Here is a 49,634-nt window from a genome sequence, read left to right as displayed (position 1 = left end):
TCGTGGCCGACAGAGATGCCACCCGTGAGGGAACCATCGAGCTGACGGCTGGCCAGCTCTATGCCCCGATCGTGATGACCGGCAATGCACAGATGTTCACGGCTTACGACAACGCCAATGCCCGTGACTACCGCCATTTCAATCTGATCAGCAAGAGCAGCTTCGGCTTTGAGGATCAGATCGGCGGCGGGGATGACCACGATCGCAACGACGGCATCTTCACGGTCACGTCGATTGATCTTTGACCTAGGGCGTCGCTGTTTGGTGCAGGGTTTCGATCATCGCCTCCGGAAGAGGCTGGCTTTCTTCCGCTGGAATGCTCACCTCGAGATAAGCCGCACCGTCGTGAGCATTGATCGCCGCCAACGCCTGCTCCAGCTCCGCCACGGTTGAGGCCTGCCCGCACCACCATCCCTGGCAACCGAAGGCCTCGGGAAGCTGGGCATAACGCCAGGGAGGCAGATCGTTGTAGGCATGTCCGGTTTCGCTGAGCAGAGCCTCCACCCCATAGAGACCGTTGTTGAGCACGATCACCACCGGCTTCACCCCGGTGAAGCCCATCACCCCGATCTCCTGCACCGTGAGTTGGTGCGCCCCATCACCGGTGACCAGCACCACCCGACGCTCGGCATCGGCCAGGGCACACCCCAGGGCGGCAGGCGTTGCCCAGCCGATCGATCCCCAGAGAGTCTGCGTTTCGATGGCCACCCCATCCGGCAGACGCATGGCATTGAGCTTGAGCAGAGAGGTGCCGGTGTCTGACATCAACAGATCCGTGGGCCGCAGGAACCGCTGCAGGCGCGGATAAACATTGGCCGATGCCGTGGGTTGATCCCCCTCACCGGCGAGAGGCATCAGGGGCTCGGGCTGCACCGGCCGCTGCTCCCCCCACTGACTCGGTTTGGCATCCGAGGCCTTAAAGCGCTTGATCAGCCCAGCCAGCACTTCGCTGAGGCTCACGCTGGTGAACACCTGATCCCCGGCCTGCACCCAGTCGGCATGCAGAGAGATCACCCGGCGGCTGTCCAGATGCCCACTCCAGAGACCGGTGTTGAGGTCCTCCATCACCAGGCCGCCCACATCAAGAAGGACATCAGCCCCTTCCACCACACCCTGCAGAGCGGCAGGGGTGGAACGCGCACCGTTGTACATCCCCAGAAAAGCGGGATGCCCTTCACTGAGCAGGGCCTTGTCCATCGGCGTGGTGGCATAGGCCAAGCCCGAAACCTCGAGGAACGTTGCAAACGTCTCCACCAGTCCGAAACGCTTGAGGGTGACCGTGGGCATCACCAGCGGACGGGTGGCCTCAGCGAGACGCTCCATCACCAGATCGAGCACGGCGTCCAGCTCCACCGCCACGCTGGCGTGTTGATCGATGCTGCCGATGGGTGTGCCCTGAATCGGCGTACCGGTGATCGGCATCAGAGCCAGGTCCATGGGCACGGTGAGATAGGCCGGCCTGGAGTCCTCCAGGGCTTTGTCGATCACCCGCTCCAACTCCACCACCACGTTCTCCGGAGTTAGCCGCGCACTCACACAACCGGCTGCAGCCGAGATCGCCTCGAAGCGGTCGTAGCGCGTGTCACCAAGGGTGTGATGACAGATCAGTCCCTGACGCACGATGCGCACACTCGGGGTTCCCACCAGGTGAAACACGGGCAGTCGCTCAGCCATGGAGCCCATCACGCCATTGAGGGCACTGAGTTCACCCACGCCGTAGGTGGTGCAGACGATTGCGGCACCACGGCGACGGGCGTAACCATCGGCGGCGTAGGCCGCATTCAATTCATTGGCTGATGGCACCCACTGCAGCCGCGGATGCACTTCCACAGCGTCATTCAAAGGGAAGGAATAGTCCCCAGGCACACCGAACACATGACCAATGCCGAGATCCGCAAGCCGATCCAACACGTAAGTGACAACCGAAGGAGGCATCAGCGCAATGACATGTTTGCTTCAGTGTGGCGCCAACGCCGTGCGGATCAACGCCTCCGAGAGACGCCACAGCTCACCAGCCTTGGCCAGATCGGCTGCCGCAGCACTGGTCTGAACGGCAGAAAAACGATGCATGCCGGGGCGCACCAACCGGTTGCTCCAGTAGCTGAATCCAGGGGAAGCGTAGGCAGAGTCTGTGATCAGATCCGCCAGCAAACCGCCAGCCGTTGCAACCGATTCCGTCACCCGCAGCAGATCGCGCGCCACCAACGCGAACAACGCCATCCCCACAGGATTGCTCTGGCGGTTGTAGCGGAAGAAACCCTCACGGCTGCGCTGGATCACCAACCCCGGGCTCCAGGTGAGCACAGGCAGGGCGCCCGCGAGCTGGCGGTTGAGTTCAAGCCCCAGCAACACATTGCAGAGTTTGCTGTCTTTGTAAGCCTTGTCGCCATCAAAACGGGCGTTGCCATCCAGCATCACAAAACCGGCACCGGCCCGCAGTCCTGCCAAGTCACCCAGATCCGCCGGTTGTCCCACGCGCCCGCCGCCAGTGGCAGGGTTGTGCACATCAGAGGCGGTGATCACCACCCGCGGCTGCGATCCAGCCCGCAACAACGGCAGCAAGTCCGTGGCGATCAGCTGGTGGGCCAGCTGATTCACAGCAAAGGTGATTTCGATGCCCTGAGACGACCACACCGGCGCTGAGACCCCCGCCCGTTGCTGCCCGGCATTCAGCACCAGAGCGTCGAAGGCTTCACCCCGATCCAGCAGCTGATCGCAGGCACTCTGCACACTGCGCAGGTCGGCCAGATCGGCAACGAGGCAGGTCACCTGACCGGGCGTTGCACCGGCTGCGACCAATTGCGCGTGCGTCTGCTGGCCGCGCTCAGAGCTGCGGCAGAGGAGCGTGAGTTGATGACCACTGGAGACCAACCGGCGGGCGGCGTCCAAGCCAATGCCGGAACTAGCCCCGGTGATCAGGATCCGCTTCATGCCAACAGCAATTCATCAGCGCCTGGCAATGTGAAACGGAAGGATGCCAACGCATCATCAAAGTCGGTATCACCGCCAGCAAAGAAATCTTCAAAGCCGAGTGTATTGGGCGCGAGAACACGAAAATGGTTAAGCCCGTCTGCATTGGCCTCCGCGAAAGTGAACAATGTTTGATCGTTCACAACAGCAAAGGGGGCGAGTCGGCCTGTATCCGCAGTCAACCCAATCCCCGTGCTGCGCTCTGCACGCTCTTGACTGGCACTGAAACCAGTGAGCGGATCGAATCGATTGCCGTTACTGGTTGCCATGCGCGCATAGTCCGCGTGACCCGGTTGATAACGAACTCCATCAACCACGACCGTGCCAAGATCATCAACAACGCGATAAAAACCAAGCGTCGAGTCGAAATCAGCTTCACGCCCTGTCACCACATCCACCACTGCTTCACCATCCAAAGGCAACAATGTGAGATCAAGAATCACGGCATCCGACTCACGATCGCGGCGAAAATAGTTCCGAGAAGAACGCAAAGCCCCATCACCGAGTGAGCGCCCTTGCTTAAGGCCTTGATCGAGATAATCAGCAACGGCCACATAGGGAGAAGAACTCTCCAATTGCTCGATCAAATCGGGATTTTCCGCGAGATAAGCCATGCCAAGAGCGGCGGCGCGGAAATTAACTTCGGGAGCCACCACACCGCGAGGCTTGTCATTCGCGTTGTAATACCCTTCTGGATCTTCGGTTGCCTCACGGTTCAACAGCAACTCGGGGAACTGAGAGAAATAGGCTGCAGAATCAAAATCCGAATCCCGGGTTGAGGCTTTGTTGAGATTTTCCGTTAACCCCAACGACAAAGACTGCACAGAAGTGTCAGCAGAATCGGAAAGCATCAGCAGGACCATCTCATCACCAGGAGCAACGAGATCATCAGTGTCGATATTAGGATTACCAAAGAAAGAATAATCACTATATCCAAAATCCATCGTTGCAGTTTTAGCCATTGGCATCGACATGGAGCCCATCGGCATATCCTGAACGAACAGACCACGGTTTCGTCTAATGATATCGAAGAATGTAATCTCCTCGAACGACACATCCTCCACAATATCTTTAGTCGTCAACACAAATCTTGCAAAGGCTGGCGGAGAGGGCAACTTGAAATTGATATTGGCGACAAGATTAAAGGGTGCATCTTCCCCAGCGAAACCTCTATAGGCTTCGTAGGTCAGCTGGCGTCCGTCAATCGTCAGGGGAATAACCGACTGAAAATAACTCAGCTCACGACCGTCTTGAACAACAGCTGACCGCGCCTCGGCGTCGATACCCCAATCAATATCAGAGACGATCGGCCGGAACGCTGGAGACTGAAGGATGGACAGAACTTTGTTGGGACCCGCTTCATCAACAGGATTAGAAAGCGCTCCGAAATAGTCGTACGAATAATCGGGATTGTAGATTTTACTGATGACATTCGGCGAGTCATCACCCCAAGACGACACCACGTCCTTTTGAAGACTGCCATCTCGCGAAGGCGTCAGAAAAGCATAGTTCCAGGGTGTTTGGTCAAATTCATACTCAAATGCATAAAAAGCATTGTCTTTCTTATTATAGGCGCTCCAGATTTTGTCAATAAATGAATGATGGATCCAGAAAACAGGATCGAAAGCGGCTGACCCTGGGGGCAACATCAGACCATCTCCATCAGGGAAAAGGCCTCCATCCAACCCAGACAACCGATGAAATTGATTGTGTGGGGTATATTCAATCCGTGTTCCCATTGACAAGTAACCAGTTGCACCCAAACCCTTTAAAGCCGTGCTAGACCAGGATGCAGGTTGTATGTCTCCAACGCCAAGATCATTGATTGACGTCCCTGCATTGAAGCCGGGATTGCGGTATGGGGTATACAACGACGACTCTGGATCACGAAGAAGCTTGGGCATCACTGTCTGCTCTTCGTTTAAGTAAGCCCAGTAGGGAAGAGCCCATGTTTCCGCATCAGGATCACCGCTCAGCCGCAGATTTTCCCTGGCGATTTCCTCAAAATACTGAAGATACAAGCGATGCCAGGCCATGAAATTAGCAGGAGCTCCGTCACTGACTGTCGTTCTTTGCACAATCGAATTCCGAGAGCCATTCCAAAAACCAGCGAAGTGAGTGCAGTTATTAAGAACCGTATCTCCATTCAACATATTTTCGCGGGTATCAAATCCATTCTCTACAGCAAAATCGACAAATCTCTCGCTTTGTTGAACATTAAATGCCTCTGGTTGTTCAACATCCAGATTCCAGAGACCATGAATCCCAGCCTGGTAGGTCCACCCCAGTGGGTCACCTGGATTCAGAGCCGACTTCTCCTTCATCAACCCGACAGCTTTCTCAAACAGAGCAAGCGCCTTTGCTCCATCTGGCGTCTCAACATTGTGACGCACCCGTTCTGAATTCGAAGTTTCAAGACTGCGGCTTTCAGGCTCTGCAAACCTGGACAGAAGTTGCGCGAAATTCACAGCTCAACTGAAACTTTCTAAAAACTAGCCATCGCTTGTTGGCTCAGCCATGGCTTCAAGCCTCGTTATGCCAACCAGGGCCAACGCAAGCCCAAGGCGTCCGCCGTGTTCATCACCTGGGCATTGAGTGAGCGCCCCAGCAGCACCTGGGGTTCATCGGGCCGGATCGCAATCACCCGGTGCTGAGCCCTGCCGCCAGGATCGGCGCTTCGCACCACCCCCCGTCGCAGCAAGGAATTGGCAGCTTCCAGCCCACACACATAGGCCCGCTCCTGGCAAAGCCCTTTGGCACCAAATTCCCGCGCCCCCATTCGTACCCAGTCGCCGGCGCAGACCAGTGAAGGAATCGCCGTCTCCAACGGCGGCCGCTTCCGGAAGCTCCCTGGAGAGAACCAAGCCACCGACCCCGGGTAGCGGCGCACCTCAGCCTCCAGCACATTGGCGGTGTGAAAGGCGGGATTGGCCACCGGCAGGAGCTCACGCATCAACAACGCCACGATCGCTTCATCGCTCAGAGCCGCAATCGCTGTGGCGTTGTAGAAGTCACTGGCGATCACTGATCCCCGCGGTGGCTCTCCCCCCCACAGCGCAGCTTCCGTCTGCTGCTGCAGCTGATCGAGCATGAAGAAGGTGCCACCAGCCCCCTGCAAGGCCTCGAATCGGGAGAACACATTGGCGGGATCCGCAACCTCCACGTAGGCGTCCAGCCACAACCGCACCGACACCACGTCAATGGCCCCGAGACTGCCGGCATCCACCAGTTCAGGGGCTGCAGCGGCACAGGCTGGCGACTGTGCCATCAGTGCGCCCATCCCCTTGGCACCCACCGTGAGCACCACCGCATCCACTCCGTCGATCATGGCGTTTTCACCCGTCGCCACAGCACGGGTTTGCACCGACGCAACGGCCTTGGTATCTGGATGGAGGTTCAAACCTGTGGCCAGCGTGCCGCCGAGCACCTGCAGACCATGGCGATCGATCAGCTGCTGCGCCAAGGGGGCAATCAGCTGTTCGGCAATGGTGCTGGAGCGGATCCAGCGCACATCGAAGGAATCCTGATGGGCAAAGGAGTAGTAGTAAAGAAGCTCCATCGTCACCGCCGCCGACAAGTCCTCCGGCGGCTTGAACAAGCCCACCAGAAGCGTGGGACGGAGGAAATCGTTGATCATCCGCTCACTGATTCCGAGGCTTCGGAACAGCGTCAGCGCATCGAGGTTGTCGTAGCGCTCGAACACCGCGTCGCTGCGGTTGAGATCGAGCATCGCGTAGAGGAGCCCGGCAATGCTGAGGCGATCAGCCACGGGAAGGCGTTTGAAATTGGTCGTGGTGGCCAGCACCTGCCCGATGGGACTGGGCCAACGCAGCGCATCGCCGAACACCGGAGCTGTGGCCTCCAGTCCATCGGGTGACCAGAAGGCGCTGGTGGTGAACTCCGTGAACACATTGCTGAGCCCCAGCTCAGCGGTGAGGGCATTGATGTTGGGGTAGTCCTTCCAGAACCCGCGAGTGCCGGCTTCAAAAGGTTTGCCTCTGGTGGTGGTGAGGGGTGTGCTGCCCGTGGGATCCGCCATCCCATCCAGCAGCGTCACCCGCACCCCGGCTTCACAGAGAGCCTTGGTGGCACCCCAGCCGGCCCACCCCGCGCCGATCACCACCACATGCGACGGGTTGGGAGTCGATGGGCCTGCATCTGTCATGGTCCGCTCCTGCAGCCGATCCCAATCCCCAGGCTAGGCAGTGCAGGCGCCAGACTCCGCCAGAGCTTGTCCCGATCCCCGCCCCACCTTGATGATTGGCGCCCTGCTGCTGTTGCTCTCGCTCAGCCCCGTGAGCGCAGCTCCGGTGAGTCGCGATGATCCCGAGCAGGCGGACACACGCAAAAAAAGCATCTCCACGGCTGCCGGCTCGGCCGTGGTCGTCACCGCCAACCCCCTGGCCAGCAAAGCCGCTCTGGGCGTTCTTGCCAGCGGTGGCCATGCCGTGGATGCCCTGGTTGCAGCGCAGGCGGTGCTGGCCGTTGCAGAACCGCAGAGTTCCGGGCTCGGAGGTGGAGGTTTCCTGCTGCACTGGGATTCCCGTCGTCAGGCGCTGGAGGTGTTCGATGGCCGTGAAACCGCACCGGAACGCAGCCGCAGCGACGACCTGCTTCAGCCGTCAGGAGAACCGCTCTCCTATCGGGCAGCCACCCGCAATCCGGATGCGATCGGCGTGCCTGGCACCGTGGCCCTGCTCTGGGAAGCCCATCAACAGTTGGGGCAACGCCCCTGGTCCAGCACCCTTGAGCCCGCCATCCGTCTGGCCCGGGAAGGCTTCCTTCCCAGCCCGCGGCTGCGCCGCTCCGTAGCCCTGGCCCAGCGCCTCGGCGCAACCCACAACCCGGCCTTCCAACAGCTGTATCTGCCTGGCGGAACACCGTTGCCAGCCGGCCGTCTGTTCCGCAACCAGGCTCTGGCCCACACCCTGGAGACCCTGGCCCAGGAGGGGGGGCGCGCCTTTTACGAAGGCCCGCTGGCCCAACGGATTCAGCACGGGGTGAACGCCCTGAAGGTTCAGTCCCCCAACTTCAAAGGCTGGAGTGCCACGGATCTTGCCTCCTATGCCGTAGAGCGCCGAGCCCCCCTTTGCCGGATGCTGATGAAGCACCGCGTCTGCACGGTGCCCCCGCCGAGCAGCGGCGGGCTGGCGGTGCTGCAGACCCTGGCCCTGCTCGAGGCGACCGGCGGCTTCAACGATCCATCCCTCCCACAAAGCTGGCGCCATCTGGCCCTGGCGGAATCCTGGGCCGATGCCGATCGCCTCTATTGGGTGCACGATCCGATTGATGGAACCGTTCCCATCCAGGGACTGCTGGATCCGAGTTACGTCCAGGCCCGTACCCAGGCCATGCAGGCCTCACCCGAACGCTTGCCGCAGCCTGGTCTGCCCCCAGGGATGAAGCAGTTCCCCTTCGGTCGCTCCGGGCCCGGCACCGAACTGGGCACCTCCCAGGTCACGATCGTGGACGGTGAAGGCAACATCGCCAGCTACACCACAACAGTGGAAACCGTCTTCGGCAGCCGCAATCTGGTGGAGGGCATGGTGATGAACAACCAACTCACCGACTTCGACTGGCGACCCGTCGTCGGGGGCCTCCCCGTGGCCAACCGACGCCGGCCAGGGCGCAGGCCGGTGTCGTCGATGGCGCCAACGATCGTCTTCAACGACCACCAACCGGTCCTGGCCCTGGGCAGCCCGGGGGGAAAGCGGATCCCGCACACCATCAGCCGGGTGCTGCTGGCCGCACTGCAATGGGCGGAACCTCCAAAGCGATCGGTCGGCCTGCCTTTGCTATCTCCCCAGGGAGACAGTCTTGTGATCGAGAAGGAACCGCCGCTCCCCTGGCCCATCGATCCCAATCAACTTGATTTACCGGGCCGCAAGTTGCGCTCCCAGACCCTGGGCAGCGGCATTGGCCTGCTGCAACGCATTGGCGATCGCTGGCATGGAGCCGCCGACCCTCGGCGGGAAGGAACAGCCCTGGCCCTGCCCTGAGGCGCCGGGGGCTCACTCGATCAGGAATTCACTGCGCAGAGCCCTCGCATCCTGGATGCGCTGAGCAGCCGCCAACTGCCGCAACCGGGCCTGCTACCAGTCACGCAAGCGCGTTGATGCCACCGACTTGCTGAGCAGGCCATCGCTGGGTTCGGGCTCGCCAAACGGAATGGTCATCAGCCAGGTCAGCGACGCAGGGCCTTCATGCCATCCCGGACCCGAACATCGCGGAAATTAGGAACGGCTGCGCCGGTGGAGCGGGTGATCGCCAGAACCAAAGCGCCGATCAGGGCCAGGTTCATGAAGAAGCTGGCATCCACCGGAAAGGTGTGAAAAATCAGGGTGGTGGGGACGAGAAACACCAGCAGCAATGAGGCACCCAGACGGGTGTTCGTTCCGAACACCAGCAGCAACGAGCCAGCGATCAGGATCACGATCGCAGCCACCAGCAGCACTCCGGCCAGGGGTTCGGCAATCCCCTTCGAGGCGATCAAGGCAGCTGTGGCCGCAAAGCCACTGACCTTGCCCGGGAGGGCATTCACGAACACCGCTGCCAGACACAGCCGGCCCAAGAAGTCGAGCGCCTTGGAGGGAGCCAGGGAATTGAACATCTCGATCAGAGAAACGGACCAACCGGTTCTGTAGCGGATCGAACCCTAGAACCCGGCCCTGCCTCACTGCAGGCAGCAGCAGAAGCCGCTACAAAGGCTCAAATCCCTTGCACTGTCAATGCCATGGGGCGATCACCGTTCCTCCCCTTCCTGCTCGGGACCCTGCTGCTCGGTGCAGTCGTGCCTGAACAGGCTCTGGCGAACATCAAGCAGGAATACCAACGGGCCCACTCCTGCGACTACTTCCAGGCGCCCTTTGTGAGTGATGTGGGGCTTTACAAGGACCAAAAGGTGCGGTTCTGCCTCAGCGCCGATCAGTCGGAACTCACCTATGTGTTGGCGAAGGGCACCTCCTGGGTGGTGCCCTTCAACCGCGAATACCGCACCGATGGAGTTCGGCGTTACTACACCCTCGAGAAAGACGATCTGGTGCTCTACCAGAAGGAGGACGGCGTGGTGAAGCGCACGGTGCTCGGCCGCCGGCGATGATCGTTGAACTGAATCTCAAGCCATGGCCAGCTTCGACAAGAACACGCCATTCATGCTGCTGGCACGCATTCACGTGAAGCCCAACTGTGTGGAGGCCTATCTCGAGCTGGCGCGAGCCACTGACGCTGCAGTGCAGGCCAGCGAACCGGGAATGCTCCATCACACCTTCGATCAGGATCCCGATGACCCACAGGCCTTTGTGTGGTCAGAGCTGTATGCCAACGACGCCGCCTTTGCCGCGCACGTGTCGAATCCTCCGGTTCAGGAGTACCTGCAGAAGCACGCCGAACTGGGCGACGACTTCAGGGTGGAGGTGTACGGAACGGTGGGAGACGAATGCCGCACCTTGATGCAGTCCTTCGGTCTTCCCCTGAAGATTTTTGAAACCCAACTGGGGTACAGCCGGGTGTAGCGGACATCAACGCGCCAACTGAAATCCAGCTCCTGGCTTCACTGGCACGCCGCCGTTGCAGAAATTGGAGGCGAACACCTCCTTGTCTTGAATCGTCCAATCAGGCTTGTTGGCCTGGTACCAGGCCAGGCTGTCGCTGTAGCAGGTGTTCCAACGCGAGGATTGTTCGGCAATCGGCCGCAACGACAGTGCGATCGACACCGAACTGGCTGTGGCGATCAGTCCCAGCACCGGGAACAGATGGGCGTTGATCATGTCGCGGGCGTTGGACATCTCGAGCAGAAGCGTTGGGTTCATTGTGAACCGCGTCGCCAGCGGCCGATCAACCCCACCCTGGAGATTTTTCTTTTCCAGGAGTGATGTCGAAATGAAATTTCCTTGGAGAAAGGAGCAGGCCAACGCGTAAACCGGTTCCATTCGCTTCAAGCCCATGGCGTTTGTCAGCCGCATCTGCGCCACCTCCCGCGGATCCACCATCGATGCCGTCGGCAATGGTCGTTACCGCGTCTGCGATCGCGACTCCCATTGCGCAGAAGTGAACGGTCTCTGGCAGGCCTACGAAACCCTGCGCCAGCAGGAGCAGCGCCCTGGGTAGCAACACCCCGCTGTTGCTGATCCACCCAATTGGCGTTGGTCTCTCCAGCCGCTTCTGGGACCGGTTCATCCAGCACTGGAGAACCCTGGAGCCAGAACGCATGCTGCTGGCACCCGATCTCCTCGGTTGCGGCCATGCTCCCTGCCCGCCACAGCCACTCACTCCTGACGACTGGGCCAAGCCTTTAATTTCCAACCTGAAGGAACGGGGAGCCGAGCCCGTCGTGCTCATCTCCCAGGGAGCGTCCCTGCCGATTGCCCTGGCCCTGCAGGCGCAAGCGCCTGAACTGGTGGTGGCGCTGGTGGCTATCAGCCCACCGGGCTGGCGCGTGCTATCGGAACCGTTCCCGCAGAAGCGAGCCCAACAGCTGTGGACGCTGCTATTCAGTGGTCCGCTGGGCAGTTTGTTCTATCGCTATGCCCGCCGCCGCGGTTTCCTCGCATCCTTCTCGCGCAACAACCTCTTCGCTGAGCCGAGCGCTGTCGACGACGAATGGTTGGAGACGTTGCAGGCAGGCTCGCGAGCCATGGAGAGCCGTTGGGCCGTGTTCTCCTTTCTGGCAGGCTTCTGGCGAAGCAACTGGGAACCCCAGTTCACAGGCCTCACGGTTCCGGTGCAAGTGGTGTTCGGCCAGTCGGCCACTGGCATCGGCCGCTCCCGCAGCTGGGATGATGTTTCAGAACGCCTGGACACCTACCGCCGCAAGCTTCCAGACGCAGCCATCGCCACGCTCGATGGCCGCAACGTGCTGCCTTACGAATCCAGTGCTGCCTGCGTGGCCTGCGTGCAGGGCTGGCTTCAGGCCACCAACTGCTGATAGGCCTCGTTCACACGGCGGAAAGCACTTGCCGATCCACCCACATCCGGATGATGACGCTTCACCAGGCGGCGGAAGGCCTGCTTGATCTGCTCCTGGGTTGCTCCCAGCCTCAAGCCCAGCACCGCCAGCGCCTCTTCCTCCCCGTTCCCTGAAGCGGCTGCAGGCTCGCGATCTGTTGTGCGCCGATCACTGCGGGTGCGCCGGTCACTGCGGGTGCGCCGGGTCTGGCGACGACTGGCCTGGGTCTGGCGCTGATGAAGCTCGCTCACAACCCGCGCCGGATCCTCATCAAGCCATTCGCTGGCGCGCACGCCATAGAGCGCGAAAGCGGCCAGTACCGCAGCTGTTTTCTTGGTTGTTCTAGGTCCGACTGCAGCGAGCAGATCGGTCCCCAAGCCGCTCACCAGACGATCCAGCCGCTGCTGCAGGCTCAAGCGAGACGGGAAGCTGTTGCGGTTGAGCTGGTCGATCAGCAGTTCAAGAGCACCTTGGCGGAGCTGGCTCCATCCCGGCTGACTGGCCAAGGCCACACCCCACGCCTGGACCTGCGCTGCACGAATCCGTGCAGGAGCCTGGGCTGTGGGCTGCTGCCACTGGGAACGACGCGCGCGCTCGAGCTCCTGCTGCAAACGCTCAACTTCCCTTCGAAGGGCATCGTTCTCGCGGAGAAGTGCCTCCACATTGCTCGTCACCCGCTGACGAGACGCTGAGCTCTCCCAGGATGTCGTCTCACGTTGGGGCGACCAGTGGCGCGGATCGAACCCCATCACTTGCGCTCCCAGCTCACCAAGGAAGCACCTCACCATTGGCGTGCCAGAACGTGCCGCTGGTGTCGAGATTGAGCGCATCAATGCGCGCCAGCAAACCGCTCACGGCTTGCTCAGGGCTGATGCTCCTGGGATTGAAACCGATCATGCGGGTGCTCACCAGCCCTGGATGCAGGATGGCCACGGCGATGCCCCGCGATCGCAGGTCATGCGCCAACGACTTGCCAGCGCTGTTAAGCGCCGCTTTCGACATGCGGTAGCCGTAGGAGCCACCGGAGGTGTTGTCGTCGATGGAGGCCATGCGGCTGCTCATCAACGCCAGCTTGCCGCCACTGGGCATCTGTCCCACCAGCGCCCTCACGAGCCGCAGCGGGGCGAGAGCATTCACCTCGAACTGACGGCGGATGGAGGCCTCGTCCAGCTGGTCGAACCCGATCGACTCCAGCATGCCGGCATTGAGAATCACCCAGTGCAGAGACAGGCCATCGAGACGGCGGGTTAAGTCCGCGGGCATCCCTGGGTCCGACTGATCCAAACCGGCCTCAACGCGCACATCAAGAGCCTGCAGCTCCGGCGAAGGCTCCCGGCACACGGCAATCACATCGAAGCCACGCTCCCGCAACTGACGGCAGTACTCCAGGCCAATGCCGCGATTGGATCCTGTGACGAGAACCGACGCCATCAACGCGAAGCAACCCCCCACATCCTGCCCATGCAGCGGCTCCATCGCTAGGAGAGGCTTTGAATAGCGCGATCCAGGCCTGGATTGATGACCGTTGAACCACCTGCCCGACCTCCGCTGATCAAGCTGCTGCTGCGGGCACTGCGCATTGCCGCCAGCACCGCAGCTCTTGTGGAAGCGCTCCGCAATGACTGGCTGGGGGCAGGCCTGGCGGCTCTGGCCTGGTTGGCCTTCATCCAGGTGGAACGATCCCGGGCTGCAAGCGACACAGAGGAGCCGAGCGAGCCATGAGCACTCGGATTGCGATTGAGCAGCTGGCCGCCTTCGCGGAGGCACCGTTTCAGGGAAATCCCGCCGCCGTGTGTTGCCTGGACGCCTGGCTTCCGGATCAACTGATGCAGGCGATCGCCACGGAAAACAACCTGTCGGAAACGGCGTTCCTTGTTGGCGCTGGGGGACGCTATCAACTGCGCTGGTTTACCCCGAGCTGTGAGGTGGATCTCTGTGGCCACGCCACCCTGGCGGCGGCCGCTGTGGTGTTCCGCCGGGAACCGCAACGGGACATCCTGCTGTTTCAATCGCGCAGTGGTCCCCTCAGCGTGCACCGCGATGGGGATCGAATCACCCTCGACTTTCCAGTGCAGCGGGCTCAACCATGCCTGCCGCCAGCAGGCCTGCACGAGGCCATCGGCGCCACACCCCAGAGCTGCCTGCAGGGGGTGGATCTGATCGCCGTGTTCGCTGATGAAGACACGATTCGAACACTGCAGCCAGATCCGGAGCGCGTGGCCGCCCTCCCGGGGCGAGGCTTGATCGCCACCGCTCCAGGCAAACACGTTGACATCGTGAGCCGTTTCTTCGCTCCGGGGTGCGGCATTCCTGAAGACCCCGTGACCGGGTCCGCCCACTGCAGCCTCACCCCCTACTGGTGCGAAACACTCGGCAAGACCGTGCTCAACGCCCAACAGCTCTCCGCCCGAGGTGGCTCGCTGCGCTGCACGCTTCAGGGAGAGCGGGTGCTGATCAGTGGGCGGGTGATTCCTTACCTGAGCGGCACCATCCAGGTGTGATCACCAGCAATACCACCCAGCGAACGGCGATTAAGAAGGGGGATCGAGAGATGGCAGCAGCCCGTCGGGATCCCACTGTTTCTTCATCTGCCGCAGCCGGGGTAGATCAGAGCCGTAGGCGAGCTCCAACTCCCGCTGGTAGCGGATCGTGCCCGGATGCCGCTCCACCAGGTAGACGTGGCAAGCCAACGACTCCAATGCATCGAACACCGCATCCGCCCAACGGCAGGCGGCCTGCTGATTCAGAGCATCGCCCGCCGACCAGAAGCCGGAGATCACAATCGACCACTGCGCATGACGGCCCCGGTATAGGCTGCTGGCCATCGGCCGGTCGGCGACGGCTCCTCCGATGTGCTGGAGATCAATGCGGCAGAGCCGATTCGGCGCCTTCCGCATCGCATCCTCAAGGCGAGGTGCCAGCTCGTGACTCAGGCCTGACGGCACACTCACGGTGTAGATCCAGGAGCGCAGGCGGCGAAAGCGATCAGGCTCCACCGGTGGTTCAGGCGGCAGCACACCGTTTCGATCAGGGAGATTGAAATCGGGCAGCCACTCCTGGCCCGCCACATGGTCATGCCAGCACTCCTGGCCCTCATTCAGAAAGGCCGGCAGCAACGACTCATCGCCCTCCTGGAGCACCACGTAACGCATCAGCTGCGCTTGCTCCTGGTCGGGGGGGACACCAAGCACGAACGAGCAGGCAATCTGCCGCGGCAAGCTCTCGGCGCAGTTAAGGGCATCCACAAGGGATGGGAGGGCGTTGAGCTGTCGGATCACATGCAGGGGGCGACGGGGATAGGCGCGCAAGGTCGCCTCCGTGATCACCGCCAGAAAAGGCGCCGCGCCGCGCAACAGTCGCCAAACCTCCGATCCATCAGCCTCTTCGGCTCGAATTTCGAACAGCTCTCCATTGGCACGCACTCCACGCATCGCCACCACACAATCGAGGGTGAGGCCGAAACTGCGGCTGAGGTGACCGATGCCACCCATGGTCAACAACCCGAAGCCCGGCGTTGCATGCGTCCCCACGGGCACCATCTGATTGTGGGGAGCTAAAGCCTGGAGAACGGCCCCAACACCGGAGCCCCCCTGCACCGTCACCAAATCTCCACTGACCGTGACGTTCCTCAGATGAGCCGCCAGATCCAGCATCAGGGCACCGTCACCACTGCAGAAGCGACTGTGGCCGCCGCTGCGCACCCGCAGAGGTCGCTTCTGTGCGCAGGCTTGTCGAACGAAGGCCGCAACCTCCTGCTCATCGCGAGGCTGGGCGATGGAGGCCGGATGGGCTGCAGCGGCATCGCCGTTGAACAGTACCGCCAGCGCGGTCTCATAGGCCGTTTCGCCTTGGTGAAGCTCCATCGAGCGCTGCCGTCAGTACCGCCGACCTCTCGATAGCAAAACAACCACGGTTGCCGTCAAAACAACATGGTGAGCTGCAGCAGTCCGCTCAAAGAATCATTGCCTGCATCTTTGTAGCCAACACGGGGCAGCAGCGTGATGGTGGGCTGAAGGAAGAGGGCCTCCGCCAGAGCGATCTGGGCATATCCCTGCAGCATCAATTCATGGGAGTTGTAAGTCTCGGAGAGAAAGCCGCGGGTGTTGAGGCGAGCCCATGAAAGACCCACGCCAAGGCTGTCGTTCGGACGCGCCTCAAGAGGCCCCTGCAACGTGAATCCTCCGGTGATCGACGCATTCATCTGATTGGTGATCGATGGCGACCAACCAGCGCTGACGAATGCATTAACGCCGCTGCTGTCTTGATCCGATCGAAAACTGGAGAGGCGCTGATCCAACAGCACGTACATCCCCCAGGCACCCAGGTCGCTGATGCACTGCTGAGGGTTGTTGTGATCGCACAGCAAGGACTCGCCCCCCTGAGACCACACACCCACACCAAAGGAGCCGGGTTTACGGGCATCGCCGACGAGCCAACCGCTTCCCACTTCCATGATGTTGAACAGTGGGCCGCTGAGCGACGGTGACGTCAATCCCGTCTGCACAGAGGCAGCGCCAAGCCCTCCCCGTCCATCAAACACACCCGCACTCAAGTACGAGCGGTCGTCAAACCATCCCGGCTGAAGGGTGAACCTCAGGCCAAGCGCTGAATTGGTGTAGCCGGGCAGTCGACCCAGAAGCGTCGGCATGGAATACACCGGCGTGAAGGCCAGACTGGTGAGGCTGGAGACTTCGTAGCGCGGATCGTCGGTGGCGTCGGGCCGATTGATATTGGCGAACACAGTGCTGGCCGACTGCTTGCCGGCAACAACCCGCAGGCGCCCTTGAAAAAAGTCCTTGCGGATGGCGTACTCGAACAGCTCGGTGCGGTCCAGGGGTGGCGCCGCCGCAAGGCTATTGCTGCCCTGAACACTGCCACTGGCCGTTCCGGCGTTGGACGTGGCATTCACCTGCAGTCCCTGAACCCAGATCCAGGTGTTCTCCAGACCAATCGCTTTGCCCAGATCCAGGCTTGCCTCCACAAGCAGTTCCTGCGCTTCATCGGTGGACCTGGAAAATCCTCCAGACCACTGCTCCGTAGCGTTCCCCACCCAAACACCACTGAGTCGGAGAGCCCCATCTTCAGGGAGCCCTAGCAAACGCCCGAGTTCTCCAGTCCCAGGAGCGCTCTGGGACGCTGCCGGGTTACCGGAAGGGGGAGGACTCTGGGCCATCACTGGCGCTGCCAATGCAAGAACCAGCCCCAGAAGATTTTTCAGAAGGAGGAAACCCGGATTGAGATTTAGAACACGAATGAATCTCATCCTCTGGCTTCAAAACTGCCCAATTAAACCGTGTTGATCCGATCTGACCACGACAAACCTGTTGCAAAAAACATCAGAGCAACGAATTCAGAGCGCTGAACAGAACAAGAAAAAGAAATAGAAAACCAACAATCGTAAGACTGTGAATCCAGTTCCAGCGCTGAGACCGATTCGACAGCCAGCCGCCATACACCCGACTCAACCAGGGGACCAGCCACCAACCCGTGACAGCAACAGTGATGGCATTGCTGATCAGCATGTTGAGAGGCAATGGCAAACGTCCCAACGTGGTCTGACCGATCAGAATCAAAACCATCACAGAGGGATACAACGCCAACCAAACCAGAAGATTCACTTTCCAGGTTGGAGAACGCTGGCCACTGCGCACGGCGATCCACTGATCAAAGGATTGCGGTTCAACACTGGCGCGATAGCGATAGCCGATGGCCCCTTCAGCCTCGGAGAGCAGATGCCGGCGCACAGAACTATCCAACCAGCTCAGGCAAAGCTCAAGGCTTGTGAAACGAATCCGGGCAGTGCATTGAATCAGACCATCGCTCTCAATGACCTGATAGGACAATTCTTGTCCGAGATAGCCTTCGAAAGCCTTGGCAGCGATATCCAAGTCGGCTTGCAGTCTGCTGAAGGCTTCCACCTGTGAGGGCAGCAACTCGTTATGGAAGGTGTAAACGAATTGTTCATCACTCTGATGATGCTCATCCATGAGCTTCAGGGGCCCGTCCCGTTGCTTTAGCGCTGAACATCTCAGTACCGGGCACCATCGGGCAGCAAGCGAAACTCTTTCCAAACGGAACAAGCTTCGTCCTGAAGAATCTGCGTGAGCTGGATCTCCCTTTCATCCCTGGATTTCTGCATATCTTCATTGATTTCCTGATCCGAGAAGAGATCGGAATAATCCGACCATGCCGCGGCATAGAACACTTTCCGGATCCCAGCCCAGTAGGCGGTTGCGTAACACATCGGGCAGCATTCGCAGCTGGTATACATCACGCAGCCGGTGAGATCCCAAGTCCCCAGAGCTTTACAAGCCGCACGAATGGCATTCACCTCAGCGTGAGCACTGGGATCGAGGTCGCGCACCACACTGTTGCCGCTGGCGGATACCACCTTTCCATCTTTCGCAATCACGGCACCGAACGGACCACCTGATTTGTTCACCACTCCGGCTTCGCGCATGAGGCGGATGGCCTCCTTCATCAGTGTGCGGTCCTGATCAGTAGCCATGAAACCAAGGGGAAACCGCAACAACTCTGATCGCGGTTGCATCGTTTGTCGACAACCCTTCAGCGTCGGCTCATCCAGCTCCAGACAAACCAGACAATCAAGGCCAGCAACACCCAGGGCAAAAGCGCTCGCAGCAGGATCGCCGCTACGAACAGCACCAACACACTCACGGCTGCACGCTTCACAAGAGCTTTGCTCTCATCGGTCATGTACTGCCAGCGGGGAAGAAGGGCCATGGATCCAGGGCGTCGATTGCATGTTTAGCTCCTTTGAGACGAAGACGATGCATGGATTGATCGGCAACATGAGCCCATGACCTCCCATCTCCTCCACCTCAGCACCGACGCCCCCTTCCAGTGCCTGTCACTCACCGCCGAACTGCAGCGGTTTGTTCAAGTGCATGGCGAACGCGATGGAGCCGTTGTGGTGTCAACGCAACACACGACCACCGCAGTGATCGTGAACGAACTGGAGGAGAGGCTCCTGTTGGATCTGCAGCAGTGGCTTCGGCAGCTGGCACCCCCCACCACAGCTTGGAAACACAACGACCTGGAGCTGCGCCCCGGCATCCCCGACGATGAACCGCGGAATGCCCATGCCCATCTGCAGGCGTTGCTGCTCGGCCATCAAACGACGGTGTCGGTGAACAACGGAGCGCTGCAACTGGGGCGCTACCAGGACGTGATCCTGGTGGAGCTGGATGGCCCGCGTCAGCGCACCGTGTCGCTGCAATGGCTTTCCGCGTGATGCAGGCCGAGGTTCTTCAGCTCAGCTCACGCCAGACTGTGACCAGCTCTGATGATTGACGACCACCTGTGAGGCTTGTCTCGATCGCACCGGTCCTGATCACCGAAAACGGCAGCGCGGTGGAAGAAGCCGTGGATCGCCTGTCGTCCAGCGTATTTCCCCAGGCCACACTGGCGCAGCTGCTCGCCACGCTCCTCATTGTTGGCGTGCTGGCGCTGGCGGTGGGTGTGCCCATCGCCAGGCGACGCCGTCACGTGAGGCAGTTTGAACAGCGGATTCGCGAACGCGAGGATGGGCCGGAGACGTGATGCGCTTCAGCCATTCGAGCAGTGAATCACTGGGCCGGAAACCGGATCGGTGACGCCCAGTTCCGGGGACAGCTCCTCGAGCAGATCCCTCACTGAATTCAGATGTTCAATCATCTGCGGGCGAGCCTCGACTAGGGAATCCTCGCTGTCCCAGAGAGCCACGAAGCAGAACGCGCGCTCACCGGTTCGCGCCAGATAGCGCTCACGCATTCCCTTGGGAGACACCCAGGCCTCCACAGCATCGAGGTAGCGCTGTTCAAACCCCTGCTTCACCACGACGCGAACACAATTGAGAAAGTCCGCCATGGGTTTTGAAAGAGTTCACACTCACTCTTTCAGTGTTGCTGCCCGCGACGACGGCCCAGAGGCTCGATCCATTGGTCGCGAATCGCTCGGTGCTTCAGCTGGAGGCCTGAAACCCTGCAGCCCAGATTCACGATGCCCTCGTCCACCAGCCGACCGAGACGTACCGCAGCGGCTTCTTCAGTACGGGAAAATCCGTGCTGATGCGAAGTGAGCCACTGCATCTCATCTTCCGTGATCACCCCCGTGGACAGGGATTCGAGGAAAAGTTCACCAACGGTCATCAGCCCGATGTAACGAATTTGTTACATCTTGGCAGGCGCTGTGGCGCACCGCGTGAACGGCCTCTCTTTTTGGCAGCGGACACGACAACCGATGATCATGAACTTTTTTTAAGGTGACTGCAATCAAGCGCTGTTCCATGCAGCTGTCCCTCAGCCAAAAATTCGAGGTGGAGTCGCTCAAACGCTTGATCGACGCCACCGACAATGTTCAGGAGTTGCGCTCCCTCGCTCGCGAGCTTGCCGACCTGTACATGCGCCAACGAGCAGCCACCGCCTGGGTGATCGCAGAACAATGAAACGACGCAACTGGTTCAGCCTCTTCAGCCAGCTACCCGACGCCGAGCTCGACAAGCTCGCACTGCTCCGCTTGCTCGAATGCAGCAACGGCGTGATTCAGCATCAATTTCGCGACGGCCACGAGGACGCCCTCTCCCCCGAGGAAACCCGGGCAGCGATGTCCTTTTCGATGCGCTGCATCAAATCCATGGAAATCCCCCTCGGCGACGAGATCATTCGCTTCGAAGGTGAAACGGCCGACCTCTTCCAGGAGATCCGCACGCTGTATGTCAATGGCATGAAACGCAACGACCCTGTGGCACGGGAAGAATTCTTTCTCGCTTCAAGCGCCAACCTTCAAGCCATTGGCATGCCCCGGCTGGAGCAGGCCAAACGCCGCTTGTTCAACGATTGCTACGAGCTGCCTGTGCACACCCTCGACTGGGGCCTCGACTACATCAGAGGCTTTCTCACCTCCAGCCGCCGCTGAAGAAGCCAATCCTGGAGTTCGGATCTCCCCTTGCACCCCCAGTCCAGCAGGCGTAAGACAGACCTATCCAATTCTTCAGGAGTCACGCGATGACACCTTTAACAAGCTCCTGCGCATGTCCTGATTGCGTCTGCACCGTGCCCGAAAGCAAAGCCGTCCTCCGTGACGGCATCGCTTTCTGCTCAGAAGCCTGCGCCAGCGGACATCAAAATCAGGAGCCCTGCCACGGCAATGGGTCCTGCGGGTGCACCTGCAACGCCTGATTCACACCACTTCAGAGTCCAAACCCAAGCGGGCTGTGGAGTCATCCCATGGGACGAGCATCGGGCCCTTTCCAGGGGAGAGGACCATGGCTGGCGATGTCTTGACCAAAACCAATCCCGCGGCTAGTACAGGTGTACTGCGCAAACGGGTGATGGAGTTCTGGAGTGTCCTCAGTGTCGACGATCTGCGACCCAGCCGCGGATCAAGCGTTTGCATCACTTGCCAGCACTTCCGCTTCGGCTGTGACATGCAGGGACGCACGCTGCTGGCCTGCGAACGGCAGCATCGACAACTGCCTCAGGGCGCGCACCTCACCCACCACTGCCTGCAGTGGGCTCCCAGCTGGCATCGTCAAGTCGGCTGGGCACCAGAAGTGGCATGAGGGCGCAACCAGCGGGCTTGGGTGATTCTTCTTGGCCATCATCAAGGGTGAGTCCAACCGCAGCCTGACCAGCCCAGATCAGCACCCTGCAGCCAAGCGCCATGAACTCTGACCAGTTGCCACCAATCGCCGGGCGGGAGCAGACCATCCAGTCCCTCAGGCTGAATCGCTCCAATCCATGGATTTCAAAGAGCAACAGCACTCTCGAAGGCCAACAAGCAGCCTTCGCCTGCGCTCTGCACATGCATCAACCCACAGTGCCGGCAGGCATGGATGGCGCTCTGATCTCCCACCTTCAATACATGTTCGATCGACCAGGAGAGGGGGACAACCACAACGCCGAGCCGTTTGCGCAGTGCTACCGGCGCATGGCAGAGCTGATCCCCGAACTGATCAACGAGGGCTGCAATCCCAAAATCATGCTCGATTATTCCGGCAATCTGCTCTGGGGGGTGGAGCAGATGGGCCGTGATGACATCACGGAGGCCCTGCGCCATCTCGCCTGTGATCAACAGATGCAGGGGCATGTGGAGTGGCTCGGCACGTTCTGGAGCCATGCCGTTGCACCCTCCACCCCGATTCCGGATCTGGCCTTGCAGATCAGCGCCTGGCACCACCAATTCGCCAATCTCTTTGGCGACGAGGCTTTACAGCGGGTGCAGGGGTTCTCCCTTCCGGAAATGCACCTACCCAATCACCCCGACACCCTGTTTGCTCTGGTGAAGGCTCTGAAGGAATCCGGTTATCGCTGGATGTTGGTGCAGGAGCACAGCGTGGAGCAGTGCAACGGCGCCCCCCTCGATCATGCCCAGCGCTACCTGCCCAATCAGCTCATTGCCAGAAACTCCCGAGGCGAGGAGCTCAGCATCACAGTGCTGATCAAGACCCAGGGATCCGACACCAAGTTGGTAGGTCAGATGCAGCCGTGTTACGAAGCCATGGGGATGGGATCGCAGCATCTCAATGGCAAGACAGTGCCATCACTGGTGAGCCAGATCGCCGATGGGGAGAACGGCGGCGTGATGATGAATGAGTTTCCTGAAGCGTTCCGTCAGGCCAGCCGCCGGGTCCGAGATGGGGAAGGCAACGTCACAGCGCTCAATGGATCGGAGTATTTGGCGCATCTCGATGCCATCGGCGTCGAAGACAAGCACTTTCCGCGAATTCAGGCCCTGCATCAGCACAGGCTGTGGCAGGAGGTAGGTGATGCCGTTCACCCTGAAGCAATCACCTCAGCGATTGCCAAGCTCACATCCCTTGAGGACGGGTTTTCGATGGAAGGAGCGTCCTGGACCAGCAACCTCAGCTGGGTGGATGGCTACAGCAATGTGCTGGACCCGATGCAGGCCTTGAGCGCACGCTTTCATCAGCGTTTCGACGCGACTGTTGCAGCCGATCCATCGGCGACCGCCAGCGCTGCCTATCAACAGGCCCTATTGCATGTGTTGCTGCTGGAAACCAGTTGCTTCCGCTACTGGGGTCAGGGCCTATGGACCGAATTCGCCCAAGAGATCAACCGTCGGGGCGAAGCCGTACTGGCTTCGATGCCCTAACGATCTGAAGGGCTCAGCTCCCAGACCTCGATCGACGTCGCACAACCCTGCGCCCGTCAGGGGTCTGCTCAACTTCAGAACCCGCATTGCTGGCGGAGCCCTCTTCACTAAGGGTGACATCCTGTCCCTCGGGCTCACTATCAGGGGGCTCCTGCTCGGCAATCAGCCCCACCACCACCGCGGCCTGAATCTGATCGCTCAGATCTCCAATCACCATCAGAGCTTTGAGGGTGAGCTCCAGTCGTGATTCCCGTGGCAGACCCGGGCGCAGCTTTTTCACCGAGCTCCAGAGCTCAAGCGCCACTTCTCTGAGGAGTTCCTTGTCTGCCATTCCAGGGACGAGCGATCCGATCGTTGTAATCAGCTCAACCTACCGTTCAGGGTGAAATAGGCCGTTCAGCGGATTGAAAAGGTCGGCTCAACACGAGTGACCACCGCACCGGGGCAGAGATCGCGGGCTGCGCGCTGGGCCTGCATGGGGTCCTCCGCTTCCAGCCTGATGATCATCGGGCCGTGCATGGTTCCGCCGTAGCGGCGTAGGTGAACTTCGTAGTCAGTCATGGGAAGCTCCCGAAGAATGCAGGGGAGTGATCGTCCCCCATGGCTTGAGCCTCGATCCACCTTGAAAAAACGGCACTGAAAATTTGATGAGCAGCGGCTGAAAGCTCACGAAGCACGTCAGAATGATTGGTATGGCTTACACCCTCGTTTACGACGGCGGATGTCCGTTCTGTCGGCATTTTGCCCTACGCAGCGAGCTGCTCGGAGGTGTTCCCGACCTCATGATCCGCGACGGCCGCAGCGATCATGAACTCAGAGCCATGCTCAGGAAGCGCGGATACAACATCAGCAACGGCGCTGTGCTGATGGACGGTGAGCAGATCTGGCATGGCAGCGAAGCCATCACCATGCTCTGCAGGAACCTCACGCCGAGCGACCCTCTCCTGCGGGTGCTTCATGGCGTGTTCAGCGATACGAGGCGAGCCAACCTTCTCTATCCAGGGCTCCTCGCAGCTCGGCAAATCGCTTTGGGCCTGAAGGGACTTCCCCTCGACCCCGATTACCGCGGAGCCTGAGAACTCAGGCTCCGCTCAACAGAGGACGGCACAACATCTGGTTGAAGGTCAACTTGGTGAGCGAACTCCTCAAGTTCAGCCTGCAATTCCAGAAGCATCAACGCAAGCGAACGGGCAAGGTCCCTGCCGAAGCTGGTCTCCATGTGGGGTCTCAATCAGGGACTCATTAGTTGTAAGTGAGCTCTTCCGGTCGCCGTGGATTGTGTCAACGTGCCGTCACAGATGGCGTTCAGCCGTGCTCTCTCTGCCACCGGCTGTAGTTGGCGGCAGAAAACTTGTGGCCATGGCGCAGACCCACTTTGGCGACGCAGATCGTGTCGCCGTCGCACTGGTCCAACTCGCGTCGGATGTCGTCATTGCCACTGGCCTTGGCCAAGAACGTCTCCAGCTGTTTCATCGACATGGTCTGAACCTCCAGAAGGGGTTCTTCATCAGTAGGAGCACCAGCCCTGTATCGGGCGATACGTTGGAATTTCTTCCCGTACTCAAGGGCCCCCCTCAAAGGAGCAAACCGGGCTTGGACGATGGATGACGCACCGGAACCGGAAGAAGCCTGCCTGGACCCTGCTGAGGCAGCACGCGATAGCGCACGCGTGTCTGCACCCTGGATGCACAGTGGGTGATCAGGCCCACCAGGAGCACCAGAACAAGACCGGTGGCTGTGCGTTGCGTCATACAGAGACCTCTCGCCTGGGCCAGATGCTGAGAAGCAACAGCGCAAGAGAAACGGCGGCAATGGGAACATTGATCACGGCGCCCGGAGCTGTGGCCGTGGTCGGGATCGGGCGAAACGCCGGAATGTAAGAGGCTCTCACGCTGTATTCGATCAACGAGAGCAGATAAAACAGGGGAATCATGCTCCGGTAGCGCAGCAGAACCAGCAGTTGCAGAAACGCCAGAATCAGCTGACTCAGCCCCCAGAGGGCGAACAACCCCACGATCGTGGCCGCCGCAGGCTCTGGGTAAGCGTTGAGGGGAATGTGGGCAATCGACTGCGCTCCGCCATCGGCAGCCAGCAAGTGATGTTGGCTGCGCCAGAGCGTCACCAGCATCAGCGGAACAAACAACCAGAGCGCGAGACGACGCCCTGGAAACACGTTGGTGACGACAGGCGGAAGAATCAGCCCGGGGTCAAGACGAGGCAAGCGCGGCAAACGATTCATCGCCGGCCAACGATCACCGGCGGCGTTCCTCCGGCAACGCCCGGCAGCCCGGGAACCACTTGAGTCTGACCGTCCCACTTGTCGAGGAAGAGCTTGTACAACACCTGGTCATCAAGGCTTTGGTTCAACGTGTCGTAACGAAGGGCCTCCTGTTCAGCGATTTTCACCTCGGTCTGCGCCCGCAGAAGCTGCTGTTCAGCGATCTGCTTCTGCTCAATCGCCGCCCGGTATTCCTCGGCGATCTCAAGACCGGTGAGATCAAGTCCCACCACTTTCACGTAATCAAACTGATCCAGCTCCTCGGCCACGGTGCTGGCCACCAGCGCAGAGATGTCGTTCCACTCTGAAGCGATCGTGACCAGCTCGTATTGCGAGAACACGGACTTGAGCGCTTTCAGAAGGGAAGGCTGGATAATCCGCGGATACACATCCCGGTCGCTGCTGGCAATCGTGCTGTAAACCCGACCCGCCTCATCCGGACGCATGGCGTACTTGATGGTGGCTGTGGCCTGGATGACCTGAAGATCCTTCGTGAGGGTGGCGAAATTTTCCGGCCGCACCTGAGTACGAACGCTGAATGGCCACACCTGCTGAACCAGGGGCGCTTTGACGTTGAGCCCCGGTTGCCGCGGAGTCCCGCTCACCTTGCCCAGGGTGGTGATCACCGCCACTTCGCCAGCGGGAACCACAAACAAAGACTGCGCCAGCAGCAGCAGCCCAGCCAGCACAAGGGCCACGATGGCCACCAAGCCCCCCTCCGGACCTCCGGAGTTGACAGAACGCATCGGCGATGGACTTTGCATGCAGGGGTGGCGTCAGAGACGAATCACTTCACACGTCCTAGCGAGAGGATCGCCGCAGTGCTCGCGGGCCCAGCAGAACCCTGGTAGCGTCCAGCCATCCTGTCTGGGTCCCGTGCTGAGAAGCCTTCTCTCCCTGCTCTTTGCCGCCGTGATGTGGGTGCAGGTCCCCCAATGGCAGAACGATTGGTCCCAGTGCGCCGTTGATGTCCCTGATGTGGACTGCCATTGGTACATCACAGCTCCGGACAACACCTTCGGGGAGGGATTCGACTGGGCCACGGCCCCCTGGTTCGACGTGAACGGTCTCTCCGATGTAGCCCAACTCACCGACACCGTGGCCGGCCTGCAGCACTGAGCCATGGTCAAAGTTCTTGCTGCCGGAGTGCTTGCGCTGCTGATGCTTGTGGCTCAACCGGCCCTTGCCGCAGACCTTCCCCTCACGGACGTTTCGCTGGCTCCCTGTGATGCCGCGGATCCAGGGGCCCAGCCCAGTCCCTCAGCGGCCAGCAGGCCCACCATCACCAGCCCGGAAGGGGCGAGCTGCTACGTGCTCAGCGGCATGGTGAACAACACCGGACGGCGTGCGGTCGTTGATACCGACGTGTATGCCCGGATCCTCGACCGCAGCGGCGAGCCCGTTCTGCAGAATCGCACCCGGGTGGGATCCATCGGTGATGTGCAACCTGGGGAACACCCTTTTGCGCTGCGACTGGCCGTCCCCACCGGCACTCCGGGGCCGTTTGAGGTCAAGAACCCCCGCGCCAGGGGATTCAGCGCACCGGTTCGCAGTCGGGCCACCGATGACGATGACCTGCTTCCCTTGGAACAGGGCGTGGTGCGCACTTCTCCTGCCGATCCTCTCTCCTGAACGCGGCGATGCAAACCGTTCTCTTCCTCTGCACCGGCAATTATTTCCGCAGCCGCTTCTCTGAACTCTGGTTCAACCATCAGATCGCCCTCCAGGGCCATGGCGATGACATTCGCGCCGTATCAGCCGGTCTGAGAGTGACATCTGATAGCGGCAACATCGGAGCAATGGCCATCGAGGCTCAGATTGCATTGCAGCAGCGTGGTGTTGCCGTTGATCCAACCCAACTGGCGATGCCCCGTCAGGTGACCCGAGGCGACGTGGAACAAGCCGATGTGGTGGTGGCCGTGGATGCCGATGCCCACAGGCCGATGGTGCAGAAGCTGTTCCCTGACCTGGAAGCGAAGATCCGCTTCTGGAGCGTGAAGGATCTCGACGAGGTCGTCGCCGGCGATGATCCGATCGCGCTTCTGCAACACCAGATCGATCACCTCATCAACGCGTTCATCACCGGTCATTGATGTTTCAGGTGTTTCGGGCCGGCGCAGTCATTCTGTTGATGCTGATCGGCATCGCCCTGATCAGCATCCACCCCCGCGCACGCCATCCGGACGATGTCATGCCCTCCCTTCGGGAGAACAGAAGGATGCCGAGAAATTCGATGCGCCGCTTGCGGGAGCAACGCCGATGAGCCGATCTCCGATCCAGCGCATCGATCAGACCCTGTTCAACGCTCTGGCCGGGGAAGCCTCCCAGCGACCACGGCAACGTTGCAACCACAACTTCCACAAGGAAGCCGAACCGGTGCAGCGCTTTCTCAACGTGCTGCAACCCGGCACCTATGTCCGTCCCCATCGTCATCTCCGCGATCAGGAGGGGGCAGGTTTCGAGTGCTTTCTTGTTCTGCAGGGAGTCATCGGCCTGCTGATCTTCAGCCCTGAGGGAGAGATTCTTCAGACGGAGACGCTTTCAGCATCCGGGCCTGTCCGCGGAGTGGAGGTGGCCGAAGGTCAATTCCACACGCTCGTGGCTCTAGAGCGCGACTCCGTGATTTTCGAACTGAAGCAAGGACCCTATGTTCCATGCCAAGACAAGGACTTCCTTCGAAGCTTTCCCCAAGAACGCACTCCTGAAGCCGAACTCCAGGAGCGCAGCTGGCGCGATCGATTCCTTGAATCTCCGGCCCCACGGGCCCATCCAGGCGAAGACTGATTCAGTCTTCCATCGAAGCGAACAGCACTTTGTGACTGGCGACCACCTCGGCATCACTGATCGCTGGAGTGATCTCCATCTCAACGCCGAATTGGGCCCGCCAAGGGGCGAGGTGGCGAAAGAGTTCCTCTGTACCCCGGGCTTTCATCAGAGCCACCACCTGGCCTTGGCCAGGAAGGTGAGCCCGCTGAATCAATTCAAAGCCTTCAAAACAGTCGTTCTGACAACCTCCTTCGAAATAGTTGATGAATTCCCTGTACACATCAAGCTGACTGTCGATATCGGGAATCGTGCCGATCACGAAATAGAGCTGCATGGTTCTTCAAATCTCTGCCGATGAAACCTAAGAGCAGCCAACGTTCGCAACGGTGTCTTGCGACACGACTAAGGCATCTCAAAGAGAGAGAGCTGGTCGCTGCCTCCAGGCTGGTCGCTGTCTCCAGGCCGATCCTTGATCCAACCCGTGGGATCCCAACGACCCAGTAAAGGCTGCAACGTTCTCAAGCCCGCTCCATCAACATCCGCCATCCATTCATCCTCCAGCCCAGCAGGGATCACCACGGGCATGCGCGGGTGCAGAGGTCGAATCAGCGCATTGGGAGCCGTGGTGAGAATCGTGACACTCTCGATTTCGCTGCCATCAGCACCAAGCCAGCGTTCCCAGAGGCCTGCAAGCCAGAACGGTTGATGGTCGCCTCTCCGAATCCGCCAGCCTTTTTCAAAGAAACAACTGGCTGGAATCAAACAACGTCGATGACGCCAGGCCCCCCGAAACATGGCTTTGTCATCCAGGGTTTCCACTCGGGCATTGAACGGTCTCGGTCCGCTCAGAGGATCCTTGGTCCAGCTTGGAATCAAGCCCCAAAGCATCAGCGCAGGAGAGACGTCCCTTTCATCCCGGCGCAAAACCAGAAGAGGTTCTCCAGGACCAATCAGATCGCGAGGCGCATACCGTTTCTGGTGGGCTGGATCCAGACGCTGGAGCAACGGCGACGGCAAGTCCGACAGCGGAATCGAGAGAGCGAAGCGACCGCACATCAGACCACGATCGAGCAAGATGTGGTCACACGACCAGATTCAATGAAGGAAGTCAGCGTCTTCGAACTTCTGATCCGCAATCTGGGACGTTTCGCCGCTGGATCAGGCGTTGTGGCCATTTTGGTTTGGCTCACCTGGGTGATGCTTGATGTGCAACACATGCAATCAGGGTTCACCCTTCCTCAGTCGAGCTACTGACAGGAAGCCTCTTCAGGCTTTGTTCTTGAAGATGCGTTCAAGATCTCGGCGGAATTGTGATGTCGTGAGTGGGCGCTCGCCCGAACGTCGCCGGTTTCTCACCATCAGCGAACCGATCCACCAGATCTGCAGTGCAGCGAAGAGGGCACCAAAAATCAGCAAGCTGATTGTGGGCGCATTCATCGAGTCCATGATTCCGATCAAAAAAAATGGACCAAAGCATGCGCTTCAGTCCAACCAACGATTAGCTCACGAAGCCGGAGGTGACTTCAGGCTTCTGCACCCTGGGCGAGAGTGTCAGCGGGAGCAAAAGCATCGTCTGCAACTTTGGGCTGCGAAGGCATTTCAGGATTGAAACGGCGAACGATCAATTCATCGATGGCCAAGCGACCAGGACCAACGGTGAGCACGGCCGCGGCTGCCGCGAAATAAAGGCCGAGGAGCTCGAGCAGGTAAATATTGAAACCTGCGGTGATCACTGCGTGGTAGATCGCCACCGTGATCGTTCCCAGAATTGCCAGGGCACCGAAGCGGGTGAGCAATCCGGTGATTAAGAGCCAGCTGCCACCAATTTCAGAGAAAGCTGCGATGTACGAAAGCGCGATCGGGAATGGGAGATGCAGCGGACGCACGAAGGCATCAGCAAAATTCTCAATATTGGCGAGCTTCTCGTAACCGTGATGAATCAGGAGGGTCCCTGTGAAGACTCGAAGAACGAGCATGCCCACGTCGGCGAGCAATGGCTTCGAAAGAATCGTTCTGAGCACGTCAAGACCCGTATGTTTCGAAAATGTAACGACATGACTCGCAGGCTCGCGAGCCGAGCAGCCAATCCACTCGACTTTGAGCAGAAATACTCAGGACTGGCCCATCTCGGCCCACGCTCCCCCTTCAAACCCGCCACAATATTTAGAAAGATAAAGCGCACTTGACATGAGCAGCGAAGCCCTTCTCACCCTCTTTCTTGGTTTCGGCGCAGCCTTGACCAGCCTGGCCTTCTGGAAGCTGAGCCGCTATCAGTCAACAAATCGCTTGTAAAGCCAGCGCACGAACCCACCCACCACGGGCACGGGCTCAAAGGTTGGACCAACAAAGTCGAAATAGTCGCGGTGATCGCACACCTTCCCGTCGCTGTTAAAGCGCAAGCGACTTGTTCCTGGGTAGATGAATTCGATGCCTTTGATTTTGAGGCCCATCTCCCATTCAATAAAGGCCATGTCCCCATCGACAGCGATGGCGCTGGCGGTGAGGTAAACGTCATCGCAGCGACGCATCAAGCCCTCCTGCGCCTCGATGTAAGCCTTGATGCCGCTGCGCTCCTGGGTTGGATCCTGAAAGTGCACGTTGTCGTCGTACAGCTCCCGCCATTGCGCTTCGGTGGGTGCTGGCATGCCGTAAGGCTTGGTGAACAGGGATCGGAGGCGCTCTGCGTCCACGGATGACGTCGCAATAACCGGTTGAACCCTATGCGTAAATCAGCAGTCTCTGCATAGGCTCCAGCACACCCTGAGCCAACGCCATGTCCGAACCGAGCTTCCGCTACGAGCCCGTTGAAAAGTTCGGCGAAGGCCTCACCACCAACCGCCCCTGGAACACCAGCGCTCTCGCCGGAGTGGAGAGGCTGAACGGTCGCACCGCCATGGTGGGTTTCGCCGCTGCCGTGATCGGCGAATGGCTCACGGGGTATGGCCCTGCCGGTCAGGTGATGGCGCTCATCCGCTGGTATCTCAGTTGAACGTGGTGTCGGCGGCCGTGAGTTCGTGCAGGGCGCTGTAGTCACCAGCGTCCAAATCCGTCCCCTCCGCGCGCATCAGCAAACGGGCCAGCCCTTCCAGACCTCCGGCATCCAACCCAGCCAGACCGGCCTCCCGAAGAAAGAGGTTCAGGTCCTTGCGCAGAAGGCTGGTGGTGAAGTTGGGATCGCTGTAGTCATGCGTCAGCATCCGCTTGAGCTTCTTATCCGCCGTGGGCGCATAAAGCGCCGACGGTCGTAGCACCTCCATGAAACGCTCCTCATCCAGACCTGAGGCCTGAATCAGCCTCAGGGCCAGCGAGTAGCCGTGGGTAAGGCTGGCAATCAACTGGTTGAGAGCCAACTTTGATGCGGCGCCAGTTCCCACGATGCCCATCCGCTTCGGCTCCAAAGCGAGGTGCTTCAGCAGAGCGCACTGCTGATCAAACACCGCCTGATCCCCACCCGCCATCACTAGCAACCGTCCTGCCAACGCTTCAGGACGGCTGCCCAGCACGGGGGCTTCGAGATAAACACCGCCCTGATCCTGCACCTGGGTCTCCAGGGCCACGCTTTCGCTGATGCCCATGGTGCCCATGGGCATTACACAACACTGATTCAATCCACCCAACGACGCCACCACCTCAGAGGTGATCGGACCATCCCGCAGCACCGTGATCACCGTGCAGGCTCCCTCGATGGCCTGGGCAGGATCATCCAAGCGCTGGGCACCGGCGGAAACGAGCGGTTCACAGCGGGCTGGATCCCGATTCCAAACCCGCAGCGAACAGCCAACCGTCAACAGGCGGTGGCCGATGGCAGATCCAAGGAGGCCGGTCCCAAGAAGAGCAACCTTGGTCATCAGGCTGGAATCGTCTCCATTTCTGGTTCCAGGAGTAAATCGCGAGCGTTGTTGAGCTTGGTCATCGTCTCGGGATCTCCGCCTTTGTCGGGGTGATGCTGAACCGCCAAGGCTTTGTGAGCCCGCTTCACCGCCTGCTCAGTCAGGCGGCCCGACAAGGCCAGGCCCAGAGTCTGGCGCGCACAGATCGCTTCGAAGCCGGGATCGCGGCCGAGGGGGCAGCGTTCCCGCTGATGATTGGCCTGCCGAGGCTTGCGTTTGGAGCTGCTGCGCTTCCCGGCAGCGGCAGAGGAGCCTTTCGCTCCGAATCCATCTCCAGCCATCGACTCATGGGACATTGGCTTCCCACCTTGCTCGATCGCCGATCACTGATCAGGTGCCCGAGCCGACAAATGGCCTGGGATCCTGATCGAAGCGATGCTCAAAGGGAAGTGGAGTCGGCTGGTCGTGACCTGCCAGAACTGCTGTGCTCTCAAGGGCTTGCCGCAGCAGCCGGGCGCTGTGCAGAGGCATGTCGCGAGGCACCGAAATCCGGTCGCGCAGGTAACGCAGAGCTGCCGCTGAGCCTGCAGCCGGTAACACCGGTCCAGCACCTATCAGGGTGGTGAGTGCCGCGCGCAAGGGCTGATCAAAGGCCTGCCCGAGAGGACTGCGTTCCAGCAGCGTGCTGCGATGGCGCAGCACCCGCTCCAGGGCTCTGGCCTGGGGAGTCACCTCTGCTTCGGAGGGTGTCCAATGGCATTCGAGGGCACCCAGTCCCTCCCCTTGATCCACCGCCGCGGCCATCCGTTGTTGCTGGGCACTGCCATCCGACCAGCATCCGCCCATCTGCGGAGGCAGATCGTGCGCATGGGTGTGCACATCACTCTGGGTGCCGCGATACGTCTCGAGCTGCTCAAGGGCCGTGAGCCAACGGTCGATGCCTCCATGGGCCTCACGCAGAGCAAACCCCTTGAAATAGGCCAGAGATGCATTCATCCGCTCCACATAGGGAATGAACACCAGGTCCGCTGTGCCAGGTGTTGCCCCGCTCGGATGGTCGGGATCCAGCCAAGGCCCGCCACCAACGGCGATCGCCTCCTCCATCTGGGCGGCCACCCGCTGGAACTGGTCCCGGGCACGTCGTTCCTGCTCCTCACGCAGGCCTGGAGTGCAGAGCCACACACACCAGGCGCGGAACAGCAGCCGTTCCAGCTCGCGCAACCGCCTCACCCGCCGGTCATTCATGCCGGCTCCCACCGGCCCGAAGGCACGTTCGAGGGCCTCAAGGATGCGATCGCTCTCGGTAATCAGCCGACCATCGAGTTCCAGGGCCGGCAGCATTCCGGAGGGAACGAGCGCCGTGAACCAGGGCTCCTTTGGGCCATAACAGCGCATGGTGACCTTGCGGATCCGGTACGGCACCCGGCGCAGCTCAAGCCAAAGCCACACTTTCTGGCAGTACGGGCACCAGGCGTGGTGGTCCCGAAACAACGTCACCTGCACGTCCGCCTCGGAGTGCCCGAACAGCCGCAAGCTGGCCTGGGCGTTGGTGGGGCCTTCCACCCGCTCGGCTGCAGCCGGAGCAAGAGCCTCGAGGGCAGCCCAGGAGAGCGCCTCCGCTTTCACCGACTCCACTGTCATCACGCCCCCAGGTCTTGCCGCAGTTTGGCGGCAAGACGGGGACGAACGACGGCTCAAGCCGTGCGATCAGCTGTAGACCTTGCCCATCAGGGGACCGGCCTGTTCATCGGTGAACACGGGTGTCACGGTCCAGTCGAGGCATTCAGCCCACTCAGCGGCGTGCTCGTAGCAGACGCCGGCATCATCGGTTTCCACCAGGATCCAGCCCTGAACCGATCCGGGTGCGTGATAGCGCTTCCACGACTTGCAAGCCGGCAAAGGAGCACCGGTCTCCAGGAACTTGCGCGCCGCCTTCTCGTGAAAGCCGGTCTTGAAGTGCCAGTGCATGAGGAACAACATGGAATCGCTAAGGAAGGCGCTCCCGCTTAGCACGCCTACGCACGATCCGACAGCATGTTGGCGACAGCGTCGAGGATTCCTTGTCCATTCCGAGCACCACCGTGACAGGGAACGAGCTGTTGACGCGCGAGCGGCGGGTTCGCCATCAGGGAAGTGGCATCAACGCCGACAACCTGATCGGTTGCTGGCAGCTGCAAACCATTTGGCCCAAGGGACAAAGCGACGCCAACGCCCTGAGTGGATGGCTGCTGCGCAGCCTTGGCGCCTGCCTGGAGATCAGCCTGGACGACGCCAAACAACTGCGCTTGCGCAACGCCGTGAACCTCGGTGCCCTGACCCTGCAGTTCAGTGGACCTGGGGAGCTGGCTGGAGGCAGACCCCTGCTGAGCTTCCACTTCGAGCAGGTCAAGCTGACGCTTGGCACCATCACCCTGCTGCAACGGTCGCTGCCGGCTCCAGCCGCCAAGCGCAAGCCGTTCTTCGCTTTGATCCACAGGGATGCAGGCGGCTGGCTGGCCGCACGGGGCCGGGGCGGTGGGCTCGCCCTCTGGACGCTCAGGGATTGAGCCGTCGCTCGACCCAGTCGTCCCCACGGTCCCAGCAGAGACGCCGGTGGGGATGGGGTTTGAGATCGAGCTGCTCCACCCGCTGAATCTGGATGCGGATCAGCACCAGGTGAGGGGGCTGAGGTTCCCCATCGGCGACAACCTCTGGCCAGGGGCCAGCCGTATCGAAGGGCTGACCAGGGTGCGGCCAGGCCCAGACCGAGCGCCCCCCGGGCGTCAACCGCTGCCAGTGAGCGTTCAGAGCCTCAGGAGCGTCGCCATCACTGAGCAACTGAGCGGCTCCACGTAGTCGGAACTGTTCTCTGGCCTTGCGGAACAACCAACACAGCTCCACCTGCCCCTGCCCACTGAGTTCGACTGGTTTCTCGCTGCGGGCATCGGTGAGCAGTTCGAGGGCGCCCTCATCACTCCAGCCTCGAAATACAAGGGTGCGCACCCGCGGCGTGCCATCAGCCGCCACGCTGGCAAGCTGGAGCCAGCTGGCCCCGGGAGCCCGTCCTTCCCGCTGGCGGGCTGCCCGCAGCAAAGGCCGCCAGGGCGGCAACGGATACGGACGGCTCGGATCAACCGGCATCTGGCATCCAGGGATCGAGGAAGGCCAGCGGACGGTTCATCGTTTCGGAAAACCCGAGAATGCCGCGGTCCCGATGGACGTACAGCAGGGAGTCGTCCTCCTCCAGCAGGAACGTGCCTCCCCGCTGGGTGATGTAGCGATCATCGGGGACGTATGTGCCCCAGTGGCGCAGCACTTCATTCATGTTGCGCAAACGCACCGTGGCCAGTTCAAACGGCCGCTGAAACCCGCCCCCGCCGGCCCGGCGAAACATCCCCGCACGGATCTCCGGCAGCACACCGGTGCTGATCACCTCATCGTCGCTGAAGCGCTGGGGCGCTGTGCGATCGCCGGTGTATCCACGCAACACTTCCGCCAGGGTGCCGGGAGAGCCGATGCCTGCACACATCAGCAGCAAGGAGGGCCACGCGCCGCCTGGAGCCTTCAGCCCTGGCGACAACCCCAGGGCCTGGTGCAGGTTGGCATTGGGCTCCACCTGCAAGCGCTCGGCAGGAAAGCCGGAAAACCCGCAGAAACGATCGGCACCCTCCTGGCTTCCGATCGCGATCGCCAATAGCTGGATCCCGGCCTGGTCCAGCTGAGGCAGCGCAGGCACCAGGGCCTGGGCGTACTCCATGGAGTCGAAATCACCAAGCTGCGTGAGCAGCACCACCAAACGCCGGCAGCCTCGCCCCATGCCAGGAACATCAGCGATGCGCTCCAGCAAAGACTCGGGGGCTTTCATGCTTTGTTCCAAACGCACACCGCTTTAAGCATCCAGTACAAAGCGATAGCGCACATCACCCTGCGCAAGCCTTTGGATGGCCACATTCACCTGATCCATCGGCAGATGTTCCACCAGGGGGCGGATGTTATGGCGGACACAGAAATCCACCATCTTCAGGAGACTGGCCGGTGAGGACGTGGGGCTGCCGGTGATCGACCGCCGCCCGGGGATCAGATCGAAGGCACCGACCTGAATCGGTTCCAACACGGCCCCGAGCTGATGCAGGCGTCCCAGGGGTCTGAGCGAAGCCATCACCGCACTCCAGTCGAGGGGGTGATTGACCGTATTGATCACAAGATCAAAGCGATTCTGAAGATCGGGAAGCGCCTCCAATTCCTCCACGTGATGGGCTCCAAAACCTCGCGCCTGTTCGGCCTTGGCGAGATTGGTGGTGATGGCGGTGACTTCACACCCCCAAGCCCGCGCGAATTGCAGGGCGATATGGCCCAGCCCACCGATGCCGACCACGGCCACATGGGCTGTGGGCGACACGGCTTCGTCCACCAGCGGCGCAAACACGGTGACGCCACCGCAAAACAAGGGACCTGCATCAGCAGGATCCAGCCCTGGCGGCAGCGGAATTGCCCAGTCCTGCCGAGCCACCACATGACTGGCGAAGCCCCCCTGCCGTCCCACGATCGTGGCCTCCAGGGAGTTGCAAAGGTTTTGATCACCGCCGAGGCAAAGGCTGCAGTGGTTGCAACTTCCACTGATCCAGCCCAAACCGCGAACCTCGCCGATCAAGTCGGGATCCACTCCCTCGCCCACAGCCGTGACCTTGCCGATCACTTCATGGCCTGGCACCAGGGGATAGCGGCTGACGCCCCAGTGATTGCCGATCATCGAGAGGTCGCTGTGGCAGAGGCCGCAGTGCATCACCTCCAGCACCAGCTCATCGGGAGCAGGGTCAAGCGCAGGCCGCTGGCCGCGCTCAAGAGGGGCCCCTGCAGATGGTGCTTGCCAGACGGAGATCAAAGCGGAAGCCGCAACGGTGCTCCCCTGTCTTTAGTCATGCCACACGGACAACGCCACAGCGCATTGACACATCTGTACTACCCCATTAGAACAGGTGTACCAGCAGCGTCTCCATGGCTCCGAGTTCGCCCTACGCACCGTTCAAGGCGGAGGAGTGGATGCGCGCTTCCCTGATCACCCCCCGAAAGCGATGCCCCGTCACGGCTGGATCCAGGACCCAAGCACCCAGGACACGAAACGCTTCCACCCCGACGAAAAAAACTGGAACCGCGACCCGCGCGTGTTCGTGGATTCAGGGAGACCTTTTCCAAACCAGCCTCCTCTGCTGACCACCCGGGTGCACCTGCGGCGCGAGACCGCGGAGCAGCTTTGGAGGGAGCTTTTGCGCGTGGGCTGGCAACCCTGCAGGCCGCAATGGGGAGCCGATGTGGATGTCTGAACAGTGAAGCGCTTCAGCAAGAACTTCCAGGGTCAACCGAACTGGTAATGCTTACGAACGGGTTGATGCACGCTCCAGGTACACCTCAGCCCGGCCGGGAATTCCACCAGATCACCGCCCTTGATGTGCACCGGCGAACCGGATTCAGGCGTCACTGTCACGTCACCTTCCAGCAACAAACAGGTCTCCCTCTGGTCGTAGCTCCAGGGGAATTCACTCACTTCACAGGCCCAGATAGGCCATTCACGGGCCCCCAGCGCCACGATCACGCTGTCAGGGCATGGGGAGGTCACACGAATCATCTCCGAGCAGATGATGCCATCAATCAATTCCCATAATTACGCGGCGCCAGTCCGTCGCCGACCGTCAACCCCCGTTCCCAACGCCGCAGACGCTGAAGCAGAACAACAGCGAGAACGGCCAGCAGCGCTCCACAAGCGCTCAACCAGCCCAACTGGCCAACACCGATCAACACCGCCGCAGTCCAAAGGACAACCCAACACCAGGGCTGCCCCCGACGAATCCAGCGCAGAGCGGTCGAACAACTGCGGCAATGCACCGTATGGCTGTTGTAGCGGTCCATGAGCGAGGCCATCCCCTGTCTTGGCGGTAGCGACTGGCCTGCGAAGGGCTCTCCGCCGTGGCTGTTGATCCAGCGATGCAACGCAGCCACGTACACATCCGCCTCCGTTGGCAGGAAAAAAGCACTCTCGGCGGCAGCGCTACCACCGGCAGCCTCCAGCACCCGCTCCTGCCAATGCAGAAACACCTGGTCGTCTTCCAGAACTTTGTGGTTGCCGATGTGTTGCAGCCATCGGGGTCGCAGACCCACAAACACCCTGGGCAACGCGGACTTGAACTGAAATGGGAACCGGGCGAAAAGTCGACACTCACCGCGGCGAATCGGCACGGCATAGACCACGGTGAGAATCCGCGCGAACCCCTTGGCATCCAGGTCATGCCACATCAACTGAGGAGCGCGGAAATGGGTGAACTGGGAGCCCAGCCGCCCCCTGCGGGGACCCTCTTCCCACAGAGCTTCAAATCCCGAATCGCCCTCCGACTGAATCACCGCCAACACAGGTGCAGCGTTCTCACGGTTGCCGACAGTTTTGTGATGTGTGAACGGCACATGACTCACATCCAGCACATTCTCGAGCAGGGTGAGCGCATCCATGGGCAGGTCTCGGAACGTGTCCTGCACGATCCACCCGTCAGCCCATCCATCTCCCTCTTCCTGGAGCAAAGGGACAAGCGGCGGATCGTTGGCCCCAGCAGTCGCCGGATCGCCAGTCCACACGAACAGCAGTCCCTGTGCTGAACATGTGGGGAGGCTGGTGCAGCTGGACCGACGCCCCGATGGGCTTCCACCCTCGCCCATCTGAGGGATGCGCGTGCAACGGCCTTCTCCATTGAAACTCCAGCCGTGATAAGGACACTCCAGCTCCCCGGACGCATTGATGCGCCCCTCACTTAGAGGCACCAACCGATGGGGACAGACGTCATCAAAGGCACACCAGTCGCTGGACGCGGCATCCCACCACAGAACGAGATCCCGCTCGAGGAGCGTGAAACGCTGCGGTCGTCCAGAATCGAGATCGCGCAGATAGGCAACCGGCCACCACTGCTCCGTCCAGCTGGCATGCATGGGTCCGTGCACGAGTGCCGCCATGATCGCTGTCTCGTAGCAGCGTCTGTGACTTCAAAGCAATGATTGATCTCGGGGACTACGGCCATCCGCCCAGCACGCGGCGTCGGGACTATTCCCTGGTGCTGCTGCAGCTGATGAAACGCATGCGGCTGGAGTTGCTGCTGCTGCTCACAATTTCGGTGCTGATCGAAAGCAACGTGATTCCCGGAGGCTGGACAGCCGATGGCGATGTCGTGAGAATTCTCGGAATCGCAGCCTCGATCTTCATTGGCTTTCGCAACACCCAGGCCATCGGGCGCTGGTGGGAGGCGAGGAAACTGTGGGGATCAATCGTGAATGTGAGCCGGAGCTGGGCCGACACCCTCCGTGCACACCTGAGCAGCGAACGCATCAACCGCAAACAGGAGCGTCAGCTTCTGCAGTTGCAGGTGGCTCTGGTATGGCAGCTGAATTTCCAGCTGCGTAACTTCTGGCACCGGGAGCTCAGGGAGCTGCAAGGGCAACTTCTCGACGGCCTCAAGCTGCCCCGCAGCAGCAGCCTGCGCCAGCTCGGTCTGCAGCGGGCCGAGTGGATCCGCGACCTGCATCGCCAGGGGCAGATCGACAGTTTCGGACGCTTGCAGCTGATGCAAGTGGCCAATGCCTGCACCGATGCCATCGGCGGATTGGAACGGATCCGCAACACGCCGCTGCCCGCGTCTTACGACGTCTTCGTGCGCTTGCTCACCTGGCTGTTCGGACTGCTTCTGCTCCTGTACTTTCACGACCTCGGGCCCGAGTCGCGAATCCCGATCAGTGGAGTGTTGATCGTGCTGCTGTTTCTGATGGCGGAACGCATCGGCGCCTACGTCGAGGGTCCCTTCGACGCTGACGGCAGCAGCTTCTCTCTCCCGCTCGACAGCATCTGCCTCACGATCAGCCGCGATCTTCTCGATGGTGACACTGACCATGTGCAGCATCTGAACTCCAAGGATCCAGTGCGCTGGACCTGAGCCACCCACTCGCTCCCCCTGACGTCATGCCCTCGTTCGCTCTCTTCGCCCTCCCCCTGGTTCTCGCCCTGTTTCATCTCGTTGGCCCTGTCCCCGAGGATCTGGGAGTGCATGGCGGTCACCTCAGCCCCTGCCCCGGGCCCGCTCACTGCGCACGGGTTGACTGGGCTGTTTCGGATTCCGGCGCAGCATTGGACAGCCTCACCACACTGATCGAATCAACACCGCAGGCGGAAGTGATCGATCAGAAAGATGGCTACCTCCATGCCACCTTCAGCAGCCGCATCTTCGGCTTTGTCGATGATCTAGAGCTCAATGCAGCCGCCCCCGAACTGCTCGAAGCCCGATCTGTTTCACGCTTGGGTGACTCCGACCTTGGAGTGAATGGTCAGCGGCTGCAGACCCTGGCCCAGGCGTTGGAGAATCAAGGCTTCAACCAACCTTGAGGCCAACGCTCAGCGTTGTTCCGCGCTGGGACGCCTCGATGTCGATCTCCCCGGTGCCGACACAACCATGGCCTGCAGGCGTCCTCGCAAAGCCACGCAGGCAGCGCACTGGCAGGGGTCGTCGTCGTGGACGCTGGAATGGAGCCGAACCGGCTGAAAGTGTGATCGCATCGAAAGAAGCCTTTCTTCAGTTCTGACGCGCAATCCACAACACAGCCAGCTTCAGTGAGCAATCTCGGGATTTTTTTTAGCTGATGAAACAAATCAGAGAGTTGCTTCGTCAAGCGAACACATCACTGCAGCATGTCTGCCAAATCCAACGCACTCTGCAAAGCACCTTCCGCCATCCCGAAACCTGGACCGTCGATCCAGTCACCACAGAATCCCACCCGTGCCTGCGGACACCACTGCAGATGCCGGGGCAACGCATGATCCAGGGGTTGCGCCGCACCCCAGCGCATCACCCCGAGGCTTCGCGCCTCAGGGAGAGCCGCCTGCAGGGCAGGCCAGGGCCCAAGCAGCGGAGGCAAGACCGCCAGCAACCGCTTCTCGTGATGCACGAGCAGATCTGGCTGGGTGTCTGGCCTGATCGCAGCACCATCATCGAGGCCATGCACCACCAAGCCGAGGCGACCATCGCTCTGTAGATGTAAGACCAGCCGTTCCACACCGCAGTGATCCCGGGCCTCCGGCGTCAGCCAAATCTGTCGAGGGAGCGGATCTCCAGTGCCTAGGTCAGCGCTCACTGGAGGCAACTCCAGCATCAGGTTCCAGCGCACGCTGGCCGTCATCACGGCAATCGAGGCCAGGGCTGCATCAAGACTGGGGTCAACCCCCACAGCCACAGCGCTGCGCAAGGGCACATCGGGCCAGCCCAGCATCGCCAGCGAGCGCGGATGGGCTAGCAATGTTCCACTCAGCACCAGCGTGTGAGCTCGCCAACCACCAGGCAGCAACCAGCGTCCGTCCTCCCAGCTGAGCTTGCTGATTCGCTCCCCGAAGCCAGTGAAAACGGCGCCTCCGCCATCTGCCAACAGTGTTTCGGCCACGGCAGCCATGGTGGGCTGCCCGCGCCAGCGTGGGCCGCAAAGCAACGGATGAGCGGGAGGCTCACACAGCGCGCCATCGCCATCGAGACCGACCACAGGAGCCACATCCGGTGCCAACACCCCGCGATCACAGAGATCGCCAACAAGCGCGCCCAAGCGTCCCTGCGGTGGGTCACTGAAGCTGAGGGTCGGTGCGCCATGGTCCAGCCGCCAGAGAGCATCATCCCGCCGGCGCCGCGTCGCACAACGACCTCCCGGCCCGCGTCCGGCCTCGAGGATCACCAGGGAATTGACTGTTTGCTTGCGGCGTAGAGCCGATGCCAGAGCACAGGCCGAAAGCCCCGCACCGATCACCGCCAGATCCACATCAGCCATGAGCACATCGCTCTCTGCCGAGAGTCTGAACACAAAAAAAGACGGGTGGCGGCCCGTCTTGGATCTCCCGATTGGCGTCCCAGAGCAATGCCCTCTGACGCGCCCTTTATCGCGCGGTCGACGCCGCAGCGCCGTAGGCATCGATACTCAACAGCGCTTCCGACAACGGTTGCGCAGGTTGCTCGGCGTTGCTGGTGACCTCGAGGATCCGGCCGATCGATCCCGGCGTATCCAAGGCCTCAAGGCAGCAACGCGCCACCAGGCGCCGGGGGATGGATTGACTCTCCTGTTGATCCGGCCCTGTCCAAAAAACGCCCTCAGTCTCGAGCGCCTCCTCCCGTTCCGACAGACCACCGGGGCGGATCACGGTCCAGTCCAAGCCGCTGCGTTCAAGACTGCGTTCCCCCACGCGCTTCCACACCAGAATCAGCCCAAACAAGTTGAGTGGATGCCGCCAGCGTCCGCTGCAGAGGGAGCTCACGAGCACCACACGGCGCAGCCCCACCCGTTGGCAACTCTCCAGCTGCCGCTGCACACCCCAGGCATCCACGCGCATCGGACCGGTGAGATCCACAGACGGCCGCGCTCCGGTGGCGATCACCAGCGCATCGGCGCCACGGAGCGCCTGATCCAGGGCGGGAGAGTCCTGCAAGCTCAAACGGTGCTGCTCACAACCCTCGAGAGACTTTGGGATCTGCGAATCGGAGCGCAACAGCAGCCGCGGTTGATCTCCGGCAGCCAGCGCCTCTTCGGCGATTCGGAACCCCGTCTTGCCAGACGCTCCACTGATGGCGATCGTGCGCTGGCTCATGGCAGGGTCTCCTTGATCAAAACGGTTGGGAACGCCGGGCTGCTAACCACGGGCAACAGGCGCCCCCGAAGCAGCGGCATCATGACGTTCCAGCAATCAACGAACGCTAGGTGAGTTGGAAAGCAGCCCAGGCCTGGACAAGCCGCACCCCCCGGGAGGGTCGCCGCCACTTCCGCTTGGTGCTCCAGGGAGGGCGGGGAGCCGAGCGCTGGGTGGAACTGTGCTCCGTTCTCAACCCTGAGGTTCGGCTTCGCCTCAGCTGGAGCGAGCTCCGCGACCGATCGCGCTGGGACAGTGGCTGGCAACCGATTCCCCCTGACGCCTCAGAAGGAGACAGCTGACGGAACGGGTTTGGTGGCAATCACCGCAAAGAAGGGGTCGCCCTTGCCGCCAACCCATCCCATGGGACCAGGCTTGGAAGTTTCCTCCGCAATCAGTTCCGGCTTCGGCCAGCCCTGAGCCATCAGCACCTCAGCGACGTAGCGAAGGTGATCGCCATCGGCACCATCGGTCCAGATCTGGGGAGCTTTGGTAAAGAACATGCGATTGCTGAACGCAACAATCACCTGGCCGTTGGGGCGGGTGATCCGCAGAAGCTCCTCGGCAATGGCTTCCGGCTGCTGCAGGTATTGCCATCCCGCCACGATCAAGGTGCAATCCACGCTGCTGTCGTCGAGGGGCAACTCCTGCGACTGGTTGAGGTTCTGAACCCAATGACGATCGAGACGGGGATTGGCCTGCAACTCCTGGGGGTTGAGGCCATGGCCGATCACCTGCTCGTAATGCTGATCCTCGGGGAGATGGCTCACCCAGCTGCTCATTAGATCCAGCACCACGGCACAGGTGGGGATGCGTTCGCGATAGAGCTGGGTCAGTCGCCCTCTGAAACCGCCATCAAGATGCTGAACGAACCGAGGTTCGCTGTAGAAGAGAGCATCATCGCTGCCATCCAGCTTGTAGCGCTCGTTGGCACTGAGAACCTGAACGACCACTGAACTGCCCGTTGTCATCGGGGCGGAACCTAAAGAAAGAAACGGGAAAGTGCGTCACACCAGGGCAATCCGGCGCTAGTGCACGGGAGAACCCTTGCAGCATTTCTCCATGGTTCCTCCTTTTGAGCATGAGGTCTCCAGCAACGGCCAGTCCGCCGTGGCCGAGCCGCAAACGGATCAAGGCACGGGGCTGCGCACCGTGCGCGAGCAGGTCGTGCAGGCGATTGATCCACTCCAGAAGCAGCTCGATGCCAAGCTGCACCAGCTTGATGAGGCCCTGCGCCCCCGTCTCGAGCAACCCGTCAAGGAGAAGCCCCTGATCGCCGTCGCGATTGCAGCGGCCGGAGGGGTTCTTCTGGGAGGCCTGACCGTGCTGGCGGTGCTGGCTGGAGGCCGTCGCTCCCACTGAGATCGACCTAGAGCGTCAAAGAGCCAGGCTCTCGAGCAGCTCGGACTGGGCCTTCTTTCCGGTAATGGCATGGGCCGCCATCGCACCGCTGGCGGCCACCGGAGGAATGCCAATACCAGGAAAGGTGCTGGCACCGCACTGCAGAAGCCCCTTCACCGGGGTCTGCACTCCAGGGAATAGGCCCTGAGCAGCGGAAAGGGCCGGGCCGTAGCTGCCGTTGTGCACCGACAGATAATGGCGGTGCGTCAGCGGCGTACCCTCCATCACCACCTGGCACCGGCTGCGGAGATCCGGAATGCGCTGCTCCAGCACATGCCAGAACACCCCACAGCGATCAGTACGCTGGCGGTCGTAGTCAGGCGTGGATCGATTCAACCCGCTCCAGTGCTCCCAGGGTTCATTCGCTGGTGTGTAGGCATGCAACACGTGCTGACCGGCAGGGGCCATGCCGGGATCCAGCACCGACGGAACTGACACCACCACCGCGTTGCGCTCCGCGGTGATGCCACGCTCCCAGTCCCCGACCCAGACGGTGTGGATCGGCAGATCGTCCAACCCGGCAGCATCAAACCCGAGATGAAGATGCAGGAATGAACCGCAAGCGGGCGTGCTCAAACGATCCTGCCGCCATCGCAACGCCCCATTTTCAGGCAGCAACGCCGCCGTGCTCCAGGCGTCGGCATTGCTCACCACGTGATCCGCATCCAGTTGCTCGCCGTTGGTGAGCTCCACGCCGATCACCCGATCGCCATCAAGCCTGATCTGCTTCACCCGGGCACCCAGTCGCAACGTCCCCCCATGCTTTTGCAGGCCCCGCACAAGAGCGTTCACAACACCGGCACTTCCACCCTTGGGAAAGTCAAGACAGGCCTCGGGATCAAACCACTCCCCGAACAGGGTGGCCATGGCCGCAGCGTTGGTGTCCGCCATCGGCATCCCGCTGATCAGAAAGCAGAGAAGATCAACCCAATGCCGCAAGAAGGGGTCCGTCAGATGACGGTCCACAAGCGGTCCAAAGGCACCGCTGAGATGCCGAAGAGCCGGAAGGTGCGGCAACAAACGGCCACTGCGTCTGAAAAGGGGCCCGAGTCCATCGATCCCTCCCGCTGGAAGCGCCAGAAGGGGAAGGGCATCAGCCGCTGCTGCGATTGGCTGCAGCGTTCTGGCGAAACGCCGCCATTCCTCCAAGGCCGCATCACCGCGAAGTTGTTGCACCACCTGCTCAAAGCCGTCGGCGCCGACGCCGATCCGGAGATGGCCTTCCGGGAAGAGAACGTCCCAGTCCCGGTAGGACATCACCTCGATTGGTTCATCGAGAGCCCGAAGAATCTGAGCGAGAGGATTGTTGCTGGGCCACCGGCCCAGTCCACTCCACAGCGATGGACCGGATTCGAAGTGATAGCCCTGGCGCTGAAAGCCGTGGGCAGCACCACCGGGTGCCCCATGGGCCTCGAGCACGAGCACCTCATGGCCAGCACGGGCACAGAGGGCTGCACAACACAAACCACCGATACCGCTGCCAATCACGATCACCTCGGTTTTGGTGGTCATGGAGAGGTGCACAGGGGGCAGTGAACGATTCATAGCCGGTCACAGCTCCGCTCCGTTGCGGCCATGCCGAGCGACAACGCAGTCCCTAGGGTTTTGATACGAACAAACGTTATCCAGTGGACGGAATCGAAACCCAATCCCAACACGTGCCGGCGAGCGGCTTCATGGGATGGATCCGCCGGACGCCTCCGCTGGTGCTGCCCATGGTCGTGCTCAGCGCAGGACTGGTGGTGGCCGGTGCTGTGGCCGTGAAAGGGATCCGCACAGCCGCGGACACCATCACCGTGACGGGAGCCAGCACAGAACGAATCCGCAGTGACTACGCCGACTGGACCGTGGTGGTTCAAGGCAGCGGGGCAAGCCAGCAAGCCGCGTATCAGGCCGTGCAGCCTGATCTTCAGCAAACACTGGCGTTTCTGCGGACGCAGGGCGTTCCCGATGGCTCGGTTCAGCTCGCGGTTCTCGAGTCGTCGAGCAACGACATCCGCAACCGCGTGAACGGGGCCTTGATCAAAACCGAGTGGTCGGCCCGGCAGCCGATCCGCATCAGCACCCCCGATGTGAATCTGATCAGCAAGGTGTCCCGATCCATCGGTTCACTGGTCGGTGATGGCGTCTCGCTCACGATTCAGCCGCCTTCTTACACTTACACGAAACTCGCCGACAAACGCGTCGACATGCTCGCCAAAGCCACGGCCGACGCGCGCAAACGCGCCGTGGCCATTGCAGGGCAGGCAGGATCCGGAATTGGGGCCATCACCAAAGCCGATACGGGCACATTTCAGATCACAGTCCCGAATTCAACGGACATGGGCCGCTATGGCTCGTACGACACCCGCACAATCGAGAAAGACATCACTGCCGTGATGGGTGTGACGTTCCGCGTTCAGTGACCGCGTTACCGCTGATCCTCCTCGGCATCGCCTGGCTCCAGGAGCTGATCGATCAACTGGTTTTCGCTGGTGGCTGGAATCTGGCCATGGGCCCGGGGACACCCTGGTGGTCACTGGTCACAGCCCCCTTCAGCCATGGGGGCTTCGGGCATCTGCTCGCCAACACCCTCGTGTTTCTTCCCCTCAGCTACCTGGTGCTCGCACGCAGCGCCAGGGCTTATCTCGCCGTTTGGATCGCGGTCATCTTGATGGAGATCCCGGTGTGGCTCTTCTGGCCCGTCGGAGCCCATGGCCTCTCGGGCGTGGTGTACGGACTCCTCGGCTACCTGCTGTTGATCGGCTTTCTCGAACGGCGGCCTCTGGCCATCCTCTTAAGCCTGATCACGCTCTTGCTGTTCGGCAGTGCCTTGCCAGGACTTCTGCCCTGGGCGTCACCGGCTGGTGTGAGCTGGATCGGCCATGCCACAGGATTCATCGCCGGACTGATCGCAGCGAAAGTCGTTCAAAAAGAGCCTCAGGCTTCAGGGTCATCCTGACGACCACTGATGAGGAAACGTCCTGACGTCTTAACGGCCAGAACAGCAGCGGCCGCTCCGTAGCCAACGAAGGTGGCCACCTGACCAAAACTGCCGGTCTCATAAAGATCGGCATTCAACAGAAGCCAGTCAACAAGCGACGAAGCGGTGCCCCAGATCACCACCCACACCGACACATAGATCACTCCCCGGGTTGTGCTGTTCAAGGAGGGGAAGGCGACATCAGATTTGACCGTAGATCAAATCCACTCAGCAGCCAGAAAACGATCCGATGGCTACAACCACTCAAGGAATGTCCTCGGCCATGAACGAACAGGATCAGCAACAACCCGTGGTGATCAAGCAGGGAGGCAACGGCATCGGCTTGGTGGTGGCCGCGCTGATCATCGGCGGATCCATCGTGTACGCCATCAACATCTGGTCAAACACCAAACAGCAGATGATCAAGGCTCCCGCCGAAGCAATCCAAAAGGGTGTTGAGTCTGTGAAGAAAGCAATTCAACCGGGGTCCTGATTCAGCCTCAACCCCCCTCCATCGACTGCTGATGGCTGTGCTGTCGGTAGAGATCGCTGGGATCATCCTCTTTTGCATCTGCAGCCTTCGCCCGCTTCGCCGCCGCTTCCTCTTCTTTCTGCACCACCCGTTCGTAGGCGTTCAGCGTGTCGGATTCGGGTCTGGACTCCTGGGAGCTCATCAACTGTGCCGTCAGCAGTCGTTGATGCTCGCATCCGGAAGAAAGCGCTGCAACGATGACGCTTTCGTTGCAGCGTCATGAAGAAGCGCGAGCGGGCGGCCGTGGTTCTGGAGCGATTGAACGCGCGCTATCCCGAACCTCCGATCCCCCTCGATCACAGCGATCCCTTCACCCTGCTGATCGCGGTTCTGCTCAGCGCCCAGTGCACCGATAAAAAGGTCAACGAGGTCACACCCGCACTGTTTGCCGCAGGCCCCACCCCAGAGGCGATGGCAGCCCTCGATGAAAAAGAGATCCTTTCCCATATCCGCCAGCTTGGCCTGGCCAAAACCAAGTCCAGGAATGTGCACAAACTGGCCCACATCCTTGTGAATGTGCATGCAGGCCAGGTTCCGGCCAGCTTCGAGGAGCTTGAAGCGCTGCCGGGCGTGGGTCACAAAACCGCCAGTGTGGTGATGGCTCAGGCATTCGGTGTTCCGGCATTCCCGGTCGACACCCACATCCATCGCCTGGCCCAGCGCTGGGGGCTCAGCAGCGGAGAGTCGGTCGCGACAACCGAAAAGGATCTCAAGAGTCTGTTTCCCAGAGACTCCTGGAACAAACTGCATCTGCAGATCATTTTTTACGGGCGGGACCATTGCACCGCTCGAGGCTGCGACGGCACGGTGTGTCCGCTCTGCCGTGAGCTTTACCCCCAACGCAAAAAGCCAGTGGAGTGGAAGAAACCTTAACTGAAGGCAATCGTCAAACCACTGTTACTATTTGTTGTATTACAGCGAGAGCAGGTCATGGCACGTAATTCCGCACAAGACAGCTGGTTCCAAGGTTCTGCAGCCAGAGCCATCCATGAAGAGCAGCTGGCACGCGTCGAGCGCTTCAACGGTCGCGCCGCCATGCTCGGCTTTGTGATTGGCGTGATCACCGAAGGGTTGACCGGACAAGGGATCCTGCATCAGATCGGCCTGGGGCCCCTGGTTGATGGCTACGCCGCTTGCAGCGCCCAATACTTGCCCTTCTGCTTCTGATACACACCACCTTCCACCTTGAGCTCTAGGGTTGAGGGCTGTCAGATCAGAGGCATGCCTCGCAAGCGCCGCAAGCTCAGCAAGGAGATGGAGGCTGACATCAAAGCCGCCCAGAAAAAGGTGGAGTTCATCTCCGCGATGATTCGGGATATCCGGGAAGAAGACATCCAGAACGAGTACGCGGAAGCGTTTTCCCGCGTGCACGTGGCCAGCGCCCATCTGGCCCAGCTCTACGAAACCGAGGGAGTGACCGAAGAAAGTGAAGGAACCCTTGCCCTCTACAAGGGGTTGCTGAGCCAATTCGAGGAAGAATACGAACTCTGATTGCCTGAACAGGCGTTCAAAGTCATGCTGCCGCTCCCAGAACCCGGTACAACCGGGTTGATTTCGTTAAATGGCAGCCATGACCGACCGCGGCGACACGCGAACGCAAGCGAACGATCCCCGCTGGTTCGACTTGCTCATGGCCAGTCGCTGGCCCCTGGCCGTCGTCCTGGCGGCCTGGGCCGTTGCCATCGCTGCCGTCCAGATTCTGAGAAAGCCAATCCCCATCGGTCTGCCTCTCAGCCAGCCCCTGCCGGTGAAGCTCGTCGGCGGCGTGAGCGTGGAGCAGTTCAAGGTTCCAGTGCGCGTCAAAAGTGAGGGTGCGCTGTCCGTCGAGGCCATCAAGGCGCTTCCAGTCAGCGGCAGCGTCAAAGTCCCGGAGGGAGTGTCCTTAAGCCGGCCGATTCAGGTGGACACCAGCACGCCGCTGGAAGTGAACAGTGATGTGAATGTGGACACCCCCATTGTCGTCTCAGAGGTCTCGAATCCCGTCTCGATTCGCGCGGTGGATGGCGAAACACTGCAGGTGAGCACCCCCGACGGGGAGACGCTCAACATCATCGGCGGAGTCAAAGTGAACTCCGTGGGCGGCAAGATCAATGTGCGCTTGCGTGATGCGGCCCAATCCCTTCTGCCCACCCCTTAATCCTGTGTCTTTGAGCGACCTGCCAGACCTGTCTGC

Annotated in this window: 79 protein-coding genes (2 of these 79 only partly in view); 37 read left to right on the top strand and 42 right to left on the bottom strand. The window is 60.8% G+C overall.

The window, feature by feature from the left end; all coding sequences use genetic code 11:
- Positions 1-245: the end of a DUF1254 domain-containing protein gene (locus tag SynPROS71_RS04750; protein ID WP_186597042.1), read on the top strand. Its footprint begins 2,533 nt before the window's first position; only the last 245 of its 2,778 coding nucleotides appear in the window; its start codon lies off the left edge, out of view; it ends in the stop codon at positions 243-245.
- 1 nt (position 246) lies between these two features.
- On the opposite strand, the gene SynPROS71_RS04745 is transcribed toward SynPROS71_RS04750, so the two are convergent.
- From SynPROS71_RS04745 to SynPROS71_RS04730, 4 genes are all read right to left on the bottom strand, one after another.
- Positions 247-1,935, bottom strand: a complete 1,689-nt coding sequence (locus SynPROS71_RS04745) for an alpha-keto acid decarboxylase family protein (protein WP_186597040.1) — start codon at positions 1,933-1,935, stop codon at positions 247-249.
- 21 nt (positions 1,936-1,956) lie between these two features.
- Positions 1,957-2,931: an SDR family NAD(P)-dependent oxidoreductase gene (locus tag SynPROS71_RS04740; RefSeq protein WP_186597038.1), complete on the bottom strand. Its 975-nt coding sequence runs from the start codon at positions 2,929-2,931 to the stop codon at positions 1,957-1,959.
- Complete coding sequence (locus SynPROS71_RS04735) at positions 2,928-5,438, bottom strand: tyrosinase family protein (protein ID WP_186597036.1); 2,511 nt, start codon at positions 5,436-5,438, stop codon at positions 2,928-2,930. The genes SynPROS71_RS04740 and SynPROS71_RS04735 overlap by 4 nt, the downstream gene beginning before the upstream one ends.
- 65 nt (positions 5,439-5,503) lie before the next feature.
- Positions 5,504-7,135, bottom strand: coding sequence for an FAD-dependent oxidoreductase (locus tag SynPROS71_RS04730; protein ID WP_186597034.1), 1,632 nt, complete (start codon positions 7,133-7,135; stop codon positions 5,504-5,506).
- 91 nt (positions 7,136-7,226) lie between these two features.
- On the opposite strand from SynPROS71_RS04730, the gene SynPROS71_RS04725 reads away from it, so the two are divergent.
- A complete protein-coding gene (locus SynPROS71_RS04725) occupies positions 7,227-8,969 on the top strand; it encodes a gamma-glutamyltransferase family protein (protein WP_186597032.1) in 1,743 nt (580 codons plus the stop codon).
- A gap of 185 nt (positions 8,970-9,154) precedes the next feature.
- Here the strand turns inward: SynPROS71_RS04725 and SynPROS71_RS04720 are convergent, their stop codons facing one another.
- On the bottom strand, positions 9,155-9,580 hold the full coding sequence (locus SynPROS71_RS04720; RefSeq protein ID WP_186597030.1) for a DoxX family protein: 426 nt from the start codon (positions 9,578-9,580) through the stop codon (positions 9,155-9,157).
- Positions 9,581-9,703: 123 nt separating this feature from the next.
- On the opposite strand from SynPROS71_RS04720, the gene SynPROS71_RS04715 reads away from it, so the two are divergent.
- Both SynPROS71_RS04715 and SynPROS71_RS04710 read left to right on the top strand, forming a co-directional pair.
- Positions 9,704-10,069, top strand: coding sequence for a hypothetical protein (locus SynPROS71_RS04715; RefSeq protein ID WP_186597028.1), 366 nt, complete (start codon positions 9,704-9,706; stop codon positions 10,067-10,069).
- 22 nt (positions 10,070-10,091) lie between these two features.
- Positions 10,092-10,481: a putative quinol monooxygenase gene (locus SynPROS71_RS04710; protein WP_186597026.1), complete on the top strand. Its 390-nt coding sequence runs from the start codon at positions 10,092-10,094 to the stop codon at positions 10,479-10,481.
- Between the two features lie 6 nt (positions 10,482-10,487).
- Here the strand turns inward: SynPROS71_RS04710 and SynPROS71_RS04705 are convergent, their stop codons facing one another.
- Entirely contained in the window at positions 10,488-10,778 is a 291-nt protein-coding gene (locus SynPROS71_RS04705; protein WP_255442383.1) for a hypothetical protein, read from the bottom strand.
- Between the two features lie 133 nt (positions 10,779-10,911).
- Between SynPROS71_RS04705 and SynPROS71_RS04700 the strand changes: the two genes are divergently transcribed.
- Both SynPROS71_RS04700 and SynPROS71_RS04695 read left to right on the top strand, forming a co-directional pair.
- The gene (locus tag SynPROS71_RS04700; RefSeq protein WP_011932767.1) at positions 10,912-11,076 is read left to right on the top strand and encodes a hypothetical protein; all 165 of its coding nucleotides are present in this window, start codon (positions 10,912-10,914) and stop codon (positions 11,074-11,076) included.
- Positions 11,077-11,089: 13 nt separating this feature from the next.
- The gene (locus tag SynPROS71_RS04695) at positions 11,090-11,893 is read left to right on the top strand and encodes an alpha/beta fold hydrolase (protein WP_255442382.1); all 804 of its coding nucleotides are present in this window, start codon (positions 11,090-11,092) and stop codon (positions 11,891-11,893) included.
- On the opposite strand, the gene SynPROS71_RS04690 is transcribed toward SynPROS71_RS04695, so the two are convergent.
- On the bottom strand, positions 11,875-12,663 hold the full coding sequence (locus SynPROS71_RS04690) for a J domain-containing protein (RefSeq protein ID WP_186597024.1): 789 nt from the start codon (positions 12,661-12,663) through the stop codon (positions 11,875-11,877). The two genes, SynPROS71_RS04695 and SynPROS71_RS04690, sit on opposite strands and share 19 nt — an antisense overlap.
- Positions 12,664-12,679: 16 nt before the next feature.
- Entirely contained in the window at positions 12,680-13,345 is a 666-nt protein-coding gene (locus SynPROS71_RS04685; protein WP_186597873.1) for an SDR family oxidoreductase, read from the bottom strand.
- Between the two features lie 87 nt (positions 13,346-13,432).
- Here SynPROS71_RS04685 and SynPROS71_RS04680 point away from each other — a divergent pair, with 87 nt between their 5' ends.
- Together SynPROS71_RS04680 and SynPROS71_RS04675 are read left to right on the top strand one after the other, a co-directional pair.
- On the top strand, positions 13,433-13,636 hold the full coding sequence (locus SynPROS71_RS04680) for a hypothetical protein (protein WP_186597022.1): 204 nt from the start codon (positions 13,433-13,435) through the stop codon (positions 13,634-13,636).
- Entirely contained in the window at positions 13,633-14,415 is a 783-nt protein-coding gene (locus tag SynPROS71_RS04675; protein ID WP_186597020.1) for a PhzF family phenazine biosynthesis protein, read from the top strand. The genes SynPROS71_RS04680 and SynPROS71_RS04675 overlap by 4 nt, the downstream gene beginning before the upstream one ends.
- A 30-nt stretch (positions 14,416-14,445) precedes the next feature.
- On the opposite strand, the gene SynPROS71_RS04670 is transcribed toward SynPROS71_RS04675, so the two are convergent.
- From SynPROS71_RS04670 to SynPROS71_RS04650, 5 genes are all read right to left on the bottom strand, one after another.
- Positions 14,446-15,777, bottom strand: a complete 1,332-nt coding sequence (locus SynPROS71_RS04670) for an FAD-binding oxidoreductase (RefSeq protein WP_186597018.1) — start codon at positions 15,775-15,777, stop codon at positions 14,446-14,448.
- Between the two features lie 56 nt (positions 15,778-15,833).
- Complete coding sequence (locus SynPROS71_RS04665; RefSeq protein WP_186597016.1) at positions 15,834-17,087, bottom strand: carbohydrate porin; 1,254 nt, start codon at positions 17,085-17,087, stop codon at positions 15,834-15,836.
- A gap of 163 nt (positions 17,088-17,250) precedes the next feature.
- The gene (locus SynPROS71_RS04660; RefSeq protein ID WP_186597015.1) at positions 17,251-17,901 is read right to left on the bottom strand and encodes a hypothetical protein; all 651 of its coding nucleotides are present in this window, start codon (positions 17,899-17,901) and stop codon (positions 17,251-17,253) included.
- 41 nt (positions 17,902-17,942) lie between these two features.
- Positions 17,943-18,422, bottom strand: a complete 480-nt coding sequence (locus SynPROS71_RS04655; RefSeq protein ID WP_006040961.1) for a nucleoside deaminase — start codon at positions 18,420-18,422, stop codon at positions 17,943-17,945.
- Positions 18,423-18,481: 59 nt separating this feature from the next.
- Positions 18,482-18,658 carry a hypothetical protein gene (locus SynPROS71_RS04650; RefSeq protein ID WP_006040960.1) on the bottom strand — a complete coding sequence of 59 codons (177 nt, stop codon included), beginning with the start codon at positions 18,656-18,658 and terminating at the stop codon, positions 18,482-18,484.
- A gap of 76 nt (positions 18,659-18,734) precedes the next feature.
- Between SynPROS71_RS04650 and SynPROS71_RS04645 the strand changes: the two genes are divergently transcribed.
- Positions 18,735-19,169 carry a secondary thiamine-phosphate synthase enzyme YjbQ gene (locus SynPROS71_RS04645; RefSeq protein ID WP_186597013.1) on the top strand — a complete coding sequence of 145 codons (435 nt, stop codon included), beginning with the start codon at positions 18,735-18,737 and terminating at the stop codon, positions 19,167-19,169.
- A 68-nt stretch (positions 19,170-19,237) separates the two neighbouring features.
- Positions 19,238-19,477: a hypothetical protein gene (locus tag SynPROS71_RS04640; protein WP_255442381.1), complete on the top strand. Its 240-nt coding sequence runs from the start codon at positions 19,238-19,240 to the stop codon at positions 19,475-19,477.
- Positions 19,478-19,483: 6 nt separating this feature from the next.
- Here SynPROS71_RS04640 and SynPROS71_RS04635 read toward each other — a convergent pair whose 3' ends face one another.
- Together SynPROS71_RS04635 and SynPROS71_RS04630 are read right to left on the bottom strand one after the other, a co-directional pair.
- The gene (locus tag SynPROS71_RS04635; protein ID WP_186597011.1) at positions 19,484-19,783 is read right to left on the bottom strand and encodes a hypothetical protein; all 300 of its coding nucleotides are present in this window, start codon (positions 19,781-19,783) and stop codon (positions 19,484-19,486) included.
- Between the two features lie 29 nt (positions 19,784-19,812).
- Positions 19,813-20,064, bottom strand: a complete 252-nt coding sequence (locus SynPROS71_RS04630) for a hypothetical protein (RefSeq protein ID WP_186597009.1) — start codon at positions 20,062-20,064, stop codon at positions 19,813-19,815.
- Between the two features lie 137 nt (positions 20,065-20,201).
- Here SynPROS71_RS04630 and SynPROS71_RS04625 point away from each other — a divergent pair, with 137 nt between their 5' ends.
- The 5 genes from SynPROS71_RS04625 (at position 20,202) to SynPROS71_RS04605 (ending at position 23,029) form a co-directional block, all read left to right on the top strand.
- Positions 20,202-20,360, top strand: coding sequence for a hypothetical protein (locus tag SynPROS71_RS04625; RefSeq protein WP_186597008.1), 159 nt, complete (start codon positions 20,202-20,204; stop codon positions 20,358-20,360).
- Positions 20,357-20,830, top strand: coding sequence for a hypothetical protein (locus tag SynPROS71_RS04620; protein ID WP_186597006.1), 474 nt, complete (start codon positions 20,357-20,359; stop codon positions 20,828-20,830). Before SynPROS71_RS04625 ends, SynPROS71_RS04620 begins: the two co-directional genes overlap by 4 nt.
- A gap of 89 nt (positions 20,831-20,919) precedes the next feature.
- Positions 20,920-21,093, top strand: a complete 174-nt coding sequence (locus tag SynPROS71_RS04615) for a conjugal transfer protein TrbI (RefSeq protein ID WP_186597004.1) — start codon at positions 20,920-20,922, stop codon at positions 21,091-21,093.
- An 86-nt stretch (positions 21,094-21,179) separates the two neighbouring features.
- On the top strand, positions 21,180-21,476 hold the full coding sequence (locus SynPROS71_RS04610; RefSeq protein ID WP_370586857.1) for a hypothetical protein: 297 nt from the start codon (positions 21,180-21,182) through the stop codon (positions 21,474-21,476).
- 101 nt (positions 21,477-21,577) lie between these two features.
- Positions 21,578-23,029, top strand: a complete 1,452-nt coding sequence (locus SynPROS71_RS04605; protein ID WP_186597002.1) for a glycosyl hydrolase family 57 — start codon at positions 21,578-21,580, stop codon at positions 23,027-23,029.
- Positions 23,030-23,042: 13 nt separating this feature from the next.
- Here SynPROS71_RS04605 and SynPROS71_RS04600 read toward each other — a convergent pair whose 3' ends face one another.
- Both SynPROS71_RS04600 and SynPROS71_RS04595 read right to left on the bottom strand, forming a co-directional pair.
- Positions 23,043-23,360 carry a TIGR03894 family protein gene (locus SynPROS71_RS04600; RefSeq protein WP_186597000.1) on the bottom strand — a complete coding sequence of 106 codons (318 nt, stop codon included), beginning with the start codon at positions 23,358-23,360 and terminating at the stop codon, positions 23,043-23,045.
- Between the two features lie 65 nt (positions 23,361-23,425).
- On the bottom strand, positions 23,426-23,590 hold the full coding sequence (locus SynPROS71_RS04595; RefSeq protein WP_186596998.1) for a hypothetical protein: 165 nt from the start codon (positions 23,588-23,590) through the stop codon (positions 23,426-23,428).
- A gap of 131 nt (positions 23,591-23,721) precedes the next feature.
- Here SynPROS71_RS04595 and SynPROS71_RS04590 point away from each other — a divergent pair, with 131 nt between their 5' ends.
- Positions 23,722-24,105 (top strand): DCC1-like thiol-disulfide oxidoreductase family protein, encoded by a 384-nt coding sequence (locus SynPROS71_RS04590; protein ID WP_186596996.1) that lies wholly within the window; start codon positions 23,722-23,724, stop codon positions 24,103-24,105.
- 229 nt (positions 24,106-24,334) lie between these two features.
- Here SynPROS71_RS04590 and SynPROS71_RS04585 read toward each other — a convergent pair whose 3' ends face one another.
- The 4 genes from SynPROS71_RS04585 to SynPROS71_RS04570 form a co-directional block, all read right to left on the bottom strand.
- Positions 24,335-24,508 (bottom strand): Nif11 family protein, encoded by a 174-nt coding sequence (locus SynPROS71_RS04585; protein WP_186596994.1) that lies wholly within the window; start codon positions 24,506-24,508, stop codon positions 24,335-24,337.
- A 95-nt stretch (positions 24,509-24,603) separates the two neighbouring features.
- Positions 24,604-24,780 carry a hypothetical protein gene (locus tag SynPROS71_RS04580; RefSeq protein ID WP_186596992.1) on the bottom strand — a complete coding sequence of 59 codons (177 nt, stop codon included), beginning with the start codon at positions 24,778-24,780 and terminating at the stop codon, positions 24,604-24,606.
- Complete coding sequence (locus tag SynPROS71_RS04575) at positions 24,777-25,268, bottom strand: hypothetical protein (protein WP_255442375.1); 492 nt, start codon at positions 25,266-25,268, stop codon at positions 24,777-24,779. Before SynPROS71_RS04575 ends, SynPROS71_RS04580 begins: the two co-directional genes overlap by 4 nt.
- Complete coding sequence (locus tag SynPROS71_RS04570; protein ID WP_370586866.1) at positions 25,265-26,053, bottom strand: prohibitin family protein; 789 nt, start codon at positions 26,051-26,053, stop codon at positions 25,265-25,267. The genes SynPROS71_RS04575 and SynPROS71_RS04570 overlap by 4 nt, the downstream gene beginning before the upstream one ends.
- A 130-nt stretch (positions 26,054-26,183) precedes the next feature.
- Between SynPROS71_RS04570 and SynPROS71_RS04565 the strand changes: the two genes are divergently transcribed.
- From SynPROS71_RS04565 to SynPROS71_RS04545, 5 genes are read left to right on the top strand one after another with little or no spacing between them, the layout of a single operon-like run.
- Positions 26,184-26,426: a hypothetical protein gene (locus tag SynPROS71_RS04565; protein WP_186596988.1), complete on the top strand. Its 243-nt coding sequence runs from the start codon at positions 26,184-26,186 to the stop codon at positions 26,424-26,426.
- Between the two features lie 3 nt (positions 26,427-26,429).
- Entirely contained in the window at positions 26,430-26,939 is a 510-nt protein-coding gene (locus SynPROS71_RS04560; RefSeq protein ID WP_186596986.1) for a hypothetical protein, read from the top strand.
- A gap of 8 nt (positions 26,940-26,947) precedes the next feature.
- The gene (locus SynPROS71_RS04555; RefSeq protein ID WP_186596984.1) at positions 26,948-27,400 is read left to right on the top strand and encodes a low molecular weight phosphatase family protein; all 453 of its coding nucleotides are present in this window, start codon (positions 26,948-26,950) and stop codon (positions 27,398-27,400) included.
- On the top strand, positions 27,400-27,570 hold the full coding sequence (locus SynPROS71_RS04550; RefSeq protein ID WP_186596982.1) for a hypothetical protein: 171 nt from the start codon (positions 27,400-27,402) through the stop codon (positions 27,568-27,570). The genes SynPROS71_RS04555 and SynPROS71_RS04550 overlap by 1 nt, the downstream gene beginning before the upstream one ends.
- Positions 27,567-28,091 carry a WbuC family cupin fold metalloprotein gene (locus tag SynPROS71_RS04545; RefSeq protein WP_186596980.1) on the top strand — a complete coding sequence of 175 codons (525 nt, stop codon included), beginning with the start codon at positions 27,567-27,569 and terminating at the stop codon, positions 28,089-28,091. Before SynPROS71_RS04550 ends, SynPROS71_RS04545 begins: the two co-directional genes overlap by 4 nt.
- A 1-nt stretch (position 28,092) precedes the next feature.
- On the opposite strand, the gene SynPROS71_RS04540 is transcribed toward SynPROS71_RS04545, so the two are convergent.
- A complete protein-coding gene (locus SynPROS71_RS04540) occupies positions 28,093-28,407 on the bottom strand; it encodes a DUF3303 domain-containing protein (protein ID WP_186584871.1) in 315 nt (104 codons plus the stop codon).
- Positions 28,408-28,475: 68 nt separating this feature from the next.
- On the bottom strand, positions 28,476-29,129 hold the full coding sequence (locus SynPROS71_RS04535; RefSeq protein WP_186597869.1) for an SOS response-associated peptidase: 654 nt from the start codon (positions 29,127-29,129) through the stop codon (positions 28,476-28,478).
- Between the two features lie 42 nt (positions 29,130-29,171).
- Here SynPROS71_RS04535 and SynPROS71_RS04530 point away from each other — a divergent pair, with 42 nt between their 5' ends.
- The gene (locus SynPROS71_RS04530; protein ID WP_186596978.1) at positions 29,172-29,327 is read left to right on the top strand and encodes a hypothetical protein; all 156 of its coding nucleotides are present in this window, start codon (positions 29,172-29,174) and stop codon (positions 29,325-29,327) included.
- A 12-nt stretch (positions 29,328-29,339) separates the two neighbouring features.
- Here SynPROS71_RS04530 and SynPROS71_RS04525 read toward each other — a convergent pair whose 3' ends face one another.
- The 3 genes from SynPROS71_RS04525 to SynPROS71_RS04515 all read right to left on the bottom strand — a co-directional run bounded on the left by SynPROS71_RS04525 (position 29,340) and on the right by SynPROS71_RS04515 (position 30,763).
- Positions 29,340-29,510 (bottom strand): hypothetical protein, encoded by a 171-nt coding sequence (locus tag SynPROS71_RS04525; RefSeq protein ID WP_186596976.1) that lies wholly within the window; start codon positions 29,508-29,510, stop codon positions 29,340-29,342.
- 86 nt (positions 29,511-29,596) lie between these two features.
- Complete coding sequence (locus SynPROS71_RS04520) at positions 29,597-30,049, bottom strand: DoxX family protein (RefSeq protein ID WP_255442374.1); 453 nt, start codon at positions 30,047-30,049, stop codon at positions 29,597-29,599.
- Between the two features lie 294 nt (positions 30,050-30,343).
- Positions 30,344-30,763: a nuclear transport factor 2 family protein gene (locus SynPROS71_RS04515; protein ID WP_186596972.1), complete on the bottom strand. Its 420-nt coding sequence runs from the start codon at positions 30,761-30,763 to the stop codon at positions 30,344-30,346.
- 83 nt (positions 30,764-30,846) lie between these two features.
- On the opposite strand from SynPROS71_RS04515, the gene SynPROS71_RS04510 reads away from it, so the two are divergent.
- Positions 30,847-31,062, top strand: a complete 216-nt coding sequence (locus tag SynPROS71_RS04510) for a chlorophyll a/b-binding protein (RefSeq protein WP_186596970.1) — start codon at positions 30,847-30,849, stop codon at positions 31,060-31,062.
- Here the strand turns inward: SynPROS71_RS04510 and SynPROS71_RS04505 are convergent.
- From SynPROS71_RS04505 to SynPROS71_RS04490, 4 genes are all read right to left on the bottom strand, one after another.
- A complete protein-coding gene (locus SynPROS71_RS04505; RefSeq protein WP_186596968.1) occupies positions 31,055-31,921 on the bottom strand; it encodes an NAD(P)-dependent oxidoreductase in 867 nt (288 codons plus the stop codon). The two genes, SynPROS71_RS04510 and SynPROS71_RS04505, sit on opposite strands and share 8 nt — an antisense overlap.
- Complete coding sequence (locus tag SynPROS71_RS04500) at positions 31,921-32,244, bottom strand: molecular chaperone DnaJ (RefSeq protein ID WP_186597868.1); 324 nt, start codon at positions 32,242-32,244, stop codon at positions 31,921-31,923. Before SynPROS71_RS04500 ends, SynPROS71_RS04505 begins: the two co-directional genes overlap by 1 nt.
- A 49-nt stretch (positions 32,245-32,293) precedes the next feature.
- Complete coding sequence (locus tag SynPROS71_RS04495) at positions 32,294-33,544, bottom strand: glutathione S-transferase family protein (RefSeq protein WP_186596967.1); 1,251 nt, start codon at positions 33,542-33,544, stop codon at positions 32,294-32,296.
- A 66-nt stretch (positions 33,545-33,610) separates the two neighbouring features.
- Positions 33,611-33,883, bottom strand: coding sequence for a DUF3303 domain-containing protein (locus SynPROS71_RS04490; protein ID WP_186596965.1), 273 nt, complete (start codon positions 33,881-33,883; stop codon positions 33,611-33,613).
- 80 nt (positions 33,884-33,963) lie between these two features.
- Between SynPROS71_RS04490 and SynPROS71_RS04485 the strand changes: the two genes are divergently transcribed.
- Complete coding sequence (locus SynPROS71_RS04485) at positions 33,964-34,449, top strand: hypothetical protein (RefSeq protein WP_186596963.1); 486 nt, start codon at positions 33,964-33,966, stop codon at positions 34,447-34,449.
- Here SynPROS71_RS04485 and SynPROS71_RS04480 read toward each other — a convergent pair.
- From SynPROS71_RS04480 to SynPROS71_RS04470, 3 genes are read right to left on the bottom strand one after another with little or no spacing between them, the layout of a single operon-like run.
- On the bottom strand, positions 34,439-35,023 hold the full coding sequence (locus SynPROS71_RS04480) for a pyridoxamine 5'-phosphate oxidase family protein (protein WP_186596961.1): 585 nt from the start codon (positions 35,021-35,023) through the stop codon (positions 34,439-34,441). The genes SynPROS71_RS04485 and SynPROS71_RS04480 overlap by 11 nt on opposite strands.
- Positions 35,013-35,747 (bottom strand): peroxiredoxin-like family protein, encoded by a 735-nt coding sequence (locus tag SynPROS71_RS04475; RefSeq protein WP_186596959.1) that lies wholly within the window; start codon positions 35,745-35,747, stop codon positions 35,013-35,015. Before SynPROS71_RS04475 ends, SynPROS71_RS04480 begins: the two co-directional genes overlap by 11 nt.
- Positions 35,748-35,771: 24 nt before the next feature.
- Complete coding sequence (locus tag SynPROS71_RS04470) at positions 35,772-36,764, bottom strand: NAD(P)-dependent alcohol dehydrogenase (RefSeq protein WP_186596957.1); 993 nt, start codon at positions 36,762-36,764, stop codon at positions 35,772-35,774.
- Between the two features lie 94 nt (positions 36,765-36,858).
- On the opposite strand from SynPROS71_RS04470, the gene SynPROS71_RS04465 reads away from it, so the two are divergent.
- On the top strand, positions 36,859-37,203 hold the full coding sequence (locus SynPROS71_RS04465) for a DUF1651 domain-containing protein (protein ID WP_370586856.1): 345 nt from the start codon (positions 36,859-36,861) through the stop codon (positions 37,201-37,203).
- 32 nt (positions 37,204-37,235) lie between these two features.
- On the opposite strand, the gene SynPROS71_RS04460 is transcribed toward SynPROS71_RS04465, so the two are convergent.
- Together SynPROS71_RS04460 and SynPROS71_RS04455 are read right to left on the bottom strand one after the other, a co-directional pair.
- Positions 37,236-37,505 carry a cupin domain-containing protein gene (locus tag SynPROS71_RS04460; protein ID WP_186596955.1) on the bottom strand — a complete coding sequence of 90 codons (270 nt, stop codon included), beginning with the start codon at positions 37,503-37,505 and terminating at the stop codon, positions 37,236-37,238.
- 23 nt (positions 37,506-37,528) lie between these two features.
- Entirely contained in the window at positions 37,529-38,851 is a 1,323-nt protein-coding gene (locus SynPROS71_RS04455) for a Rieske 2Fe-2S domain-containing protein (RefSeq protein WP_186597866.1), read from the bottom strand.
- 62 nt (positions 38,852-38,913) lie between these two features.
- Between SynPROS71_RS04455 and SynPROS71_RS04450 the strand changes: the two genes are divergently transcribed.
- Positions 38,914-39,846: a bestrophin family ion channel gene (locus tag SynPROS71_RS04450; protein WP_186596953.1), complete on the top strand. Its 933-nt coding sequence runs from the start codon at positions 38,914-38,916 to the stop codon at positions 39,844-39,846.
- A gap of 26 nt (positions 39,847-39,872) precedes the next feature.
- Positions 39,873-40,292: a DUF1499 domain-containing protein gene (locus SynPROS71_RS04445; protein ID WP_186596951.1), complete on the top strand. Its 420-nt coding sequence runs from the start codon at positions 39,873-39,875 to the stop codon at positions 40,290-40,292.
- Here SynPROS71_RS04445 and SynPROS71_RS13830 read toward each other — a convergent pair.
- The 3 genes from SynPROS71_RS13830 to SynPROS71_RS04435 all read right to left on the bottom strand — a co-directional run bounded on the left by SynPROS71_RS13830 (position 40,279) and on the right by SynPROS71_RS04435 (position 42,527).
- Entirely contained in the window at positions 40,279-40,401 is a 123-nt protein-coding gene (locus tag SynPROS71_RS13830) for a hypothetical protein (RefSeq protein ID WP_255442373.1), read from the bottom strand. The two genes, SynPROS71_RS04445 and SynPROS71_RS13830, sit on opposite strands and share 14 nt — an antisense overlap.
- A gap of 184 nt (positions 40,402-40,585) precedes the next feature.
- Positions 40,586-41,716 carry an NAD(P)-binding protein gene (locus SynPROS71_RS04440; RefSeq protein WP_186596950.1) on the bottom strand — a complete coding sequence of 377 codons (1,131 nt, stop codon included), beginning with the start codon at positions 41,714-41,716 and terminating at the stop codon, positions 40,586-40,588.
- A 106-nt stretch (positions 41,717-41,822) separates the two neighbouring features.
- The gene (locus SynPROS71_RS04435; RefSeq protein ID WP_186596948.1) at positions 41,823-42,527 is read right to left on the bottom strand and encodes an SDR family oxidoreductase; all 705 of its coding nucleotides are present in this window, start codon (positions 42,525-42,527) and stop codon (positions 41,823-41,825) included.
- 110 nt (positions 42,528-42,637) lie between these two features.
- Between SynPROS71_RS04435 and SynPROS71_RS04430 the strand changes: the two genes are divergently transcribed.
- Positions 42,638-42,868 carry a TIGR02450 family Trp-rich protein gene (locus tag SynPROS71_RS04430; RefSeq protein WP_186596946.1) on the top strand — a complete coding sequence of 77 codons (231 nt, stop codon included), beginning with the start codon at positions 42,638-42,640 and terminating at the stop codon, positions 42,866-42,868.
- On the opposite strand, the gene SynPROS71_RS04425 is transcribed toward SynPROS71_RS04430, so the two are convergent.
- Complete coding sequence (locus SynPROS71_RS04425; protein WP_255442370.1) at positions 42,851-43,537, bottom strand: class I SAM-dependent methyltransferase; 687 nt, start codon at positions 43,535-43,537, stop codon at positions 42,851-42,853. The two genes, SynPROS71_RS04430 and SynPROS71_RS04425, sit on opposite strands and share 18 nt — an antisense overlap.
- 91 nt (positions 43,538-43,628) lie before the next feature.
- Here SynPROS71_RS04425 and SynPROS71_RS04420 point away from each other — a divergent pair, with 91 nt between their 5' ends.
- A complete protein-coding gene (locus SynPROS71_RS04420) occupies positions 43,629-43,928 on the top strand; it encodes a hypothetical protein (RefSeq protein ID WP_186596944.1) in 300 nt (99 codons plus the stop codon).
- 15 nt (positions 43,929-43,943) lie between these two features.
- On the opposite strand, the gene SynPROS71_RS04415 is transcribed toward SynPROS71_RS04420, so the two are convergent.
- The gene (locus SynPROS71_RS04415; RefSeq protein ID WP_186597863.1) at positions 43,944-45,479 is read right to left on the bottom strand and encodes an NAD(P)/FAD-dependent oxidoreductase; all 1,536 of its coding nucleotides are present in this window, start codon (positions 45,477-45,479) and stop codon (positions 43,944-43,946) included.
- Between the two features lie 164 nt (positions 45,480-45,643).
- Between SynPROS71_RS04415 and SynPROS71_RS04410 the strand changes: the two genes are divergently transcribed.
- The gene (locus SynPROS71_RS04410) at positions 45,644-46,372 is read left to right on the top strand and encodes an SIMPL domain-containing protein (protein ID WP_186597864.1); all 729 of its coding nucleotides are present in this window, start codon (positions 45,644-45,646) and stop codon (positions 46,370-46,372) included.
- Positions 46,369-46,908 (top strand): rhomboid family intramembrane serine protease, encoded by a 540-nt coding sequence (locus SynPROS71_RS04405; protein ID WP_186596943.1) that lies wholly within the window; start codon positions 46,369-46,371, stop codon positions 46,906-46,908. Before SynPROS71_RS04410 ends, SynPROS71_RS04405 begins: the two co-directional genes overlap by 4 nt.
- On the opposite strand, the gene SynPROS71_RS04400 is transcribed toward SynPROS71_RS04405, so the two are convergent.
- The gene (locus SynPROS71_RS04400) at positions 46,887-47,114 is read right to left on the bottom strand and encodes a hypothetical protein (protein WP_186596941.1); all 228 of its coding nucleotides are present in this window, start codon (positions 47,112-47,114) and stop codon (positions 46,887-46,889) included. The two genes, SynPROS71_RS04405 and SynPROS71_RS04400, sit on opposite strands and share 22 nt — an antisense overlap.
- Positions 47,115-47,179: 65 nt before the next feature.
- Here SynPROS71_RS04400 and SynPROS71_RS04395 point away from each other — a divergent pair, with 65 nt between their 5' ends.
- Complete coding sequence (locus SynPROS71_RS04395) at positions 47,180-47,422, top strand: hypothetical protein (protein ID WP_255442368.1); 243 nt, start codon at positions 47,180-47,182, stop codon at positions 47,420-47,422.
- 7 nt (positions 47,423-47,429) lie between these two features.
- On the opposite strand, the gene SynPROS71_RS04390 is transcribed toward SynPROS71_RS04395, so the two are convergent.
- Positions 47,430-47,603, bottom strand: coding sequence for a hypothetical protein (locus SynPROS71_RS04390; RefSeq protein WP_186596939.1), 174 nt, complete (start codon positions 47,601-47,603; stop codon positions 47,430-47,432).
- A gap of 77 nt (positions 47,604-47,680) precedes the next feature.
- Between SynPROS71_RS04390 and nth the strand changes: the two genes are divergently transcribed.
- The 5 genes from nth to SynPROS71_RS04365 all read left to right on the top strand — a co-directional run.
- The gene (gene nth, locus SynPROS71_RS04385) at positions 47,681-48,334 is read left to right on the top strand and encodes an endonuclease III (protein ID WP_186596937.1); all 654 of its coding nucleotides are present in this window, start codon (positions 47,681-47,683) and stop codon (positions 48,332-48,334) included.
- A gap of 57 nt (positions 48,335-48,391) precedes the next feature.
- Entirely contained in the window at positions 48,392-48,628 is a 237-nt protein-coding gene (locus SynPROS71_RS04380; RefSeq protein WP_186596935.1) for a high light inducible protein, read from the top strand.
- Between the two features lie 54 nt (positions 48,629-48,682).
- Complete coding sequence (locus SynPROS71_RS04375; RefSeq protein WP_186596933.1) at positions 48,683-48,952, top strand: hypothetical protein; 270 nt, start codon at positions 48,683-48,685, stop codon at positions 48,950-48,952.
- Positions 48,953-49,031: 79 nt separating this feature from the next.
- Complete coding sequence (locus tag SynPROS71_RS04370; protein ID WP_186596931.1) at positions 49,032-49,598, top strand: hypothetical protein; 567 nt, start codon at positions 49,032-49,034, stop codon at positions 49,596-49,598.
- A gap of 4 nt (positions 49,599-49,602) precedes the next feature.
- A protein-coding gene (locus SynPROS71_RS04365; protein ID WP_186596929.1) for a PfkB family carbohydrate kinase crosses the window boundary here: on the top strand, positions 49,603-49,634 show its start. The gene runs 802 nt beyond the window's last position; 32 of the gene's 834 nt are visible here — the first part of the coding sequence; the start codon lies at positions 49,603-49,605; the stop codon falls past the right edge of the window.

The sequence above is a fragment of the Synechococcus sp. PROS-7-1 genome (assembly GCF_014279795.1).
In the GTDB taxonomy this organism is placed as follows: Bacteria; Cyanobacteriota; Cyanobacteriia; order PCC-6307; family Cyanobiaceae; genus Synechococcus_C.
The sequence above is the reverse complement of the archived record's forward strand: the minus strand, read 5'-3'. Positions and strand labels throughout refer to the sequence as shown.

Coding starts and splice junctions, on each gene's coding strand:
- SynPROS71_RS04745 (WP_186597040.1), bottom strand. CDS start 1,935: ATGCCTCCTTCGGTTGTCACTTACGTGTTGGATCGGCTTGCGGATCTC.
- SynPROS71_RS04740 (WP_186597038.1), bottom strand. CDS start 2,931: ATGAAGCGGATCCTGATCACCGGGGCTAGTTCCGGCATTGGCTTGGAC.
- SynPROS71_RS04730 (WP_186597034.1), bottom strand. CDS start 7,135: ATGACAGATGCAGGCCCATCGACTCCCAACCCGTCGCATGTGGTGGTG.
- SynPROS71_RS04725 (WP_186597032.1), top strand. CDS start 7,227: ATGATTGGCGCCCTGCTGCTGTTGCTCTCGCTCAGCCCCGTGAGCGCA.
- SynPROS71_RS04720 (WP_186597030.1), bottom strand. CDS start 9,580: ATGTTCAATTCCCTGGCTCCCTCCAAGGCGCTCGACTTCTTGGGCCGG.
- SynPROS71_RS04715 (WP_186597028.1), top strand. CDS start 9,704: ATGGGGCGATCACCGTTCCTCCCCTTCCTGCTCGGGACCCTGCTGCTC.
- SynPROS71_RS04710 (WP_186597026.1), top strand. CDS start 10,092: ATGGCCAGCTTCGACAAGAACACGCCATTCATGCTGCTGGCACGCATT.
- SynPROS71_RS04705 (WP_255442383.1), bottom strand. CDS start 10,778: ATGAACCCAACGCTTCTGCTCGAGATGTCCAACGCCCGCGACATGATC.
- SynPROS71_RS04700 (WP_011932767.1), top strand. CDS start 10,912: ATGGCGTTTGTCAGCCGCATCTGCGCCACCTCCCGCGGATCCACCATC.
- SynPROS71_RS04690 (WP_186597024.1), bottom strand. CDS start 12,663: ATGGGGTTCGATCCGCGCCACTGGTCGCCCCAACGTGAGACGACATCC.
- SynPROS71_RS04685 (WP_186597873.1), bottom strand. CDS start 13,345: ATGGCGTCGGTTCTCGTCACAGGATCCAATCGCGGCATTGGCCTGGAG.
- SynPROS71_RS04680 (WP_186597022.1), top strand. CDS start 13,433: ATGACCGTTGAACCACCTGCCCGACCTCCGCTGATCAAGCTGCTGCTG.
- SynPROS71_RS04675 (WP_186597020.1), top strand. CDS start 13,633: ATGAGCACTCGGATTGCGATTGAGCAGCTGGCCGCCTTCGCGGAGGCA.
- SynPROS71_RS04670 (WP_186597018.1), bottom strand. CDS start 15,777: ATGGAGCTTCACCAAGGCGAAACGGCCTATGAGACCGCGCTGGCGGTA.
- SynPROS71_RS04665 (WP_186597016.1), bottom strand. CDS start 17,087: ATGGCCCAGAGTCCTCCCCCTTCCGGTAACCCGGCAGCGTCCCAGAGC.
- SynPROS71_RS04660 (WP_186597015.1), bottom strand. CDS start 17,901: ATGGATGAGCATCATCAGAGTGATGAACAATTCGTTTACACCTTCCAT.
- SynPROS71_RS04655 (WP_006040961.1), bottom strand. CDS start 18,422: ATGGCTACTGATCAGGACCGCACACTGATGAAGGAGGCCATCCGCCTC.
- SynPROS71_RS04650 (WP_006040960.1), bottom strand. CDS start 18,658: ATGGCCCTTCTTCCCCGCTGGCAGTACATGACCGATGAGAGCAAAGCT.
- SynPROS71_RS04645 (WP_186597013.1), top strand. CDS start 18,735: ATGACCTCCCATCTCCTCCACCTCAGCACCGACGCCCCCTTCCAGTGC.
- SynPROS71_RS04635 (WP_186597011.1), bottom strand. CDS start 19,783: ATGGCGGACTTTCTCAATTGTGTTCGCGTCGTGGTGAAGCAGGGGTTT.
- SynPROS71_RS04630 (WP_186597009.1), bottom strand. CDS start 20,064: ATGACCGTTGGTGAACTTTTCCTCGAATCCCTGTCCACGGGGGTGATC.
- SynPROS71_RS04625 (WP_186597008.1), top strand. CDS start 20,202: ATGCAGCTGTCCCTCAGCCAAAAATTCGAGGTGGAGTCGCTCAAACGC.
- SynPROS71_RS04620 (WP_186597006.1), top strand. CDS start 20,357: ATGAAACGACGCAACTGGTTCAGCCTCTTCAGCCAGCTACCCGACGCC.
- SynPROS71_RS04615 (WP_186597004.1), top strand. CDS start 20,920: ATGACACCTTTAACAAGCTCCTGCGCATGTCCTGATTGCGTCTGCACC.
- SynPROS71_RS04610 (WP_370586857.1), top strand. CDS start 21,180: ATGGCTGGCGATGTCTTGACCAAAACCAATCCCGCGGCTAGTACAGGT.
- SynPROS71_RS04605 (WP_186597002.1), top strand. CDS start 21,578: ATGAACTCTGACCAGTTGCCACCAATCGCCGGGCGGGAGCAGACCATC.
- SynPROS71_RS04600 (WP_186597000.1), bottom strand. CDS start 23,360: ATGGCAGACAAGGAACTCCTCAGAGAAGTGGCGCTTGAGCTCTGGAGC.
- SynPROS71_RS04595 (WP_186596998.1), bottom strand. CDS start 23,590: ATGACTGACTACGAAGTTCACCTACGCCGCTACGGCGGAACCATGCAC.
- SynPROS71_RS04590 (WP_186596996.1), top strand. CDS start 23,722: ATGGCTTACACCCTCGTTTACGACGGCGGATGTCCGTTCTGTCGGCAT.
- SynPROS71_RS04585 (WP_186596994.1), bottom strand. CDS start 24,508: ATGTCGATGAAACAGCTGGAGACGTTCTTGGCCAAGGCCAGTGGCAAT.
- SynPROS71_RS04580 (WP_186596992.1), bottom strand. CDS start 24,780: ATGACGCAACGCACAGCCACCGGTCTTGTTCTGGTGCTCCTGGTGGGC.
- SynPROS71_RS04575 (WP_255442375.1), bottom strand. CDS start 25,268: ATGAATCGTTTGCCGCGCTTGCCTCGTCTTGACCCCGGGCTGATTCTT.
- SynPROS71_RS04570 (WP_370586866.1), bottom strand. CDS start 26,053: ATGCGTTCTGTCAACTCCGGAGGTCCGGAGGGGGGCTTGGTGGCCATC.
- SynPROS71_RS04560 (WP_186596986.1), top strand. CDS start 26,430: ATGGTCAAAGTTCTTGCTGCCGGAGTGCTTGCGCTGCTGATGCTTGTG.
- SynPROS71_RS04555 (WP_186596984.1), top strand. CDS start 26,948: ATGCAAACCGTTCTCTTCCTCTGCACCGGCAATTATTTCCGCAGCCGC.
- SynPROS71_RS04550 (WP_186596982.1), top strand. CDS start 27,400: ATGTTTCAGGTGTTTCGGGCCGGCGCAGTCATTCTGTTGATGCTGATC.
- SynPROS71_RS04545 (WP_186596980.1), top strand. CDS start 27,567: ATGAGCCGATCTCCGATCCAGCGCATCGATCAGACCCTGTTCAACGCT.
- SynPROS71_RS04540 (WP_186584871.1), bottom strand. CDS start 28,407: ATGCAGCTCTATTTCGTGATCGGCACGATTCCCGATATCGACAGTCAG.
- SynPROS71_RS04535 (WP_186597869.1), bottom strand. CDS start 29,129: ATGTGCGGTCGCTTCGCTCTCTCGATTCCGCTGTCGGACTTGCCGTCG.
- SynPROS71_RS04530 (WP_186596978.1), top strand. CDS start 29,172: ATGAAGGAAGTCAGCGTCTTCGAACTTCTGATCCGCAATCTGGGACGT.
- SynPROS71_RS04525 (WP_186596976.1), bottom strand. CDS start 29,510: ATGAATGCGCCCACAATCAGCTTGCTGATTTTTGGTGCCCTCTTCGCT.
- SynPROS71_RS04520 (WP_255442374.1), bottom strand. CDS start 30,049: ATGCTCGTTCTTCGAGTCTTCACAGGGACCCTCCTGATTCATCACGGT.
- SynPROS71_RS04510 (WP_186596970.1), top strand. CDS start 30,847: ATGTCCGAACCGAGCTTCCGCTACGAGCCCGTTGAAAAGTTCGGCGAA.
- SynPROS71_RS04505 (WP_186596968.1), bottom strand. CDS start 31,921: ATGACCAAGGTTGCTCTTCTTGGGACCGGCCTCCTTGGATCTGCCATC.
- SynPROS71_RS04500 (WP_186597868.1), bottom strand. CDS start 32,244: ATGGCTGGAGATGGATTCGGAGCGAAAGGCTCCTCTGCCGCTGCCGGG.
- SynPROS71_RS04495 (WP_186596967.1), bottom strand. CDS start 33,544: ATGACAGTGGAGTCGGTGAAAGCGGAGGCGCTCTCCTGGGCTGCCCTC.
- SynPROS71_RS04490 (WP_186596965.1), bottom strand. CDS start 33,883: ATGTTGTTCCTCATGCACTGGCACTTCAAGACCGGCTTTCACGAGAAG.
- SynPROS71_RS04480 (WP_186596961.1), bottom strand. CDS start 35,023: ATGCCGGTTGATCCGAGCCGTCCGTATCCGTTGCCGCCCTGGCGGCCT.
- SynPROS71_RS04475 (WP_186596959.1), bottom strand. CDS start 35,747: ATGAAAGCCCCCGAGTCTTTGCTGGAGCGCATCGCTGATGTTCCTGGC.
- SynPROS71_RS04460 (WP_186596955.1), bottom strand. CDS start 37,505: ATGATTCGTGTGACCTCCCCATGCCCTGACAGCGTGATCGTGGCGCTG.
- SynPROS71_RS04455 (WP_186597866.1), bottom strand. CDS start 38,851: ATGCATGCCAGCTGGACGGAGCAGTGGTGGCCGGTTGCCTATCTGCGC.
- SynPROS71_RS04450 (WP_186596953.1), top strand. CDS start 38,914: ATGATTGATCTCGGGGACTACGGCCATCCGCCCAGCACGCGGCGTCGG.
- SynPROS71_RS04445 (WP_186596951.1), top strand. CDS start 39,873: ATGCCCTCGTTCGCTCTCTTCGCCCTCCCCCTGGTTCTCGCCCTGTTT.
- SynPROS71_RS04440 (WP_186596950.1), bottom strand. CDS start 41,716: ATGGCTGATGTGGATCTGGCGGTGATCGGTGCGGGGCTTTCGGCCTGT.
- SynPROS71_RS04435 (WP_186596948.1), bottom strand. CDS start 42,527: ATGAGCCAGCGCACGATCGCCATCAGTGGAGCGTCTGGCAAGACGGGG.
- SynPROS71_RS04425 (WP_255442370.1), bottom strand. CDS start 43,537: ATGACAACGGGCAGTTCAGTGGTCGTTCAGGTTCTCAGTGCCAACGAG.
- SynPROS71_RS04420 (WP_186596944.1), top strand. CDS start 43,629: ATGGTTCCTCCTTTTGAGCATGAGGTCTCCAGCAACGGCCAGTCCGCC.
- SynPROS71_RS04415 (WP_186597863.1), bottom strand. CDS start 45,479: ATGACCACCAAAACCGAGGTGATCGTGATTGGCAGCGGTATCGGTGGT.
- SynPROS71_RS04410 (WP_186597864.1), top strand. CDS start 45,644: ATGGGATGGATCCGCCGGACGCCTCCGCTGGTGCTGCCCATGGTCGTG.
- SynPROS71_RS04395 (WP_255442368.1), top strand. CDS start 47,180: ATGGCTACAACCACTCAAGGAATGTCCTCGGCCATGAACGAACAGGAT.
- SynPROS71_RS04390 (WP_186596939.1), bottom strand. CDS start 47,603: ATGAGCTCCCAGGAGTCCAGACCCGAATCCGACACGCTGAACGCCTAC.
- nth (WP_186596937.1), top strand. CDS start 47,681: ATGAAGAAGCGCGAGCGGGCGGCCGTGGTTCTGGAGCGATTGAACGCG.
- SynPROS71_RS04380 (WP_186596935.1), top strand. CDS start 48,392: ATGGCACGTAATTCCGCACAAGACAGCTGGTTCCAAGGTTCTGCAGCC.
- SynPROS71_RS04375 (WP_186596933.1), top strand. CDS start 48,683: ATGCCTCGCAAGCGCCGCAAGCTCAGCAAGGAGATGGAGGCTGACATC.
- SynPROS71_RS04370 (WP_186596931.1), top strand. CDS start 49,032: ATGACCGACCGCGGCGACACGCGAACGCAAGCGAACGATCCCCGCTGG.